54 protein-coding genes and 1 tRNA gene (1 of these 55 only partly in view) are annotated in these 55,686 nt (G+C 63.3%); 29 read left to right on the forward strand and 26 right to left on the reverse strand.

The window, feature by feature from the left end; genetic code table 11:
• Positions 1-223: 223 nt before the first annotated feature.
• The 12 genes from E4T66_RS14285 to E4T66_RS21595 form a co-directional block, all read right to left on the reverse strand.
• A complete protein-coding gene (locus E4T66_RS14285; RefSeq protein WP_169577637.1) occupies positions 224-1,285 on the reverse strand; it encodes an RES family NAD+ phosphorylase in 1,062 nt (353 codons plus the stop codon).
• A gap of 87 nt (positions 1,286-1,372) precedes the next feature.
• Positions 1,373-1,852 (reverse strand): hypothetical protein, encoded by a 480-nt coding sequence (locus E4T66_RS14290; protein ID WP_136849740.1) that lies wholly within the window; start codon positions 1,850-1,852, stop codon positions 1,373-1,375.
• Between the two features lie 73 nt (positions 1,853-1,925).
• Positions 1,926-2,480, reverse strand: a complete 555-nt coding sequence (locus tag E4T66_RS14295) for a hypothetical protein (protein ID WP_136849741.1) — start codon at positions 2,478-2,480, stop codon at positions 1,926-1,928.
• Positions 2,481-2,768: 288 nt separating this feature from the next.
• A complete protein-coding gene (locus tag E4T66_RS14300) occupies positions 2,769-3,332 on the reverse strand; it encodes a CHRD domain-containing protein (protein ID WP_136849742.1) in 564 nt (187 codons plus the stop codon).
• Positions 3,333-3,599: 267 nt separating this feature from the next.
• Positions 3,600-5,582, reverse strand: coding sequence for an SDR family oxidoreductase (locus tag E4T66_RS14305; protein ID WP_136849743.1), 1,983 nt, complete (start codon positions 5,580-5,582; stop codon positions 3,600-3,602).
• 106 nt (positions 5,583-5,688) lie between these two features.
• Entirely contained in the window at positions 5,689-6,531 is an 843-nt protein-coding gene (locus E4T66_RS14310; RefSeq protein WP_136849744.1) for a hypothetical protein, read from the reverse strand.
• A 90-nt stretch (positions 6,532-6,621) separates the two neighbouring features.
• Positions 6,622-7,389, reverse strand: a complete 768-nt coding sequence (locus E4T66_RS14315; RefSeq protein WP_136849745.1) for a hypothetical protein — start codon at positions 7,387-7,389, stop codon at positions 6,622-6,624.
• A gap of 28 nt (positions 7,390-7,417) precedes the next feature.
• Positions 7,418-9,178, reverse strand: a complete 1,761-nt coding sequence (locus E4T66_RS14320; RefSeq protein WP_136849746.1) for a hypothetical protein — start codon at positions 9,176-9,178, stop codon at positions 7,418-7,420.
• Positions 9,179-9,182: 4 nt separating this feature from the next.
• A complete protein-coding gene (locus E4T66_RS14325; RefSeq protein ID WP_136849747.1) occupies positions 9,183-9,821 on the reverse strand; it encodes a hypothetical protein in 639 nt (212 codons plus the stop codon).
• A 7-nt stretch (positions 9,822-9,828) separates the two neighbouring features.
• Entirely contained in the window at positions 9,829-12,264 is a 2,436-nt protein-coding gene (locus tag E4T66_RS14330; protein WP_136849748.1) for a hypothetical protein, read from the reverse strand.
• A 105-nt stretch (positions 12,265-12,369) separates the two neighbouring features.
• Positions 12,370-12,804 (reverse strand): HIT domain-containing protein, encoded by a 435-nt coding sequence (locus tag E4T66_RS14335; protein ID WP_282707011.1) that lies wholly within the window; start codon positions 12,802-12,804, stop codon positions 12,370-12,372.
• A gap of 149 nt (positions 12,805-12,953) precedes the next feature.
• On the reverse strand, positions 12,954-13,838 hold the full coding sequence (locus tag E4T66_RS21595; protein ID WP_211242940.1) for a hypothetical protein: 885 nt from the start codon (positions 13,836-13,838) through the stop codon (positions 12,954-12,956).
• 279 nt (positions 13,839-14,117) lie between these two features.
• Here E4T66_RS21595 and E4T66_RS14345 point away from each other — a divergent pair, with 279 nt between their 5' ends.
• The 4 genes from E4T66_RS14345 (at position 14,118) to polA (ending at position 19,193) form a co-directional block, all read left to right on the forward strand.
• Positions 14,118-14,792, forward strand: coding sequence for an NAD(P)H-binding protein (locus tag E4T66_RS14345; RefSeq protein ID WP_136849749.1), 675 nt, complete (start codon positions 14,118-14,120; stop codon positions 14,790-14,792).
• A 157-nt stretch (positions 14,793-14,949) separates the two neighbouring features.
• Positions 14,950-15,153, forward strand: a complete 204-nt coding sequence (gene lptM / locus E4T66_RS14350; RefSeq protein ID WP_136849750.1) for an LPS translocon maturation chaperone LptM — start codon at positions 14,950-14,952, stop codon at positions 15,151-15,153.
• A gap of 33 nt (positions 15,154-15,186) precedes the next feature.
• Entirely contained in the window at positions 15,187-16,434 is a 1,248-nt protein-coding gene (lysA, locus tag E4T66_RS14355; protein ID WP_136849751.1) for a diaminopimelate decarboxylase, read from the forward strand.
• On the forward strand, positions 16,431-19,193 hold the full coding sequence (polA, locus tag E4T66_RS14360) for a DNA polymerase I (RefSeq protein ID WP_136849752.1): 2,763 nt from the start codon (positions 16,431-16,433) through the stop codon (positions 19,191-19,193). The genes lysA and polA overlap by 4 nt, the downstream gene beginning before the upstream one ends.
• A 317-nt stretch (positions 19,194-19,510) precedes the next feature.
• Here the strand turns inward: polA and E4T66_RS14365 are convergent, their stop codons facing one another.
• Together E4T66_RS14365 and yihA are read right to left on the reverse strand one after the other, a co-directional pair.
• The gene (locus E4T66_RS14365; protein WP_169577638.1) at positions 19,511-21,652 is read right to left on the reverse strand and encodes an EAL domain-containing protein; all 2,142 of its coding nucleotides are present in this window, start codon (positions 21,650-21,652) and stop codon (positions 19,511-19,513) included.
• On the reverse strand, positions 21,645-22,298 hold the full coding sequence (yihA, locus tag E4T66_RS14370; RefSeq protein WP_136849754.1) for a ribosome biogenesis GTP-binding protein YihA/YsxC: 654 nt from the start codon (positions 22,296-22,298) through the stop codon (positions 21,645-21,647). The genes E4T66_RS14365 and yihA overlap by 8 nt, the downstream gene beginning before the upstream one ends.
• 164 nt (positions 22,299-22,462) lie before the next feature.
• On the opposite strand from yihA, the gene E4T66_RS14375 reads away from it, so the two are divergent.
• From E4T66_RS14375 to E4T66_RS14385, 3 genes are all read left to right on the forward strand, one after another.
• The gene (locus tag E4T66_RS14375; protein ID WP_136849755.1) at positions 22,463-23,095 is read left to right on the forward strand and encodes a c-type cytochrome; all 633 of its coding nucleotides are present in this window, start codon (positions 22,463-22,465) and stop codon (positions 23,093-23,095) included.
• Between the two features lie 17 nt (positions 23,096-23,112).
• Positions 23,113-23,769: a thiol:disulfide interchange protein DsbA/DsbL gene (locus E4T66_RS14380; RefSeq protein ID WP_136849756.1), complete on the forward strand. Its 657-nt coding sequence runs from the start codon at positions 23,113-23,115 to the stop codon at positions 23,767-23,769.
• Between the two features lie 61 nt (positions 23,770-23,830).
• Entirely contained in the window at positions 23,831-24,679 is an 849-nt protein-coding gene (locus E4T66_RS14385) for a M14 family murein peptide amidase A (protein ID WP_248679720.1), read from the forward strand.
• A 28-nt stretch (positions 24,680-24,707) separates the two neighbouring features.
• On the opposite strand, the gene E4T66_RS14390 is transcribed toward E4T66_RS14385, so the two are convergent.
• The 3 genes from E4T66_RS14390 to lpxL all read right to left on the reverse strand — a co-directional run bounded on the left by E4T66_RS14390 (position 24,708) and on the right by lpxL (position 28,026).
• The gene (locus tag E4T66_RS14390; protein WP_136849757.1) at positions 24,708-25,886 is read right to left on the reverse strand and encodes a L,D-transpeptidase family protein; all 1,179 of its coding nucleotides are present in this window, start codon (positions 25,884-25,886) and stop codon (positions 24,708-24,710) included.
• Positions 25,887-25,942: 56 nt separating this feature from the next.
• Positions 25,943-27,016, reverse strand: a complete 1,074-nt coding sequence (locus E4T66_RS14395; protein WP_136849758.1) for a tetratricopeptide repeat protein — start codon at positions 27,014-27,016, stop codon at positions 25,943-25,945.
• A gap of 62 nt (positions 27,017-27,078) precedes the next feature.
• Positions 27,079-28,026 (reverse strand): LpxL/LpxP family Kdo(2)-lipid IV(A) lauroyl/palmitoleoyl acyltransferase, encoded by a 948-nt coding sequence (gene lpxL, locus E4T66_RS14400; protein ID WP_136849759.1) that lies wholly within the window; start codon positions 28,024-28,026, stop codon positions 27,079-27,081.
• Between the two features lie 43 nt (positions 28,027-28,069).
• Here lpxL and waaA point away from each other — a divergent pair, with 43 nt between their 5' ends.
• Positions 28,070-29,332 (forward strand): lipid IV(A) 3-deoxy-D-manno-octulosonic acid transferase, encoded by a 1,263-nt coding sequence (waaA, locus tag E4T66_RS14405; RefSeq protein ID WP_136849760.1) that lies wholly within the window; start codon positions 28,070-28,072, stop codon positions 29,330-29,332.
• Between the two features lie 21 nt (positions 29,333-29,353).
• Here the strand turns inward: waaA and E4T66_RS14410 are convergent, their stop codons facing one another.
• Together E4T66_RS14410 and rarD are read right to left on the reverse strand one after the other, a co-directional pair.
• Positions 29,354-29,971 carry an ATP-dependent Clp protease proteolytic subunit gene (locus E4T66_RS14410; protein ID WP_136849761.1) on the reverse strand — a complete coding sequence of 206 codons (618 nt, stop codon included), beginning with the start codon at positions 29,969-29,971 and terminating at the stop codon, positions 29,354-29,356.
• A gap of 71 nt (positions 29,972-30,042) precedes the next feature.
• Complete coding sequence (gene rarD, locus E4T66_RS14415; RefSeq protein ID WP_136849762.1) at positions 30,043-30,933, reverse strand: EamA family transporter RarD; 891 nt, start codon at positions 30,931-30,933, stop codon at positions 30,043-30,045.
• Between the two features lie 253 nt (positions 30,934-31,186).
• Here rarD and E4T66_RS14420 point away from each other — a divergent pair, with 253 nt between their 5' ends.
• From E4T66_RS14420 to E4T66_RS14430, 3 genes are all read left to right on the forward strand, one after another.
• Positions 31,187-32,182, forward strand: coding sequence for a GGDEF domain-containing protein (locus tag E4T66_RS14420; protein WP_136849763.1), 996 nt, complete (start codon positions 31,187-31,189; stop codon positions 32,180-32,182).
• An 82-nt stretch (positions 32,183-32,264) separates the two neighbouring features.
• Positions 32,265-32,341: transfer RNA gene (locus tag E4T66_RS14425), tRNA-Arg, on the forward strand.
• A gap of 281 nt (positions 32,342-32,622) precedes the next feature.
• A complete protein-coding gene (locus E4T66_RS14430; protein ID WP_136849764.1) occupies positions 32,623-33,471 on the forward strand; it encodes an SDR family NAD(P)-dependent oxidoreductase in 849 nt (282 codons plus the stop codon).
• A 53-nt stretch (positions 33,472-33,524) separates the two neighbouring features.
• Here the strand turns inward: E4T66_RS14430 and E4T66_RS14435 are convergent, their stop codons facing one another.
• The gene (locus tag E4T66_RS14435; protein ID WP_136849765.1) at positions 33,525-34,607 is read right to left on the reverse strand and encodes a Rieske 2Fe-2S domain-containing protein; all 1,083 of its coding nucleotides are present in this window, start codon (positions 34,605-34,607) and stop codon (positions 33,525-33,527) included.
• A gap of 457 nt (positions 34,608-35,064) precedes the next feature.
• Here E4T66_RS14435 and E4T66_RS14440 point away from each other — a divergent pair, with 457 nt between their 5' ends.
• The 5 genes from E4T66_RS14440 to E4T66_RS14460 all read left to right on the forward strand — a co-directional run bounded on the left by E4T66_RS14440 (position 35,065) and on the right by E4T66_RS14460 (position 41,891).
• Positions 35,065-36,195 (forward strand): acyl-CoA dehydrogenase family protein, encoded by a 1,131-nt coding sequence (locus tag E4T66_RS14440; protein WP_367396759.1) that lies wholly within the window; start codon positions 35,065-35,067, stop codon positions 36,193-36,195.
• A 42-nt stretch (positions 36,196-36,237) separates the two neighbouring features.
• Complete coding sequence (locus E4T66_RS14445) at positions 36,238-37,986, forward strand: FAD-dependent oxidoreductase (RefSeq protein ID WP_136849767.1); 1,749 nt, start codon at positions 36,238-36,240, stop codon at positions 37,984-37,986.
• Between the two features lie 44 nt (positions 37,987-38,030).
• Positions 38,031-39,581 carry a cellulase family glycosylhydrolase gene (locus E4T66_RS14450; protein ID WP_169577639.1) on the forward strand — a complete coding sequence of 517 codons (1,551 nt, stop codon included), beginning with the start codon at positions 38,031-38,033 and terminating at the stop codon, positions 39,579-39,581.
• 90 nt (positions 39,582-39,671) lie between these two features.
• Positions 39,672-40,583: a DUF1295 domain-containing protein gene (locus E4T66_RS14455; protein ID WP_136849769.1), complete on the forward strand. Its 912-nt coding sequence runs from the start codon at positions 39,672-39,674 to the stop codon at positions 40,581-40,583.
• Between the two features lie 81 nt (positions 40,584-40,664).
• Complete coding sequence (locus E4T66_RS14460; RefSeq protein ID WP_136849770.1) at positions 40,665-41,891, forward strand: adenylate/guanylate cyclase domain-containing protein; 1,227 nt, start codon at positions 40,665-40,667, stop codon at positions 41,889-41,891.
• A 5-nt stretch (positions 41,892-41,896) separates the two neighbouring features.
• On the opposite strand, the gene def is transcribed toward E4T66_RS14460, so the two are convergent.
• Positions 41,897-42,427, reverse strand: coding sequence for a peptide deformylase (gene def, locus E4T66_RS14465; protein WP_136849771.1), 531 nt, complete (start codon positions 42,425-42,427; stop codon positions 41,897-41,899).
• Between the two features lie 238 nt (positions 42,428-42,665).
• On the opposite strand from def, the gene E4T66_RS14470 reads away from it, so the two are divergent.
• The gene (locus E4T66_RS14470) at positions 42,666-43,697 is read left to right on the forward strand and encodes an isocitrate/isopropylmalate dehydrogenase family protein (RefSeq protein ID WP_136849772.1); all 1,032 of its coding nucleotides are present in this window, start codon (positions 42,666-42,668) and stop codon (positions 43,695-43,697) included.
• A gap of 24 nt (positions 43,698-43,721) precedes the next feature.
• Here the strand turns inward: E4T66_RS14470 and E4T66_RS14475 are convergent, their stop codons facing one another.
• Positions 43,722-44,768, reverse strand: coding sequence for an alpha/beta hydrolase family protein (locus tag E4T66_RS14475; RefSeq protein ID WP_136849773.1), 1,047 nt, complete (start codon positions 44,766-44,768; stop codon positions 43,722-43,724).
• Positions 44,769-44,984: 216 nt separating this feature from the next.
• On the opposite strand from E4T66_RS14475, the gene E4T66_RS14480 reads away from it, so the two are divergent.
• Genes E4T66_RS14480 through E4T66_RS14490 form a run of 3 tightly spaced genes read left to right on the forward strand, consistent with a single transcriptional unit; the run spans position 44,985 to position 47,778 of the window.
• Complete coding sequence (locus E4T66_RS14480) at positions 44,985-45,740, forward strand: SDR family NAD(P)-dependent oxidoreductase (RefSeq protein WP_136849774.1); 756 nt, start codon at positions 44,985-44,987, stop codon at positions 45,738-45,740.
• A gap of 18 nt (positions 45,741-45,758) precedes the next feature.
• The gene (locus E4T66_RS14485; RefSeq protein WP_211242941.1) at positions 45,759-46,529 is read left to right on the forward strand and encodes an enoyl-CoA hydratase/isomerase family protein; all 771 of its coding nucleotides are present in this window, start codon (positions 45,759-45,761) and stop codon (positions 46,527-46,529) included.
• 4 nt (positions 46,530-46,533) lie between these two features.
• The gene (locus E4T66_RS14490) at positions 46,534-47,778 is read left to right on the forward strand and encodes an NADH:flavin oxidoreductase (protein WP_136849776.1); all 1,245 of its coding nucleotides are present in this window, start codon (positions 46,534-46,536) and stop codon (positions 47,776-47,778) included.
• On the opposite strand, the gene E4T66_RS14495 is transcribed toward E4T66_RS14490, so the two are convergent.
• The gene (locus E4T66_RS14495; protein WP_169577640.1) at positions 47,760-48,548 is read right to left on the reverse strand and encodes a TetR/AcrR family transcriptional regulator; all 789 of its coding nucleotides are present in this window, start codon (positions 48,546-48,548) and stop codon (positions 47,760-47,762) included. The two genes, E4T66_RS14490 and E4T66_RS14495, sit on opposite strands and share 19 nt — an antisense overlap.
• A 166-nt stretch (positions 48,549-48,714) precedes the next feature.
• Between E4T66_RS14495 and E4T66_RS14500 the strand changes: the two genes are divergently transcribed.
• Both E4T66_RS14500 and radC read left to right on the forward strand, forming a co-directional pair.
• Positions 48,715-48,957, forward strand: a complete 243-nt coding sequence (locus tag E4T66_RS14500) for a hypothetical protein (RefSeq protein WP_136849778.1) — start codon at positions 48,715-48,717, stop codon at positions 48,955-48,957.
• A gap of 161 nt (positions 48,958-49,118) precedes the next feature.
• The gene (radC, locus tag E4T66_RS14505) at positions 49,119-49,793 is read left to right on the forward strand and encodes a RadC family protein (protein ID WP_136849779.1); all 675 of its coding nucleotides are present in this window, start codon (positions 49,119-49,121) and stop codon (positions 49,791-49,793) included.
• Here radC and E4T66_RS14510 read toward each other — a convergent pair.
• Together E4T66_RS14510 and E4T66_RS14515 are read right to left on the reverse strand one after the other, a co-directional pair.
• Complete coding sequence (locus E4T66_RS14510; RefSeq protein ID WP_136849780.1) at positions 49,790-50,281, reverse strand: hypothetical protein; 492 nt, start codon at positions 50,279-50,281, stop codon at positions 49,790-49,792. The genes radC and E4T66_RS14510 overlap by 4 nt on opposite strands.
• Positions 50,282-50,340: 59 nt before the next feature.
• Entirely contained in the window at positions 50,341-50,904 is a 564-nt protein-coding gene (locus tag E4T66_RS14515; protein WP_169577641.1) for a TetR family transcriptional regulator, read from the reverse strand.
• Between the two features lie 153 nt (positions 50,905-51,057).
• Here E4T66_RS14515 and rpmB point away from each other — a divergent pair, with 153 nt between their 5' ends.
• From rpmB to mtnC, 6 genes are all read left to right on the forward strand, one after another.
• Complete coding sequence (gene rpmB, locus E4T66_RS14520; protein WP_136849782.1) at positions 51,058-51,294, forward strand: 50S ribosomal protein L28; 237 nt, start codon at positions 51,058-51,060, stop codon at positions 51,292-51,294.
• 3 nt (positions 51,295-51,297) lie between these two features.
• Entirely contained in the window at positions 51,298-51,468 is a 171-nt protein-coding gene (rpmG, locus tag E4T66_RS14525; RefSeq protein WP_136849783.1) for a 50S ribosomal protein L33, read from the forward strand.
• A 140-nt stretch (positions 51,469-51,608) separates the two neighbouring features.
• Complete coding sequence (gene mgtE / locus E4T66_RS14530) at positions 51,609-53,057, forward strand: magnesium transporter (protein WP_136849784.1); 1,449 nt, start codon at positions 51,609-51,611, stop codon at positions 53,055-53,057.
• A 117-nt stretch (positions 53,058-53,174) separates the two neighbouring features.
• A complete protein-coding gene (locus E4T66_RS14535; protein ID WP_136849785.1) occupies positions 53,175-53,783 on the forward strand; it encodes a methylthioribulose 1-phosphate dehydratase in 609 nt (202 codons plus the stop codon).
• A gap of 4 nt (positions 53,784-53,787) precedes the next feature.
• Positions 53,788-54,339: a 1,2-dihydroxy-3-keto-5-methylthiopentene dioxygenase gene (locus tag E4T66_RS14540; RefSeq protein ID WP_136849786.1), complete on the forward strand. Its 552-nt coding sequence runs from the start codon at positions 53,788-53,790 to the stop codon at positions 54,337-54,339.
• Positions 54,340-54,404: 65 nt separating this feature from the next.
• Positions 54,405-55,082, forward strand: coding sequence for an acireductone synthase (gene mtnC, locus E4T66_RS14545; protein ID WP_136849787.1), 678 nt, complete (start codon positions 54,405-54,407; stop codon positions 55,080-55,082).
• A 16-nt stretch (positions 55,083-55,098) separates the two neighbouring features.
• On the opposite strand, the gene E4T66_RS14550 is transcribed toward mtnC, so the two are convergent.
• Positions 55,099-55,626, reverse strand: coding sequence for a M15 family metallopeptidase (locus E4T66_RS14550; RefSeq protein ID WP_136849788.1), 528 nt, complete (start codon positions 55,624-55,626; stop codon positions 55,099-55,101).
• A 53-nt stretch (positions 55,627-55,679) separates the two neighbouring features.
• Here E4T66_RS14550 and yrfG point away from each other — a divergent pair, with 53 nt between their 5' ends.
• A protein-coding gene (yrfG, locus tag E4T66_RS14555; RefSeq protein ID WP_136849789.1) for a GMP/IMP nucleotidase crosses the window boundary here: on the forward strand, positions 55,680-55,686 show its 5' portion. 686 nt of this gene lie beyond the right edge of the window; only the first 7 of its 693 coding nucleotides appear in the window; it begins with the start codon at positions 55,680-55,682; its stop codon lies beyond the right edge, outside the window.

Consider the following 55,686-nt stretch of genomic DNA (forward strand, 5'->3'; position numbering starts at 1 on the left):
GGCCTCGACTTCCTTGAGGATACGGACGATCTGTTCTTCAGAAAACTTCGACTTCTTCACGTAGAGCTCCTTGCGGTGGAAACTCTACTTCCAACTGGCTCGAATCAGCGAGGATCTTTCAAACCGACTCGCTGGGATTGGATGCCGAATCAATCTGCTACTTACGTTGGTATTCAGCGGCCGCCGCAGACGGTCTGCTGGAATGAAGGGTTAGATTTCATTCTCACGCACCAGTTGGCCCGAAGTGGAACTCGTAGCCAACTCTGCTAAGAACAAGCCTATTGATGCACTGAACGGAGACAGCACCCGCCTCAATGGGCCGACCAAACAGACCGAGGTTTGGAATGGCTTTCGCTTGCTCGTAGTCTTGGTACTGGGGAATTCGACGATGCGAGATGCCATACGTTGTTTGGAATGGCATCTGGCCGATACGCAACAGGCTGAAGTACGAGGGGTAAATGAGGCCGTCAAACCCAGCCGAACGAGCTGCCTCAGCAATGGCCCGAGTGATCTTGTACGAGTGCCGCCCTGCTAAGAACAGCATGTGAACGGCGATGTCGAGGCTCTCAAACTCGCTTACGTCTTCTTCCTTCAGCAAAACCGAAACATCCAGCAGTCGAAGTGATCTCGTACTTGTTAGCGTGGCAACGAATACATCGTCTTCAGCGCTTACTCGGCACTCATGTACGCAAACTTCCAAATCTGGTGAACCATAAAGCACAGGGCATCCAGCAGGATCGAGGCGACCTCGACCTGCGCTTGCCGCAGGCGGGCTGTCGTATTGCTTTGGGTCGCCGGGAGCGCTCGGGTTCACGCGGACTCGGTAGAACGACTCGTCAGGCAATAGTGATCTTTCCGGGTATTCCGAGAGGATTCGATCAACTATTGCTTGTCGCTTTGTTGGGCGTTGAAGTTCTTTGAGCGGCTCTATCTCACCGATCATCCAAAGCCGCGGGCCATAGTGAAAGAATCCAACGCCAAGCAAGCGCTCAATGAGCTTGACGTCATCCACAAGCCAAGGCGCAATGTCTATTGAAGTTTGCTGATGCTCATTGAACTGGATGAGTGGCGCCGCGCCGTAGCGGGCTCTCCACATCGATCCCCAGACAAAGAAGCGGTGTGCCAAGGCTCCCACGCCCGAAATTGGGAGCTTTTTAAACTCAGTCGCACCACAGTTTGGGCAAGCTCCAGCTATTTCTCTGCCGATTTTTTCTGCATCGAGGCGCAAGCCTCGATCAGAGAAACAGTTGGCACAGGCTACGAAATCTTCGTCCGGAGTGCTCATGAAACCTAACGCCAAAACTCAGCCGACGCGGAGCCTCTGCGGAGCAGAGGCGTAGCGGTCGGCTGGAGTGCCTTGTTGGACGACATTCTAGGCGCCAAACTCTGCTGAAACACGTTCTTCATAGTCTTTCGGCCACGAGGAACGAGGCGCAGGAATATAGCCACTAGCATCCTCCTCGTAACAGGCTGCGCGGTAAGGAAAGCGCGCAATTGCTGCTCGGATTTCATTGAAAAGCTCTATGGTGCTGGCCCAACGAATAGCGCACTCACCACATGACCATGCAGCACTTTCAAAATTGATTGGATATATGTCTTCGCAGGCCGCGATATATGAACAGCCTAGCGTTGGACACGCATATATAAACCGTGTCTCATCGGTTACGGCCGCTAAAATATCGGTCGTGCTCAGGTCGCTGTGTGTCTCTTGAAACTTCTCCATTAAAAGCTCTTGCCACGCACGAGTTCTAAACTCGTTGAGTGACACCCACTGAGTCGTGCAGCAGAACTTTCCAAACCGCTCGTCACCGGCGAAGTCAGCGAATGCTCGGCGGATTTCGTCTTTTGTCATGTCGTCCAACGCCCCGCATCAGCCGCGTGACCGCCACAAGGCGGGCACGTCGGCTGGATGCAGTGGTTAGCCTTCATTCGACGGAAACCCCCTCTACTCGGAAGAGTCCTAAGCCTCCCATCTGTAGCCTGACCTTCACTTCGGAACCGCAAGCGGCGTTCGGAAGCTTAAGAGCAACGCCCGGCAGGTACGAGTACGTCAGGCGCCTCTCGCCGTTTGAAAGCTGGAGCACGTGCTCGTCCATGCCGCGATGGAAGCGGCTGGCTAGTGGGTTGATCTGCTGTATCGTCCTTGGCCCGTTGTAGGTGACCTTCCAGCTCTCGATCTTGTACGGCCGAAGGTCATGTACAGCGTTGAAGCCAAATACAGAGATGCTTCCTACGACAAACAACACGAGCGACACGCGAAACCAGAATGACCTATCGGACCAGCGCTTCCCATCGATCTCGATGGCCAGCTGCCCCCGCATCACATATACGACCCCCAAGCACGCCAGAGAGAGAAGCACACCCGCCGACGCTCCGAGCAGGAGGAGCCAGTACGCTCCTTCTACTGATTCATTGATGTAGAGATGGAGCGCAATGACAACTGCGAGCGCTAGGACGGAGAACAGTGCGTTCTGGATCATGCTTTGTGAAGGCTAACTAGATTTATACCGATGTCAGTGAGGGTGCCTCAGCGGTGATAAAAAAACTACCTGTCCGTTTGGTCAGGTACTTAGCAGCGGAAGTCCGATTTATGCTGGATAAATATTTCCGGACGAGACGATGCTGTATCCACAGACCCAAGGCTGATGCCGTGCGGCCAGACAAGGTCGGCGAACGTCCATCAGCCGCAGAAAACGCAGACCAAAAAAAGCCCCAGCGGAGCCGGGGCAGCACACCAGTACGTCTGGCGGTCAGAGAGTCGGGTCTGGTCAGTCAACCTGATTGTGGTACTGCGTGTCTTCGAGCTGTCCGCGGATCGCGCCGTTGGGGAACTCGGTGTTGTGCAGGTTGATGTAGAAGTTTTCCGGGTTCTGCAGGATGCGCTGGACGATGCCGGATTCCATGGTCGGGAACTTGCCGGTTTCGCCTTCCGTCAGGCAGTCCGCGGCCTGGTCGTCCTGCGGCCAGGCGAGGTTGGCGACGACGGGTCCGTTCTCGCCAATCTGGCCTTCATGGATGTGCGCGGCGCGGCCGTTGCCCGGAGCGAACTCGGTTTCGGCCAGGCGATCGACGCGGATCGTGTAGCACAACGTCAGCGGGTCGCCGTCGATCCCGAAGACATAGGCTTCGCCGCGGGCCTTGCGATCACCCACGAACGGGTTCTGCACGCCGGAACGCGGCAGGTCGACCTTGGCCATGACCTGCGAGGGGGGGACTTGCTGCCGGCCGTTGAGTTCGGCTTCGAGCAGGGTGTTGAGGTGCCCCGCGTTGGCGGCCTGTGTCCATAGCGCGGCCATTCCCAGGCCGGCGACGGCCAGTGTGTTGAGTTTCATCGATCTCTCCTGTTGTCTTGAGTCAGCAGCGCCTGTACCGCGCGCAGGTCTGCTGCGGCAGGAGGCAATGCGTTGAAATGGGTGCTGCCTCAAGGATTACGGGCACGCGCTGCATTCGGATGCGCCGCTGAGATCACGGTGATGGTCCGGGCGGGTCTCGATACGGCCCTGCGGGCCTACTCGACCTGAACGGGGTGTGAGTGGAGGGAGCAGAAAAGCAAAAGCCCCGCGGCTGCGGGGCTTTTTTGAACGACGTGTCGTGAGGCTCTAGAAGTATTCGCCCTTGAACAGATTGGCGAACACGACCTGTTCGAGGCTGGGCTTGGCGCCTTCACGTCGGCCCTTGGCGGCGGAGGAGGACGGGAACAGATTGAAGCCCTTGTTGAGGATGTAGTCGTTGAGCTTGGGCCACAGCGCGTAGCTGACGGCGGCGGCGGTGCCCAGCGGCGTGGCGATCGACTTGGGTTTATCAATCAGCGCGCGGATCACGGTGTCGGCGGCCTTGTTGGGGCTCCAGGTCGGCACGTAGTCGTAGAGCTTGGTCGGCGCAATCATCGGCGTGCGCACCAGCGGCATGTAGATCGCGGTGACGTCGATGTTCAGATGCTTGACCTCGGCTGACAGGCAGCGTGAGAACGCGTCGAGCGCGGCCTTGGACGCGACATACGCCGAGAAGCGTGCGGCGTTGGCAAGGACGCCGATGGACGAGATGTTCACGATCTGACCGCGGCGTCGCTTGGCCATCGACGGCAGGAAATTCATGATCATGCGCACGGCGCCGAAGTAGTTCAGCTGCATCGTGCGTTCGAAGTCGTGGAAGCGATCCATCGATTCGAACACGGCGCGGCGGATCGAGCGACCAGCGTTGTTGACGAGGATGTCGACGTGGCCGAAGTCGGCGAGGATCTGCTGCGAGCAGGCGTCGATCGCGGCGAGGTCGTTGAGGTCGCACGGATAGACGTGGGCTTCGCCGCCGGCCTTTTCGATGATGTGCTGGGTTTCCTCCAGCTTCTCACGTGTGCGGGCGACCAGGATCACCTTGGCGCCGGCGGCGGCGAGCTTCTTCGACACGGTGAAGCCGATGCCGGAGGAAGCGCCGGTGACCACGGCGACCTTGCCGGAGAGCTTCTGCACCGCGCCGGCCGGCAGCGTGACTTCCAGGTCCAGATGCAGCTCCCAGTACTGCCACAGCTTCTCGGCGTAATCGGCGATGTTGGGGCACTGGATGCCGGAGCCCTTGAGCGCGCGGCGGGTGTGCTTGTCGTCGAACACGGCGAGATTGCTGACATAGCCGAGCACGGAAACCGGCACGCCGATGGCGTTCGAGACGCGGCGCTTGAGCGCGTAGGGAATCGCATCGGCGACGCGGCCGGACAGCTGCTTGACCTGCGCCGGCACCGACGGCACCTCGAACTTCTTGGCGAAGTTGGGGCCGTGCGCAGCTTCGAAGATGGTCTGCAGCAGCTCACCGACGGTGGGCGACTGGGTCTGGATCAGGCAGAAGCACTTGCCGTCGAGGCCATCCTGATGCGCGATGTAATCAAGCGCCTTGGTGACGTAATCCACCGGCGCCAGCGGTACGCGGCCGCCTTCGATGCCGAGCAGCGGCAACCATTTCGGCATCGAGTGGCTGATTTTCTGGATCGTCTTGAAGAAGTAGTAGGGCCCGTCGATCTTGTCCATCTCGCCGGTCTCGGAGTGACCGACGACGGCGCCCGGACGGTAGATCCGGAACGGCACCTTGCTCTCTTCGCGGACGATCTGTTCGGACTGGAACTTGGTCCGGAAGTACGGATGGCCGAGGCGCTGGCCTTCGTCGAACATGTCCTCGGTGAAGCGGCCGACCCAGTCGCCGCCGGCGACGGCGACGCTGGAGACATGGTGCAGCCGCACGTCGCCGCCCAGATCGTTGGCGAAGGCGACGAGATTGCGCGTGCCTTCATTGTTGATGCGGTCGCCGGTGGCGTCGTCCATGTTCATGTCATAGACGGCCGCCAGGTGGAATACGTGGCTGACCTTGCCGGCGAGCTTCTTGAAGTCGGCGGCCGAAATCAGACCCGGCGTGGTGACGTCGCCGTAAACCGGCAGAAGGTTCTTGCCCGCGGCACCGTAGCGAGCCTGCAGCGCCTTGAACTTGTCCTTGGACGATTCGCGCACGAGCACGTAGACCTTGGCGCCGTCGCGCTGCAACAGCTGCTCCAGCAGGAACTTGCCAATGAATCCGGTGGCTCCGGTGACGAAATAGTTCACGACCCTTCTCCCAATGATCCTTCCCGAAGGGACAGGATATTACCGGAGCATGCCCGGCAGATGACTTGGCGAACCCGCCGCGAACCGCGGCGCAGCGGACAAGTGTTCAATAGTCGCCTTCCTGATGCCTGGCCGCGGCCGAGCGTTCGCGCCGTTCGGACAGACGCTCGCGTGCGTCCTTGTCGGTGCGCCAGACCACTTCAGGAAACAGCAGGACGCGCAGCAGGCCGACCAGCATGTACAGATAGCTGGCCGAAAACATCACGCCGCAGAAGATCGACACCCACTCGAAATTGGCCGAGAGGAACTTGATTCCCCACCACGAGGCGACATCGGTCACCGCGGCGGACAGCCCAATTGGAAACACCCATTGATATGGCCACAGGTGATTGAACTGCAGCGAGAACGGGATGCCGATGATGAAGAAGCTGGTGGTGAAGCCGAACAGATGCGCGTGGGTGAACGCGATCAGCTTGCCCAGTGACATCTGCTCGAAGTAAGCCTCGGCGGTCCCGTGCAGGTGCAGTTGATAGGCGATCTCCGAAGCCCCGAACGCGAAGGCGATACCGAACAGCACTGTGGCCATCGCGATACCGCGTTTCACCCCGGTGGGCAGGTGGTGCAGGTTGATGTCGGCGGTGTGCGCCTGGAACGGCACCATCCACCAGAAGAATCCCAGCAGCAGGAAAAACCCGCCGATCAGCGCGACCGGCCCGCCGACGGTGATCCAGCGCGACTTCTCCGGCGGCAGTTCGATGATCGCCTCGCTCTCGATCGGGGCGTCGCTGAAGAAATCGAAGTCATCCGCGTCGGTACCTGCGGGCGTCGCGGTCTGTTGCTGTGTCTGCTGTTCCAGCTCCGCGGCGTTCTGCGCCAGCGCGCGTGCGCCGGCCAGACCGCCGATCAGCAGCAGCGCCAGCAGCAGTTCGATCAGGCGGGCCTTAAGCATGGGACGGGTCGCTGGCTCGGGCGGGCGTGGTGCCGTGGAGCGTCAGACACCGGCAGAGAGGATCACGCGACAGATCGTGGATGGACATCGCTAGGCTCCCTTCAGGCGTACATAGACCAGCGTACCGGCGTTCTTCACCGCACGGGTGATCGCGGCGTCCAGGTCTTCGCCCTTTGCCTGTGGCAGTGCGTCGAGCGCGGTGCCGGCGAAAGTGGCGTAGACCGCGCGCTTGGCCGCGTCCGGGACATGGTTGGTGTTCAGCGCGCTGACTGCGGTGACGGTCAGCTTGCGGTCGGTCACCAGCAGCAGGAAGAAGGTCTTGTCGCCGAACTTGGCGGGAAAGATCAGCGCGGTTCCGGCGGGACGCTGGTTTTCCAGCGGAATGTAGATGGTGTTCTCGTCGTCCTTGCCCAGCGTCGCACCCAGCGTCTTGGCACGGGCGATGTCGGCGTCGGTCAGCACCGCATCCTTCGGCAGGTAGGCGCGGATGCCGGGGAATGCGGCCTGGACCTCGCGCGGGATCAGGCTGGCGGTGTCGAGCCAGTCGCCCTTGTCCTGAGGCGTCGAGTGTTTGTCGCCGGGGTTGGCCTTGGCGCTGGCTTCGGCACCGTTGGCGCTGCCGTCGGTGTCGGCGTCGAGCCCGGAAATCTTGCCGAACGCGGATGCTGTCATGCCGGCATCCTTGAACTGCTGGCCGAAGGCGTTCAACGGCGTGCCGCCGCCGTCCTTGTGGCAGGCGTTGCACGACGGCGGGTAGCCGTACTGCTGTTTGTACATGCGTGCGAACGCCGGCTCCGCCTGGGCCGCGCCCGGCAGCGCGGCAGCGAGTGCCCAGACCATCAGCGCCGTGCGCTTCATCGGCTCCCCCCGTTCATCCGAACGTCCATCAGAAATCGAACAGGCCCGGCACCTGATCGCGCATGCGCGTCAACAGTTCCGGGTCCTGGGTCAGTGCTGCCTGCAGCTTCGCGTGCTGCGGTGAGTCAGCTGGCGGCATCAATTTGGCGGCCTTATCGGTGTTGCGATAGCGCTCCCAGTCGAGTGCATCGCGGATCTCGGACTTGGCTTCGATGTTCGCCTTCACGGCCGCTTCGTCGTCGCCCCCCATGAAGTTCAGCTTGGCGTTGGGATTGCCGCGATGGCAGGCGAAGCAGTACTGAGTGAACGGCTGCAGCGGCGAATCTGCCGCCAGTTCGAGCGGTGGCTCGGTTGCAGCGACGGGCGGCGACATTGCGCTGACATCCAGACAGCAGTAGCCGGGCGTCGATGCGTCGTCCTGTGCCGGCAGCGCAGCGGCAAGCGCCTGCATCATGCGCACACGCGAGAACGGCTGCGCCGACAGCTGCACATCGGGCAGCGCATCGACGGCGGCATCGACCACTGCCCAGTCATGGCCGGCGCGGCGCTCCAGCGTGGCGACGTCGTCGGTGCTGAACAGTGCGGCGATGCCGTACACGCCGTCGATATCCTCCGCGCCGAGCCAGCGTTTGGGTGGGCGCGGTGTCAGCGGATCCAGCGTGGCGGGTAGCCTCGGCAGTTTGTCGAATGCTTCGAGGTCATCATTGTTGCGCGCGCCGGCGCCGGCGCCGGGGATTGGCGCCGGCGCGAACAGCGTGTGCAGAAAGCCGCGCCAGCCACGCTGCGTTACCAGTGGATCGCGATTGCGCAGATCGGATTCCGGCACGGCAATGCCGGCGTCGGGCCACTGCATGCGCTGCAGCGCGCGCAGTGCGTCGGCGCCGCTACCGGCGGCGTCGAAGCGGCCGGGGTCCCAGGCATAGCGCAAGGCCAGCTTCAGGATCTGGCGGCGGCAGGATGTGTTGTCGCCGCAGCCGTCAAGCCAGATGCGCTGGGTGGTGACAACAAAACTGCCGACGTCGGTCAGCTCGTCGAAGCGTTCCGGCATGCCCAGCGCGGTTTGCGGGGGAACGCCGAGATAGTCGGCGTCACCGCGCGCCGTAACGATGTGCGCGGCAATTTCAGGTTGGGCATTGGTTTCGTTCCACGGCCGCTGCGGGAAGATCGGCGAGCCGCCCTGGTGGCAGGTCAGACAGACTGCGCGGCGCGCATAGACGATACGGCGCTGGCCGTCGGCGGCGTAGTCCTGGACCAGCTGGAATTCGTAGCGACCGGCCGCTTCGTTGTAACTGATGACTTCAATTTCGTGTGCGTTCTCGACGAAGCCGAGGAACAGCTGGCCACGGCCGACGAGGCCCAGATTGGCCGGCGTGTTCGATGCCTGGAAGTCGGCCGCGACCAGCACCCGTGGATGACTGAAGTCGGCCTGGGCTTTCAGCAGCGAGCGCCCGAAGGGAATCATCAGGCGCACTGGCGGCTGTGTGTCCGACTGCTTCTCGATCAGATCAACCAGCGCCTCGAACGGATACGGCAGGGCGTCGTTCTGTGCGATCAGGTGATCGAACAGCGAGCGCGTACCTTCCGGTGGCAGATCGTCGTCCGGGATGATGTGTGCGGAGCGGTGTGCAGGATCGTTCGACGTCGCTTGCTGCGCACGATCCAGGATCGAGGGGCCGGTTGGTTCGGTCGGCGTCTGTGGGCGCAGTGCCCAGTAGCTTGCGCCGGCTCCGAGCACGACCAGGGCCAGCAGGACGGCACTGCGTGCGCGACCCCTGATGTGACGGGACATCGATTCAGGCCGTCCGGCGTTCGACACGCGACGCCGCCCAGGTGAACAGCAGATACAGCACCAGCGCGCCGACGGCGACAGCGCTGCCGGATGGCGGCACCGGGCCGAAGGTGTTGGCGAGCTGCATCAGCGTGAGCACGCCGAACAGCAGCCATGCGCGACGTGCGTAGGTCGGGCAGGCGCGCGCGTAGATCCACACCGACGCTGCGAGCAGGCCGAGCTCGAGCGCCAGCTCCGGTCCGCGGTACGCCCACAGACCGAAGCCGACCTTGGCGCTGTTGTCGTACAGCGGCAGATCGGGCGCATGCACCAGCAGATCGAGCAGCCAGTGTGAACCGATTGCGGCACCGACGATCAGTGCGGCGTTCAGGCCTTGTCCGCGCCGCCACAGGAAATACGCGAGCGCCCCGCCGGCGGACCAGATCAGGGTTGCGACCAGGCTGTGCGTGTACGGCATGTAGTACAGATCCAGCGGTGAGCCGGCGAGAAAGCCCGGCACCACGCGCAGCTTCTCGACGCCGGCCAGAATCAGCAGACTCCAGCCAACGTCGACCAGCTGCACCGCCAGCAGCAGCACCCACAGCGGCAGCTGCGGCTTGACCGCCTTGAGCGCGAACCCCGCGCTGTAGTGACCGACGAACATGCGCGGCCTACAGGATCTTCAGGAATTCGCGCAGCGCCAGCTTGTCCTCGGCCGACAGCGAGATGCCGAACTGGTGGCCCTTGTTCTCGATCGGGTCGTCGCACTTCATGAACAGCGGGTTGTGCGGGTCAGAGCTGGTGAAGGCCTGGACCGGCGTGCCTTCGGGCACAGGCAGTTTGATGAAACCCTGCTGGTCCTCACGCGGCGCCAGCTTGATCTCGCGATCGGTGACGCTGATCTTCTGCGGACGATGCGGCGTGTCGTTCGGGTTGTCCGACATCATCAGCTCGGCGTAGGCCATCTCGAACTGCTTCACACGGCCGGCCACGGTGTAGTCGACGGTCTCGCCATCCGGCAGGAAGGTCAGCTCGCCGATCGCATTGTTGTGCAGGAATGGCGCGGTGGCCCAGACCGACAGTAGCGAGAAGTTGCGCAGGTAGCCGGGGCCGCCTTCGATGACTTTCTCGCCGCCGAACTGTTTGCCGCCAACCAGCGGCGCCATTCGGTTGACCACTTTTGGCACGCTGCCCGGCGACGGCCGCTGCTTGTAGGTCTCGGACGAGAACTCTTCCCAGATGTGGCCTTCGTTGTGGTTGTCGTGCAGCGCACGGCACATGTTGGTGCCGATGATGTTGAACGGCGTCGGTTCGTCATTGGCGAGCCAGTCTTGCCCGAAGATGTCGCCGCCATTGATGCCGTCCGCGGCAAACTGGCGTGGGCGCAGCGTGCCATGGGTGTCCGCGACCAGGTACTTGGCCTTGAACGCTGCGCTGTTGCGCTCTGCCTCGGTGAATTCGTATTGCCAGTTCTGCTCGGAGCCGAACACGTGGCCCTCGTAGTAGCGCGCCAGAGCGGCCTTGTCGGCGCGGATATTGTCCGGCGCGTACTTGGAGCTGTGGCAGCTGGCGCATTCGCGTGCGAACACCTTGCGGCCCTGCGGCACTTTGTTCAGATCGACGAATTGGGTGCCCGGCGTGCCGTCGACATCGACGGCATTCAGCAGATAGGTCGGGCCGCCGGTGATCAGGAACGCGGCCAGATCCGGCATCTTGGCGTCGGCATAGTTCCAGGCTTCACAGTCCTTGGCGCACTGCTCGATGCGGAACGCGTGCTGACGCGCTTCGTCGCCGAAGAACGTCCCTGGCACCGGGAAGCGCGGCGTCCAGCACTCCTCGGTGCACATGCCGATGTTGACGTAGACGCGGATCAGCGCGAGATGTTCGCCGACGCTGTCCTCACCGCCCTTGAGCACGTGACGGGTCTTGGCCTTCTTGATCTCGCCGGTGATCGGATCCTTGATGTCTTCTTCAAACAGGCGTTTGTTGAAGAAGTCCATGATGTTGTTCTGGGTGCCGGGGTTGTGCTGGAAGTCGGTGGCCACCAGAGAGGTGTCAATCGTGCCGACGCGATGACCGCGGCCGAGCACTTGGCGCGACAGGCTGTCTTCCGGCGTGCCCATCACGTATTGCATCGGCTGCATCGTGTACTGGTTGCCGATGGTGGCGTGGATGTTTTCCCACTTCGGCTGATTCGGATCCTTCGGCGGATGGGTCGGATCGAAGGCGACGTGGCACTGCACGCAAGGCCCGCCGAGCACGTAGCGCATGTTCTTCTTGATCTCGTCGTCGCGATACGGCGCGGTGCGCGGATCGAACACGACCTTGCCGGATTCGTCCTGGGTCGGATCGGCGTAGTACTTGCGGTAGCCGAGCACACCGGAGCTGTGCGGGTCAGGGCATTTGTCGTACCAGTTCGTGCTGGCGTCGCCCTGGGTGCAGTCCGGATCGTTGATCATGCCCCACTTGCTGTAACGGTACGGCCGCGTGCGCGTGTCGAGCCATGGATACCAGACGTTGCCTTCGCCGACGGTGCGCACCGTGTGCAGGTATTCCTCGTCCTGGTCGCCGAAGGTGCCCTTGAACCAGACGTCGCGACCGCGACGGACCTGTTCGCGGGCGACGCGTGCGGCGGCCGGGTCAGTCTGTTCCAAATCCTTGAACAAAGAATTGACGTAGCGGCAGGACTCGGCGTCGTATCCGGTCGGCTGCGGCTGGTCGCAGGACGGCGGCGCGGCCTGGGGGATCGGCACGATGTCCCAGGTGATCGCGTCCTGGAAGTGATGGTTGTAGGGGCCGTGGCCGGCATGCCAGACCTTCTTGGCGGCGAGCGTGTCGTAGAAATGGTCGCTGTACCACTGGCGCTTGGCCTGGACCTGCGGTGAGCCGTGCCAGATGCCGGTGAGCATGTCGCGCTGCGCCAGCTCGCCCAGCGAAACGGAGCGGTTGGTCGATCGATACGGGGCATCGCTGACCGAATACTGACCCCACGCCGGATAGAACTGCTCCGGCTTGTCGGCGGCGTAGTCGCCGCCCGCGGTCGGCGCATCGCCGGCAAAACTCCACAGCGGAACGCACAGCGCAAGCAATGCGAGCTTTCTGGACATGGACTCCCCCGTTATCGTTATGAAAGCGCGCCGGCAGTCTAGCCCGAATCGCGTGTGCAGCAAGCGGCCGCCCCGCCAGGACGGGAGGCGCTGTGGCAAAGGGGATCAGACGACGATGGACAGGTCGAGCGCGTGTCGCAGCTGGGCGCAGCGCTCGGCTGCGGCGCCGTCGGTATAGGCCACAGCCGGGTGTTTGCCCCAGACCGGCGCCGGCCATGCCGGGTCGGCCGGATCGCGCACGACGTGATGCAGGTGCAGCTGCGGCACCATGTTGCCGAGCGCGGCAACATTGAGTTTATAGCCGTTGAACAGTCGCATCAGCATGCGTCCCAGGCGCACCGACTCGCTCAGCAGCTGTTGCTGATCGGCGACCTGCAGCTCATAGATTTCGCGGATGTTGCCGCGCCGGGGGACCAGGATGCACCAGGGGTACTGCGCATCGTTCATCAGCAGCACGCGACACAGTGGCCAGTCGCCGAGCATCAGCGTGTCCGCTGCCAGTTGGTGATGCAGTTCGAATTCCATGGCCTTGCCTTGCATTGCGGCGCCTCGTACGCGGTTCGATAGCATCGCATGTCCTGATGTCGGATCCGTGCGCTCGTTAGCGTTCGCCGCCACAGATGCCATGGGGTGTCCCGAAAAAGAGAAGCCCCGCGGTGCGGGGCTCTCGAACGATGGAGCCGGAGCGCCTATTTCGCGGTGACGGCGACGCCATTGATCTTGGCGCTGATCAGCACGGATTCGTCGCCCTCGGAGACCGCCTTGATCAACAGGCCGCTATCCACAGCTATCCAGTTGGTTGTGGTGGTGGATCCACTCACGGTGGCGTCCGTTTCGCTGAAGCGGCAGGTCGCGAAGGTTCCGGCCGGCACCGTGACGGTTTCGCGACCGACATACGTCGTCGTGGTGGTCACGGACTGGTCCGGGATCGGGAATGGCGACAGCGGGGTTTCTGACTTGATCGTGTACGTCTGCGAGTAGCTCTGACCCGGGTCGAGCGCGTAGCGGGTTTCGCGCGGCGGCTCGTTCCAGACCGTCATGGTGAATGCGGTGCCGCTGACGGTTGATTCGGTGATGACGCCGTAGGTCTTGTAGGTGTTGCCGTCGAGGTCGCCATAGCTCTTGGTCGCCGACGTCGAGTTGTGGCTCGGATCGGTCGACGTGGCCGTGACGTCGGAGACCGACTCCAAGGCATTGCTGTAGCCCTTGAAGCTGGTGCGCCGGGTGAGCGTCGAGTCAAAGCTTGTGGTCAGTTGTTCGCCGGTGCTGCCGTCCGTAGTCCGGATCACTTGCTCGACCTGGGTGCCGACCGTATGCAGTGAGGCGTTGAGGCAAGCCAGCGCACCACCGCTGGCAGGCGTTGGCGTTGGCGTTGGCGTCGGCGTTGGCGCAGCAGTCGGTGTAGGTGTGGGTGTGGGCGTCGGTGTTGCGGTAGGACTCGGAGTCGGCGTGGGTGAAGCCGATGGCGTCGGTGTGGGCGCCGGGCCATCGCTGCCCGCATTGTTGTTGCCGCAACCGGAGAGTCCGGCTGACGCCAGCAGCGCCAGTGAGGACAGATAAACCAGCGTACGCATGGGTTGCTCCTTGAAATGAAAACCAGATGTCAGCCGGGTGCCACGCACACTGGCCGGGCGGATACGTTCATCTTCCAGAAGAGACAACGGGAAAATCGTCAGGAATGCGACATCCAGGGCGCCGGGCCAGCGGCGCTGGCGTGGTCGGAGCAACGGCCACAGACCTTGCGCGGAAGTCTGCAATCCACCGCCGAAGTCGGCGCCAAGCCCCGACCTGCGTTCGCAGTCCAGCGCCTTGCCTTACACTGCTGCGCCTTGAAGGAGGCTGGATAGCAACGCATGTCCCGAACCGAAACCCGTACTGCCCTCATTGCAGGCGCCACTGGCCTGATCGGCAACCTGCTGCTGCAGCGCCTGTTGAACGATCCGGTGTATGGCGAGGTGCGTGTGCTGTCGCGTCGTCCGCCAAGCGTGACGAATGCCAAGCTGCGCGTGTTGCTCAGTGACTACAGCGACCTGAGCACGCTGGGCGAAGCCTTGAATGTCGATGATGTGTTCTGCTGCCTGGGGACCACGATCATGACCGCCGGTTCACGCGCGGCGTTCGAGGACGTCGACTACCGCATGGTTGTCGAGTTGGCGCAGGAATGCCGCGCTGCCGGTGCGAAGCGCTTTTTGGTGGTGTCCGCCGTTGGCGCGTCGGAGCGCGCGATGGCCTTCTATTCGCGGGTCAAGGGCCACATGGAGCGCGTGGTGTCGGCGCTGGATTTCGAGGCGGTGCATATCCTGCGCCCGTCACTGTTGCTGGGCGAGCGCGGTGAGCGCCGGCCGGGTGAGGCAGCCGCGCAGAAGCTGGCGCCGTTGATGGCGCCCCTGCTGAGCGGTCCGTTGGCGCGTTATCGGGCGGTCGCGGCCGACGACGTGGCTGCGGCCATGCAGCTGCTGGCGCAGAGCGGCAAGCATGGCGTTCATCTGCATCATCTGCCGCTGTCGGGCCTGGGTGAGCGCGTTTGAACGTGGGCGGATGCCCGAAGTGAACTGATTTCGGCGCGCCGCTCGTCTATGCTTTGCACCCGGTCCGGCGATTGACATCCGCCATGCCACACGGCGTATTGCGCAGGTACAGCCGCACTCGATCCAACATTACGATTTTCTTTGTCAGGCTCCCACAATGATCGACCGCCGCTTGATTGCCGCCAGTCTGCTGTTGTGTCTGACCGCCTGTGGTCAGTCAGGCGCGTTGGTGCTGCCGGACGAAGATGAAGCCGTGATCCCGGCTCCCGCACCGACGCCCGCACCGACCCCGGTGCCGGCAGCAGATTCCAGCATCACCCCCGAGCGCAGCGACGCTCAAACCGCGCCGACCGATCGCTAGATCGATCGCGCCTACCGCAGGACGAGCACAGCAGTGGACTATTTCGAGTATCGCGACGCCGAGTTGTATGCCGAGAAGATTCCGGTAGCGCGTATCGCGCAGGCACACGGTACGCCGTGTTACATCTATTCCCGCGCGACCCTGGAACGGCATTTTCGGGCGTTTGACGAGGCGCTGCACGGCCTCGACCATTTCGTTTGCTACGCGGTCAAGGCCAATTCAAACCTCGCCGTACTGCAAGTGCTGGCCAAGCTGGGCGCAGGCTTCGATATTGTCTCCGGCGGTGAGCTGTTCCGTGTGCTCAAGGCCGGTGGCGAGCCGTCGCGCATCGTGTTTTCCGGCGTCGGCAAGACCGAGGCGGAAATGCGTTCGGCGCTGGAAGCCGGCATCTACTGCTTCAACGTCGAATCCGAAGCCGAGCTGCAGCAGTTGAATGCGGTGGCTCGGCAGCGCGGCCAGCGCGCACCGATCGCGCTGCGGGTCAATCCGGATGTCGATGCCAAGACGCACCCGTACATCTCGACGGGTCTGAAGAGCAACAAGTTCGGTGTGGATATCGCGACCGCCGAACGTCTGTACCTGGAGGCATCGAAACTCGACGGGATCGAGATCGTCGGCGTCGCCAGCCACATTGGCTCGCAGCTGCTCGACGTGTCGCCGTTCCTAGACGCGCTGGATCGTGTGCTGGCGCTGATCGACCGCTTGCAGACGGCGGGTATCAAGCTGCGTCACATCGACGTCGGTGGCGGTCTCGGCGTGCGTTACCTGGATGAGAATCCGCCGGAGCCACGCGACTGGGCGCTGGCGATCCGGCCGAAGCTGGCCGACCGCGGGCTGCGCATCCTGACCGAACCGGGTCGTGCGATCGCCGGTAACGCCGGCATTCTGGTGACCAAGGTGCTGGGCCTGAAGGGTACTGACGAAAAGTCTTTCGCGATCGTCGATGCGGCGATGAACGATCTGCTGCGCCCGACCCTGTATCAGGCGTGGATGAACATTGTGCCGGTGAAGCCGCGCAGTGACGTGCCCGAGCGCAACTACGATGTCGTCGGCCCGGTCTGCGAAACCGGTGACTGGCTGGGCAAGGACCGCGCGCTGGCGATCAAGGCAGGTGATCTGCTCGCGGTGCGCACGGCCGGTGCCTATGGTTTCACGATGGCATCGAACTACAACACGCGGCCGCGCGCGGCCGAGGTGCTGGTCGATGACGACTTCGTGCATCTGGTGCGTGAGCGCGAGACGCTCGAGGATCTGGTGCGCGGCGAGCGTCTGCTGCCATGAACGAGGCGCGCACGTCGCCCGAAAAACCATTGATTCTGGTTGATGGATCGAGCTGGCTGTTTCGTGCGTATCACGCGCTGCCGCCGCTGACCAATGCCGAGGGCATGCCGACCGGCGCCGTGTTCGGCATGGGCAACATGCTGCGCAAGTTGCTGAAGGACTACACACCTGAACGTATCTGCGTGGTGTTCGATCCCAGCGGCGACACTTTTCGCAATGCCTTGTATGCCGAGTACAAGGCCAATCGCTCGGAGACGCCGGAAGATCTGTCGGTGCAGTATCCGTCGATCCTTGAGCTGATCGAAGCGATGGGGCTTCCGCAGATCACCGTCCCGGGAGTCGAGGCGGACGACGTGATCGGCACCCTGGCGCGCGCCGCCGCGGCGCAGGGTGAGCCCGTGCTGATCGTCACCAGCGACAAGGACATGGCGCAGCTGGTCGATGAGCGCGTGTCGCTGCTGGACACGATGAAGAACCGGCGCATGGATCCGGGCGGCGTGGTCGAGAAGTTTGGCGTATCGCCAGAGCGCATCATCGACTACCTCGCGCTGATGGGCGATACCAGCGATAACATTCCGGGTGTGCCGATGGTCGGTCCCAAGACCGCGGCAAAATGGCTCAATGAATACGGCACGCTGGACGATCTGATCGCGCGCGCCGACGAGGTCAAGGGCAAGGCCGGTGAAAACCTGCGTGCGCACCTGACACAGCTGCCGCTGGCGCGCGAGCTGGCAACGATCAAGCTCGACGTCGAGTTGCCGGTGACGCTGGATTCTCTGCAGCCACGCGAACCGGACCGTGAACGCCTGCGCGCGTTGTATCGCAAGCTCGGTTTCAACCGGCTCGCTGACGAACTCGACGGCCCTACCGCGAAGGCGGAGCCTTCCGAGGGGGCTGAAACACCGCCGCCGCATGTCAATGCGGCTGAGACCGAGGTCACCACGGTGCTGGATCAGGCGAGCTTCGATGCGATGCTGGCGGCACTGAACGCGGCCGAACTGGTCTGCTTTGACACTGAGACCGACAGCCTTGATGCGAATCAGGCCCAGCTGGTCGGCCTGGCGTTCGCGGTTGAAGCCGGTCGCGGCTGGTATGTGCCGGTGGCGCATGACTATCTGGGCGCGCCGGACCAGCTCGATCGCACGGCGGTGCTCGAGGCACTGCGTCCGCTTCTTGAGGATCCGAACAAGCCCAAGCTTGGTCAGCACCTCAAGTACGACCTCAATGTACTCGCTGCGCATGGCGTGCAGGTGCGTGGCGTCGCCCACGACACCATGCTGCAGAGCTATGTGCTCGACGCGGCCGGCAACCGCCACGACATGGACACTCTGGCGCTGAAGTATCTGGGGCACCAGACCATCAAGTTTGCGGACGTTGCCGGCAAGGGCAAGGGTCAGATCACCTTCAATCAGGTGTCGATCGACAAGGCCGCGCCCTATTCGGCCGAGGACGCCGACATCACGCTGCGCTTGCATCAGACCCTGTATCCGCAGCTCGCGGCAGAACCGGCGCTGAAGAAGGTCTACGAGACCATCGAAATACCGCTGGTGCCGGTGCTCGCGCGAATCGAGCAGACCGGGGTCAAGGTTGACGTCGCACTGCTGCGCACGATCAGCAGCGAACTGGCCGAGCGCATGGCGCAGTTGCAGACCGAAGCGCATCGCGAGGCCGGCGGCGAATTCAATCTGGGTTCGCCGAAGCAGCTCGGGGTGATCCTGTACGAGCAGCTGGGTCTGCCCGTGTTGGGGAAGACCCCGAAGGGAGAGCCTTCGACGGCCGAGGACGTGCTGGAAGAACTCGCGGCTCAGCACCCGCTGCCGCGGCTGATCCTGGACTGGCGAGCGATGCAGAAGCTGCGTTCGACTTACGCCGAACAATTGCCGCTGGCCGTGAATCCGCGTACCGGCCGTATTCATACCTCCTACCATCAGGCGGTGGCGGCAACCGGACGGCTGTCGTCGTCCGATCCGAACCTGCAGAACATTCCAGTGCGTACGGCGGAGGGGCGTCGCATCCGGCAGGCCTTCATTGCCGAGCCCGGTAACGCGCTGCTGGCGATCGACTATTCGCAGATCGAGCTGCGGCTGATGGCCCACTTTTCAGGCGACCCGCGCTTGCAGCACGCCTTCGCCCAGGGCCAGGACATCCATCAAGCGACCGCGGCCGAGGTCTTTGGTCTGCCGCTGGACGAGGTCCCGACCGAGCGTCGGCGCGCAGCCAAGGCAATCAACTTCGGGCTGATCTACGGCATGTCCGCATTTGGGCTGGCACGCCAGCTCGGGATTCCGCGCGGCGAGGCGCAGGAGTACATCGATCGCTTCTTCGGGCGCTACCCCGGGGTCAAGCACTTCATGGACACCACGCGAACGCAGGCGCGCGAGCGCGGCTATGTCGAGACCCTGTTCGGCCGCCGCCTGTATCTGCCGAACATTGCCTCACGCAACCAGGGCCTGCGCCAGTACGCCGAGCGTACCGCTATCAATGCCCCTTTACAGGGTACGGCGGCCGACCTGATCAAGCTGGCCATGCTGGACGTTTCCGCGTTTCTGGCGGAGCGGGCGCCCGCGATCCGCATGATCATGCAGGTCCACGATGAATTGGTGTTCGAGGGCCCCGAGGCCGAGATCCGCGCCCGGGCTGCCGAAATTGCCGGGCGCATGTGCCGTATTTCCGCTCTTGATGTACCGCTGGTCGCCGATTGGGGCGTCGCGTTGCAGTGGGATGCCGCACATTCCGCCGAAGGCCATGCAAGCAGTTAAAAACAAAAGAAATTTAAATTTTTGACGGCCAGCATCTCGACGCATTTTCGGTCCGTCCGGCGCGCTAGGTCTTTGATTTTTCAGGTTCAGCCCGGGTTCAGCCAGCCGGCATCGGCGGGGCCGTGAACTTTGCGTTTGAACTTCTTCGCCGCGACCCCATCTAATCTTCCGAGCGGCGATTCTCCCTAGTCCCGCTCCCCGCCTCACTCCCTGGGCGGGTCCGGCATCCCCCATAAGCCGGAAAGCGTGGCCCGGTGATTTCCCCCTAAATCACCGGGCTTTTTTTATGTCCGTCTGCGCCTGACGCAAGGCCACGCTCAGATCATTACCGATCCCATCTTGTTGATTGCGCTGCCCTGGACGTAGTCGACGCCGGCGCTCTTGAGCCAGTCGACCGCGTCGGTTGATTCGATGTTGATCGCCGCAGTGCGGCGGTTCAGCAGATGCGCCGCCTTGCAGATCCACTCCAGGTGCGTGCGATCCAGTGCGTCGTGGCTGATGTTGGCGGTGACGCTGGGATGGATCTTCATGTAGTCGAACGGCAGATGACGCAATTGCGTCACGCCCATCGTGGTGTGGCAGCGATCCAGGGCAAAGCGCACGCCCGTGGGGCGCAGCAGTTCCATGAAGCGCTGCACGACCGAGGTCTGGTTGATCGCGAAGGCTTCACCGATCTCGAGGCACAGCTTCTCCGCAGGGACATCGGCTGCGGCCAGCAGTTCGAACACTGAAGTGCCGAATTCGGGCTCAAGCAGCGACGATGGCGCCAGATTGAGGCTGACGGCGACGTGTGACTCCAGGATTCTCGGATTGTTGGCCGCTGCGGTGATCAGGCTTTGCAGGGTCCACAGATCCACCCGATGCGACTGACGCAGCCGCTCGACCGCGGGCAGATAGTGCCCGGGTTCAAGCCACACGCCGTCGTCGTCTTCGACGCGGATGAAGAACTCCATCAGCGGTAGACCGTCAGGCTCGGTCAGCGGGCGCATCTCCTGAGAGATCAGATGGGCGCGGCCGTCCTTCATTCGGGGCAGCAACCAGTCCAGCCAGACCTGGTCGTCGCGATGACGGTTTTTCGCGGCCTCGTCAGGAATCCGCTGCAGAACCTGATTGCCACCGCGGTTCTTGGCTTCGGACAGCAGCGTTTCGGCCGCAGCGAGTAACTCGGCACGTTCATTGGTTTCGCGCGTGATCGGCACCAGCGCGATACTGAAGGTGCAGCGGATCTGCTGGCCGTTCCAGATCAGGTCATTGTTTTCCGCGTGAAGCCGTACGCGTTCGGCAACCTCGGCGGCTCGGGCTTCGTCGTGGCCGATCAACAGCGCGGCGAAACGCGCGTTCGAGTAGCGATACCCGGTTCCGGATTCAACGATCGACATCGCGAGGTTCTTGGCCGCATGCCACAAGGCCTGCTCACCGGCCCAGTAACCCTTCTCGTCATTGATGTGGTCGAGGTCGTCAATGCGCAGGAACAAGGCCACATGCTGGGTGCCGGCCGACTTGGCCTCGGCGAGCAGCTCATCAATACGGCGTTCGAACGGCTCGCGCGACAGCAGCGTCGTGGTCCAGTTCTCCATTTCAGCATCGGCCAGCGACAAGCCCGGGTGCGGCGCTGAGGCGGGTGCTGACTCGCTGTCACTGCGGTTGATGCGCACGATGGCACCCAGGGGGGCATTCTTGACGTCGACCACGGACGAACTGGTCACGATCACCGGAACCGGCTCGTTTTCATGATTCAACAGCCGCGCCTGCTGGATCTGCGGAATGGATGAAGTCGACTCCAGCACCCGCGTCAGAAAGTTCGCCAGCGGGTAGTCACGGAACTGTTCGCGATCATCCTGATACAGCGGCACGCTGTCGGCAAAGCGCCGTCCGATCAGGCTTTCGCGTGGGCAGCGCAACAAGGTTGCCGCTGCGGGGCTGGCGCCCAGCACCACGCCTGCGGCGTCGGTCATCAGCAAGGCTTCCTGCGCCATGTTCAGCAGACTGTCGCGCAACTTGATGCCGCCCTGCTGGTCGGCGAGCGTGCGCGCCAGACGTTCGCGCAGGCTGCGGTTCATCTGCAGCACGGCGCCGAGTTGCTGGGTTCGCTGCTCTGCGGTGGTGAGCTCGGTCTGAGAGTGGAGTGCGCTGCGTTTGCGCTGACGACCGAGGTGGCGCCGCAATGACGCGCGTGCGGCAACTTGCGGTTCCTGCTCGTATTCCTTCCAGACGATGCGTGCGGAGATGAGGAACAGCAGCCAGAACACGATGATCGGAAAGTGCGCGCGCAACCAGGACAGTGACACCGGCAGATCGGCCATCTCTGGGAGCCGGGCGACGATGACATCGAACAACAGTGCGATCACGAGCGCGATGGCGGCGGTGGTAACGGTCAGCAAGGACCAGCCGACCAGGGTGCGCGCGCGTCGGCGTCCCAGCATCCGAATCAGGCTGCGTGGCAGCGTCGGGCTACTCATGTTCGTCGATTCCCTCACTCGATTCGAACTCCGCAGGATCGCGTCCGGCCCCCAACCAGTCGCCGAGACGCTGACGACAGGCATCCACCCCCAAGCCTGCCGGTACCGAGAATAACTGGGCCGTCAGCGATTCGCTCGATCCAATCGCGCGCTGCACGCTGAGCAGGGTGTTCTTCGAGGCGCCATAGCTGAGCTTGTCGGCCTTGGTCAGCAGAATATGACAGGCAATCTGTCGCGATACAGCCCAGTCGATCATCTGTTGGTCGAACGGGGTCATCGGATGACGCACGTCCATGATCAGGACCAGGCCGCGCAGGTTTTCACGGTTCTCCAGATAGGCGCCGATCAGCTTGCCCCAGTCGCGGCTGATGTCCTTGGGGACCTTCGCATAGCCATAGCCGGGAAGATCGGCGATACGCCCCTGAGCTGCTTCGAAAAGATTGATCAGCTGAGTGCGTCCCGGTGTCTTGCTGACCCGAGCCAGCGCTTTCTGGCCGCACAACGCGTTGAGTGCGCTGGACTTGCCGGCGTTGGAGCGGCCAACGAAAGCCACTTCCGGACGGGCATCCGTGGGCAGCTGGTTGAGTCGTGCGCAGGACAGCAGAAAGCGGGCGCCGGCGATTGGATTGGGGATTGGTTTGGACATGTTTTCAGGTATCTGGCGGCATCAAGGATACCGGTCCGTCGCCGCGATATGCCATCTGCCGTCCGGCCATGTAAAATCACGCGCTCGAAAGCATCACAATTTCTGCAGGCGGCGCCGGTTTGAAGGATCGCGCGCGCTGCGGTCAATCTCGGGAGTTCCTAGGAATGAAGCGCGTATTGCTGGCTGCACTGCTGTTCGCTCCGCTGTCGGTGTGGGCGGAAACCGCGGGTCAGGATCCGTTTACGCAAGGCAGTGCCGAAGCCGGCGCAGCCAAGGCGGCGGTCTGTGCTGCGTGTCATGGTCCGGGAGGCAACAGCAGCAATCCGGCGTGGCCGAAACTGGCGGCTCAGGGTTCCAGCTACATCTATGCGCAGCTGAAGCAGTTCAAGTCCGGCGCGCGTGTCAACGCGCTGATGGCGGGCCAGGTCGCAGCACTGAGCGACGACGACATGCGCAATCTGGCCGCGTACTTCGCGGCGCAGCCGGCGAGCCCGGGTGTTGCCAGCGAATCGGCAGTCGCGCATGCGCAGCCACTGTATCGCGGCGGTGACGCCGCTCGCGGCGTGCCCGCCTGTGCAGCCTGCCACACGCCGACCGGTACCGGCGTTGAAGCGGCGGCCTACCCGCGCATCGGTGGACAGCATGCCGACTATGTCGCGGTGCGACTGAAAGCCTACCGTGACGCTGCGGCGACCGACCTCCCGGATGGGAACTTCAAGGTCATGGCCGGGGTCGCAGCCAAGTTGACCGATGACGACATTGCTGCGTTGGCGTCGTACGTCAACGGCCTGCAATAAAGTCCTAAGGAACCACTATGCACCCGATCTTTCGCGGCCTGACCGTCGCTGCGCTGTCGATGATGGCGCTTGCCTGCTCCGCAGGCGACGCGCCTGCCCAGTTTTCCGAGGGCAAGCAGTACAAGCAAGTGCGGGAGGTGCAGAAGCCGGTTGATCCGAAGCGCGTCAGCGTCGAGGAATTCTTCTGGTTCGGGTGCCCGCACTGCTACGCCTTCGATCCGACGATCTCGGCCTGGGCCAAGAAAGTGCCAGGCGATGTCGACTTCGTGCGCGTGCCGGCGACCCTCGGCCGGCCGGTCGGCGTGGTCCACGCCAAGGCGTTCTACGCGGCCGAAGCGCTGAACGTGGCGGAGCAGATGCATCTGCCCCTGTTCCAGGCGCTGCAGGAAGGACACAGCATGCTGCAGACTGAGGCGCAGATCGGCCAGATGTTCAACCAGGTGACCGGGGTGCTGCCGGATGTATTCAGCAGCACGTTCAACAGCTTCGCGGTCGATTCGCGCCAGCGCAAGGCCGAGCAGCTGGCGCGGGATTACGGTATTACCGGCGTGCCGACGGTCATCGTCGGTGGCAAGTACATGACCAGTCCGGCGATGGCCAATGGTTTTCCTGAGGCGACTCAGGTGATTGATTTTCTGATCGAGAAAATCCGGCAAGAACGTGCGGGTAAATAAGGTTCTTTCCTCCCAATTTGCAGCCCGGCTGATAGCCGGGCTTTTTATTGGCGCTGCAGCGTTGCCGGCGTCCGCAGTATCGCTGGTTTCGCTGGAGCAGATGTGTGCCCTGATCGGGGGGCGTCTGCAGAGCGTCGAGGTGCAGCAGTGTCTGCAGGCTGGGCTGCGCGTGGGTGACGGTGCCAGCGTGCACGGCTTGCCGTTGCTGTATCGCGACTACCCGCCAACATCGCAACGCGCGTTTCCGCGAAGGATTCTGTTGATCGGCGGGATTCACGGCGACGAGCTGACCGCAGTCAGCGTGGTGTTTCGCTGGATGAAGCAGATCGAAACGGAGCGCTTTCAGCCGTTTCAGTGGCGCGTACTGCCATCGACCAACCCCGATGGTTTGCTGCGCCAGCCATCGACGCGGGTTAACGCCAATGGGGTTGATCTGAATCGCAACTTCCCATCGGTCGACTGGCAGACCGACGCACTCGACTACTGGCAGCGTCGCACCGGGCGCGATGTGCGGCGCTATCCCGGACCGTCCGCGCTGTCGGAGCCGGAAACCCGCTGGCTGGTGGCGCAGATCGAGGAATTCTCGCCGGACGCGATCGTGTCGATCCATGCGCCCTATGGCGTGCTCGACTTTGACGGTCCGGACGAGCCGCCGGAGCAATTCGGCTACCTGCGACTGCATCAGCTGGGAACCTATCCCGGGTCGCTCGGCAACTACGCCGGGGTCAATCGCGGCGTGCCGGTGATCACGCTGGAGCTGCCGCATGCCGGCATCATGCCGAGCGAGCGGCAGTCGCGGAAAATTTGGACCGACATGCTGACCTGGCTGGAAAAGCGGCTGCCGGAGCAGGCCCCGCCGCAAACCGACCGGCTGGAGAATCTGCCGTGGGAATCACAGCCCTGGCATTGAGCGGGGCTGGTACGGCGCAGCGGCGTGTCTAGCGGTTGTCTTCGCGCACGATCTTGAACGCGCCGGAGGCCGTCTGCGTCCAGTATTGCTGCTTGCGCGTGGTTACCGAATAGTTGTCCGAGTGATAGTCCATCGTGAACTCGGCCAGCAACAGCGGCTTGTCGGCGCCGGGATAACGGAACAGGCTGAGGTCACGCAGCTTGATGTCGATGAATTTCTTGCTGGCATTGACGCGGCGCTTGTGCGCGGCAAAGCGTGCGCGTGACATGTCGTCGGTGCTGAAGCTGTCGTCGTAGTACGACAGATAACCTTCGGTATCTTTCGCCGCCCATTTGGCGCGCCAGTCCTCGACGGCACTGGCAAACTCATCGCGCAGTGCTGTAACGGCCGCTGCGGGAACCCATTCGACTTCGTCGCTGAGGATCACCGGCGTCTGGCCGAAGCGCACGAACGGGCGCAGCGCCTGGAGATCGTTGTTGGCCATGGTGACGCAACCTTCGCTCGACAACGGCGGCCGGCTATAGGTGTTGCGTGGCACGCCGTGCAACCAGATGCCGGAACCGGTGCGGCGCAGCGCGCGGTCCCAGACATTCGGGTAATCCAGCGGCAGCGCGCCGGAGCCATACAATTCGGGCAGCTCCGCATCAGGAATCCAGCGCGTCACGTGGTACAGGCCGACCGGCGTGCGCATGTCCCCCGCCACCTGCTTGCGTGCGCCGTTCTTTCCCATGGCCGCATAGCTGTGTTGCACCAGCGACAGTTTGCCGTCCTCATTCTTGAGCACGTAGAGGCGCGCACGAGGAAGGTCGACCAGCACCAGATTCCGGTAGCTGTCGGCAAGCTGCAGGACGGTGTTCGGAACCGCGCCGGCGGGGGGCACCGCTTTCTCACTGGCCAACCGGACCTTGGCTTCGTCCGCCAGATCACGCAGGCGTGCTGCGCTCTCCGGACTGGTTTCGGGCAGGACCGAGTTGCCCGACCCGGACACCGCAGCCAGCAGCTCGCCATAGACCAGTTGCGCCAGATGAAACTCCGGGGCAGCGGCAGTCAGGTCGCGCAGAGTCGACAGCGCATCGGCGGATTGCCCGGCGCGCAGCTGCTCGACGGCCGCGTTGAACTGCTCTTCCGGGCTTGATTGCTGTGTCGCCGCGAGGCTGGCAATGCCAGCGGCAACAACCGCGAGCCGGAAGCGAATGGCGAGACCCATCGGCGATTACGACTCCGAGTCAGCGGGGGATGCGATCCGATGTGACAGCGACGACATCAGCGCGAGTACTCGCGAAGGATGGTCCAGCTGCTGCCGTTGCGCTTGAAATCAAGCACTTTGACGACGCTGTCCTTGAAGTTGTCGGACGTATAGTTCTGGCGGAAGCTGACGCTCGCGCGATCGTCGGCGCCGGCACTGAAGCTGGTCTCGGCCACCTTCACGCTGATCTTCTTGGGTGCCGAGATGCGAGCGCGCCGCTGGGTTTCCCAAGCACTGCGCGACAGGCCGCCTTCCGGCGTGAAGTCGGCGTCATATGCCGCGAAGTAGGCGTTCAGATCCTGCGACGACCAAGCGGCTGCCCAGGCTTCGACGGCTGACTGCAGGCCGGCCTTGTCGGCATCGCTGAGCGCCGGCGCGGTGGGGGCGGCGGCTTCAACCGGCGCTGCCGCTGCCGCCGGCGTCTCGACCGCAGGTTCGACTGCTGCCGGTACTGGAGTCTCGGCGACAGCTACGGCGGGAGCCGGCATGACGGCTTCGGCGGCGGGCGTCTGCGGTGCGGCACTTGGAACCGGGGTCGGCGCGATGGCCACCGCTGCCGGCGCTGGCGGTACCGCGACCGTGGTCGAATCCAGATCGTTGATCAGCGCCAATTTGCGGCGCAATCCCTGATTTGCGGCATCCAGCTGCAGCGCGCGGTTATACGCGGCGCCGGCCAGCGCGGCGTAAATATCCCCGAGATTTTCATGTGCGGTCGCATAGGTCGGGTGCGTCGCCAGTGCAGCTTCCAGTGCGTCGCGAGCCTTCTCGTAATCGCCCTGAGCGGCGTACAGCACCGCGAGATTGTTGAACGGTTCCGGCAGTTGCGGATAGTCGCGGGTCAGGTCCGCGAACACCTGGATCGCTTCCTTGTTGCGATTCAGGCGCGCCAGTGCGAGACCGCGCGTGAAGCGCGCTTCGGCGTCCTGCGGATTCTTCTTGACGTGCGCGTCCAGCAGCTTGAGCGCATCGTCAGCTTTGCCCTGCGACATCAGGGTCTGTGCTTTGGCGAGCGTATTGTCGTCGGCGGCAAAAGCTGCCGGAGCAAGGGCGAGAGCGGCGGCAACAGCGACGGCACGGTAGAACGGATACATGCGCAAAAATCCCCTGAGCTTGACGGTGCGCACTATACCAGCCCGGTTCGCTGCTTGATCGATCAGCCCGACGACGGGCGGCGCTTGGGGGTACGCGCGTAGACCGGCGGGTATTCCGGCGGCAGACCCTTGTAGCGTTTGTGGACCCAGAAATACTGAGCCGGTGCCAGCATCACGCCCTGCTCGATCACCTGATTGACGCGGGTGGCGTCGGCGACCTCATCGGTGCCAGGAAATTCCGTCAGCGCCGGCAGGAATTCGATGACGTAGCGACCGGCAACGCGGCGCGGGAAGTACGGCACCACCTTGGCGCGGCCCATCTGGGCCAGCCGGGAGGTGGCGGTGATCGTGCGTACCGGCGTCCCGAAGAACGGTGCATAGACGCTCATGCGCATATCGAGGGTCTGGTCCGGCGCGTACCAGATCGCGTGTCCGCTACGCAGGCTCTTGACCAGGCGTCGCAGATCGTCGCGCGGCAGCGCTGGCAGGCCGGAGCGACCCTCACGCCAGTGATGCATCAGGTGGTCCATGACCGCGTTGTTGTAGGGCCGGTACATCGCATGAAATGGGCGTCCGGCAAGACACAGGAAGCGCGCGCCGATTTCCAGCGTGGTGAAGTGCCCGGTCAGCAGCAGGACGCCGGAACCATCCGCCATCGCGGCGTCGAGATGCTCCAGGCCGACGACCTCGCCACGGTGGCGCAGTCGCCAGTCCGGCGCAAACCAGGCCAGCGCGGTTTCGAACACCCCGGCGCCGAGTGCGCGAAAATGTTCATCGACCATGCGCTCGCGCTGTTGGGGGTCGAGCTGAGGAAAGGCTAGGCCAAGGTTGGTCCGCACGACGTCGCGGCGGCGTTTCAGCAGGCGCCCGGCGAGCCAGCCGATCTGCGTGCCAAGGAACATCTGCAACGCAATGGGCAGCCAGCTGATCAGCCAGACCAGCCCCACACCAGACCAGGTGGGCCAGTGGCGCGGGTGCAGCAGGGCGGCGTGGAAGCGTGGAGCGGCCATCGGTGAATTGTAGCCGGCGCGGCGTGCCCGCTACCCTGTCGCGATGCGCACCCTCTATACCTTGTTGTTGTACCTGCTCACGCCCCTGGTGGTGCTGCGGCTGCTGTGGCGTTCGCGCGAGCTGCGCGACTACCGTCTGCGCATGCCGGAACGCTTCGGCTATGTGCCAGGACCGGACGCGCCGGTCGCGGTGTGGGTCCACGCGGTTTCAGTGGGCGAGTCGCTGGCTGCGCTGCCCCTGATCCGCGCGCTGGTGGCGCGATACGGCGAACGGCGCGTCTGGGTCACCACCACGACCCCGACCGGTTCGGCGCGAGTGCTGGAGGCTTTGGGCAACACAGTGCTGCACAGCTATGCGCCGTATGACCTGCCGCATGTGGTGGCGCGCTTTCTGCGCCGGGTGCGTCCGCAGCGCGTGATCATCATGGAAACCGAGTTGTGGCCGAATCTGTTCCGCGCGCTGCGCCGGAGCGGGGTGGCGCTGACGATCGCCAATGCACGACTGTCGCCGCGCTCGTTTCGAGGTTACGGCCGGGTGCGGGGTTTTGCGGCGTCGACCCTGGGCGATTGCAGCCTGATCGCGGCGCAGAGCGCAGCCGACGCCGAGCGATTCCGGGCGCTGGGGGCACCTGCGCAGCGCGTCGAGGCGATCGGCAATCTGAAATTCGATCAGACGATCCCGGAATCGCAGCTTCAGATTGGCGCGATGCTGCGCAAGTGGATCGGTCGGCAGCGTCCGGTGTGGATCGCCGCCAGCACCCATGAGGGCGAGGATGCTTTCATGCTTCAGGCACATCGCCAGCTGCGCGAGGCATTGCCCGATGCGTTGCTGATTCTGGTGCCGCGTCATCCACAGCGCTTTGATGCGGTGGCGCGCCTGGTTGAGAGCTCCGGCCTGGGCCTGACGCGACGCAGTGCGCTGGATCTGGCCAAGCTGCCGCCGTCGCCCGACGCGACGGCCGTGCTGCTGGGTGACAGCATGGGGGAAATGTTTGCGTACTTTGCTGCCAGCGATGTGGCATTCGTTGGCGGTTCGCTGGTCGCGATCGGGGGGCACAATGTGTTGGAGCCCGCGGCGCTGGGTCAGCCGGTGTTGTTCGGCCCGCACATGCACAACTTCGTCGCTGCGCGCGACCTGCTGCTGGAGGCTGGCGCCGGCCTGGAGGTTGACGCTGAAACATTGGGGCCACTGCTCAAGATGCTGTTGAGCGACCCCGCACAACGCCAGCGCATGGGGGATGCAGGGCGCGCCGCGGTCGACCAGAACCGCGGCGCATTACAGCGTCTGCTGGATCGCGTGGTGTGAACCACGCGACGGGCACGAAGACTAGTCGAGATCGGCGGCGCTGCTGACGATGCGCCCCACCAGGCCGTACTCCTTGGCTTCTTCGGCGGACATCCAGTAGTCGCGCTCGGTATCGCGCGTGATGCGCTCGACCGGCTGTCCGGTTTCCCGCGCATAGATCTCGTTGAGCCGCTGACGCATGCGCACGATTTCCTTGGCGTGGATTGCAATGTCCGACGCAGTGCCGCCGGCGCCGCCGGACGGCTGATGCAGCAGGAAGCGGGTGTTCTGCAGGCTGATGCGGTTTTCCGGTTTGGCGGCCGAATAGATCAGCGAGCCAGCGCTGGCGACCCAGCCGGTGCCGATGATCTGCACTTCGGACTTCACGAACTTGATCATGTCGTAAATCGTGTCGCCCGACTCGACGTGACCACCCTGGCTGTTGATGAAGATGCGGATGCGGTCGTTGGACTCGGCGTCCAGCGCCAGCAGCCGGGCGGTGACGGCTTCGGCCAGCTTCTGGTTGATGCCGCCGTAGATCAGAATCGTACGGGCCTTGAACAGGCGCTCCTCGAGACCGCGATTGCGTGCTGCGGCGTCCTCGGGTTTTGGTTCGCGCTCGTCCTCATCCTCGAAGCGTGCGGCATCTGGGCTGCGCATCCATTGACTCCTGAAATATCGAATGTGGCACTGCCGGAGGCCGGCAGCGCGCGAATGATCGGGTAGCGATTCTAGCCTTGCTGCTGCGCGACTGCAGGAGGACGCCGCCGGTTTCGCAACAGGCCGTCGACGGCGTACAAACCCAGCGCGGCCCAGATGCAGCCAAAGCCGATTGCCTGTATCGATGAAAACGGTTCGTGAAACAGCCAGATTCCGCACAGCAACTGCAGCGTCGGCGCCAGATACTGCAGGATGCCGACCATCGACAGCGGAATGCGCCGAGCGCCGATGGCGAACAGAATGAGGGGCAGCGCCGTGACCAGGCCGCCCAGCACCAGCAGTGTGTCCGTCCGCGTATCGATATGACCGAAACCGCCGCCGCCATGGGCCTCCTGCCACAGCAGAATCGACAGGGCCGGCACAAACAGCAGACCGCTTTCGATCATCAGACCCTGGACGGCAGGCACCACCGCGAGTTTGCGGATCAGGCCGTAGCCGCCAAATGAAAGCGCCAGTGCCAGCGCAATCCAGGGCGGGTGTCCGGCCTGCAGCGTCAGCCACAGCACCCCGAGGCCGGCGACGCTCACCGCCGCCCACTGCACCCGATTCAGGCGCTCATGGAGCACCACGACGCCGAGCAGCACGCTGACCAGCGGATTGATGAAATAGCCGAGACTGGTTTCGACGATGAAGCCGGCGTTGACCGCCCAGATGTACAACCACCAGTTGATCGAAACCATCAAGGCGCTGGCGGCCAGCATGCCGATCAGCTTGGGCGACAGCGCGCGCAGCCAGGACCAGCCGCCGCGCAGGCTGAGCCAGACCGCGACGAAGGCTGCGCACCAGACAATGCGGTGCGCCATGATCTGCAAAGCCGGGACGTGGTGCAGCAGTTTCCAGTAGATCGGAAACAGTCCCCACAGCAGGTAGGCGCCGGCGGCCGCGAACAGGCCTTGACGCATGGCCGATCCAGAGGAAAAGGGCCGGCAGTGTAGCGGGTCGACCAGGGGTTGCGTCAGGTTCGCGTGATCCCGACGGCGAGCGATCGGCCGCCAGCGGATCGGCCGGTCGATTCGTCTGGAAATGCCGTTCGCCGGCAGGGTTCGGCCGACTTTTTGACATCGCCGCGCTGCGGATAGTCATGCTGGATCCGTCTGACATGGCGCCGGGCGTCTGGCTTGAGGACGCCCCCCTTTCGCGGCGTAGAATGCACAGATGACATCCGCCTGGGACCAAGGTTTCGATCATCTGCCGCCCTATCGCGGATCGGGTGCGGATGCCCCCTCGGTGTTCTGGCCGCAGCAGCACGCGCAACTCCTGCAGCGTGCGCCAGAGCGCTATTCCGAGATGGTGTCCAGTATCTCGGCCTTTGGCATTCATTTGATCGATCGGCGCGGAATCATTCGCAGCTGGAATCACGGTGCCGAGAAGATCACCGGGCTGCAGCGCGATCAGGCCGTCGGCCGGCCCTTCGAGCAGCTGTTTCCAACCGCAGCGATTGCCGAAGGCATTCCGCGCCGAACGCTGGAATTCGTCCGTGCCCACCAGCGCTGCAGCGACGAGCAGCGTCGTGTTCGTGGCGATGGCACCGAATTCATTGCACAGACGACGCTGGATCTGGTGCGCAGCGAGAGTGGCGAGCTGCTTGGGTTCGTCGAGGTGTTTCAGGATGTCACCGAAGCGCGTCAGCGCGAGCAGCAGTTATATCAGCGTGCGACCCGGGATCCACTCACCGGCGTCAGCTCGCGCGGACATCTGCTTGAGCTCGCAGACAATGAGCTGGAGCGTGCCCGACGCTTCTCAGAACCTTTGTCGGTGCTGTTGCTCGACATCGACCATTTGAAGCGCATCAATGACACCTATGGGCAGGAGGTCGGTGACCGCACGCTGATCGCCGTGACCAAGGCCTGTGTCGATAACAGCCGCAAGATCGACAGTGTCGGCCGCATCGGCGGCGAGGAATTTGCGGTGGTTCTGCCGCGCGCGAACAAGCAGCCCGCGACGGAAATGGCGCAGCGCCTTCGCCGCGCAATCGGCGAAATCCGAGTGCCGACCAGCGGTGGGCGTGAGATTGGCGTCACCGTCAGCATCGGCGTCGCAGCGATGCGCCCCACCACGCGGGACTTCGCCGAGCTGTTGCGACAAGCCGATGTAGCGCTGTATCAGGCCAAGCGCGAAGGCCGTAACCGCGTGCAGGTCTGGTTCGAATAAGCGCGGAAGGCAAGGCGCTGCCTGGCGCCTGTGGATTCGGCGACGACAATCGCCACCGACTTCACTAGAATGAGCGCCCCACGCGCCCGTAGCTCAGCTGGATAGAGTATTGGTTTCCGAAACCAAGGGTCACAGGTTCGAATCCTGTCGGGCGCACCAAATTCTCAAATCGGATATCGCGTCGCATCAGCGATGAGTTGTCTGAAGCAGACGATTCGAACCTGTGACAAGCCATGCAGGGTTCGACACGCCGGCGTCAGCCGGCTTGACCCTCCCCGCCTTGCGGGAACGGTCCGCAGGGCGCGCGCAGTGAGTCATCCTGTCGGGCGCACCACTTTCAAAATGGTCTACCTCCGTGTGCCGTCGATCCGGCTTCGCGGAGTCGCGTGCCGGCGCGGTGTCAGGGATGATGGTCCTTCTGAGCGCACTTGGGGACGAGCATGACTGCCATTCAGACACTTTCGAAGCGGGTGGCGCTGGTGACGGGCGCCAGCCGTGGGATCGGAAGAGCGATCGCGCGCCGCTTGGCGGCACAGGGGGCCTCAGTTGTGGTTTCGGCCTCGCCGCGCTCGGAGTCGGGTCTGCGCGAGACCTGCGAGCTGATCAGCGCCGCTGGAGGGCAGGCCGCCGCCGTGGTCACCGATCTGGCGGATGCATCAATGCGGGCAGAGCTGGTGAGTCGGGCTGCAGCCGCGTTCGGTGCGATCGACATTCTGGTCAATAACGCTGCCACGATTACCGCATATGCGCCGCCGAGCCGCATCGATGCCGCAGCGCGGCAGGCGATGTTCGAGATCAATTTTCATGCGCCGGTGGATCTGATCCAGCAGGCCGTGCCGGGCATGCTGGAGCGCGGCTGGGGTCGCGTGCTCAACATCAGCAGCGAGACGGCGCGGCAGCCGGCCATTCCCTACCCCGGGCCGGCAAAGTTTGTTCACGCGCTGACGCTGTATGGCTGCTCTAAGTCTGCGCTGGAGCGGTACACGCTGGGCCTCGCGGCTGAGCTGCATGGCAGCGGAGTCGGGGTGAATGCGTTGATGCCGTACAAGATCGCGCATTCGGAGAGTGCTGCGGAGATCGCGCAGCGGATGTCCGCTGCGCATCCCGATTGGGTTGAGCCGGTCGAAATGATGGCCGAAGCGGCGTATCAGCTGATCAGCGGCACGCATACCGGCTGGATTGCGGTTAGCCGTGATGTGCTGCAGCGGCTGCAGGTACCGCTACTCGCTTTGGATGGAGCGACGCCGCTGGGGGACGCGCTAACGCTGGATACCTTGATCCGGCGTTAAACCGACAGCGCCCGAACGAATCGGGCGCTGTCGTCTGTGTTTCGAGGATCGATTCAGGCGGCTTGCGTGGTGGGTGCGCCGTCCATGCCGCGAGCGTGGTAAATGCCTTCGACCGGTTTCAGGATCTCGTCGCGCATCGAGCGCGGATTGTAGAACTGCCTGTACCACGCGCGCTGCTTGAGGAACGGACCGTCGCCTTGAACATACAGGCCGCGAATATTCGGGCGCTTGTATTTCCAGACTTCGAAGTCCTGCGCGAACGCGGCCAATGCCATTGCCTGATACTGGCGTGCAATTTCGACGTCCTGCTCGGTGTAGGCGGGCTGGCCAGTGGGCGACTTCACCATCAATCCGTGCCAGACGTAGGCGCTGCCGTCGTCAACCGGGGTATGTGCGATATAGATGTACGAGTCGTGCGTGCCGGTCATCTTGGTGATCAGCAGGCTGGGGCCGGTGTAGGTCGCGGTGGTCTCAAGCAGGGGTCCGCCTTCGGTCGTCAGGGTACGATGGCCACCGCCCATGCGCTGCACGGCAACCTGGCCGCGGAACTCGTTCTCGAAGTATTTCGTCGTCGAGCCGTGGATCGGTCCGAAATGCGCGACGTCGGTGATGTTGTCGAGGATCTCCTGCGTATGGCAGTTGACCACGCCCAGATCGTCGAACGCGATCGGCACCCACGACGGATCGCCGCATTCCGGAATGACCGGGAGTTCGTAGTCCGGCTCGCCGCCTTCGGGGTCATGCCAGACGAATACCGCACCCATGTGTTCCTGCACCTGCCACGCGCGGACCTTCGCCGCTGGAGGAATCGGCCCGGTGCTGTACGGAATCTGGTTGCACTTGCCATCCGGGCCAAAACGCCAGGCGTGATACGGGCAGCGGATCGAATCGCCCTCGACGGCGCCGTCCATCGACACGTATGAGGTGGAGTTACGTCCGAGGTGCGTGCCCATGTGCGGGCAATAGGCGTCGAGCAGAATCACCTTGCCGCTCTGCTTGCCGCGATACAGCGCGAACTCCTGGCCAAAGAACTTCACACCCTGCGGTGTATCGGTCACCTTCGCCGACTCGGCGATCATGAACCATCCGCGAGGGAACGTGAATTCGCCCAGCTCGTATTCCGCAGTAGTTGCCATCGTGTTGCTCCGCGCGCCGCGGATGAGACCCGGCGGCTGCCTTTGTGATCTGTCGAGTCGCGGGCCGACCTGCCCACAAGTACGGCGCCAGTGTGGGAACTCGACTGCAGCGCGACATCACCCGTTTGAATGAACTGCCGGTGTCGCCGACGGGCGGTGTTGTACGGCGCAAACCGGACCGTCGGTGACTACGGGATCGCATCCATTGATGAACCATGGACGTATCCGCATGGCCTGCAAGCGTGAATGGTCGCGGGTCCCACTGTGGACGCTGAGTAGTCACTTCGGACGATCCTGAATCGGGCCGTTGTATGAAAAAGTGCAGGCTTGACGAGGCATGCGTGCGACAGCGCGACACGCCGTACATGACAGAGGCAAGGAGAACGCAGTGTCGACGCAAACCCAATCCAAGACGTCCCCGATCAGTCCTGATGTGCTGGTACAGCGGGCGCGCGACATGATTCCGCGACTCAAAGAACGTGCGGCTCAGTGCGAAGCCGAACGCAAGGTGCCGGACATCACGGTCGCTGAAATGCAGGAAGCCGGATTCTTCCGCGTGCTGCAGCCGAAGAAGTACGGCGGCTACGAGATGGACCCGCAGGTGTTCTACGACGTGCAGATGGCGCTGGCCGAAGGCTGCATGTCGACGGCGTGGATCTACGGCGTCATCGGTGTGCACAACTGGCAGATTGCACTGTTCGATCCGCGTGCCTCCGAGGATGTCTGGGGCGCGGGCGATACCGACGTGCGAATTGCCTCGACCTACATGCCCAAGGGACAGGTCACGCCGGTGGAAGGCGGTTTCAAGTTCAGCGGACGCTGGGGTTTCTCCAGCGGTATCGATCATTGCCAGTGGGTGTTCCTCGGCGGCCTGATTTTCAACGAAGGCCAGCCACCGGAGTACCGCACATTCCTGTTGCCGCGTTCGGACTTCGAAGTCATCGATACCTGGCATGTGATGGGTCTGAAGGGCACCGGATCGAAAGACATCGTGGTCAAGGATGTGTTCGTGCCGGAGTACCGCACGCACAAGGCGTCGGACGGTTTCATGGGCACCAATCCGGGACGCGAGACCTTCACCTCCGATCTGTACAAGCTGCCGTTCGGGCAGATCTTCGTGCGCGCGGTGTCGACTGCGGCCATCGGCGGGCTGCAGGGTGCGCTGGATACGTTCCTGGACTTCGCCCAAGTGCGCGTCGGTGACATGGGCAACAAGACCTCGGAGCAGGCGCCAGCACAGCTGGCCGCGTCCGATGCGGCGCTCGCGGTCGACGAGATGAAGCTGGTGCTGCAGCGCAATTTCGACGTGCTGATGAACAAGATCCGTGCGCATCAGCCGCTGGATGACATCCGCCAGCGCAGTCATTTCCGCTATCAGGCGGCGCAGGTGGTGGAGCGGTGCGCGCGCCACACTTATCAGCTGTTCTCGGCCTGCGGCGGTCGCGGCATCTTTCTCGACTTTCCGTTGCACCGCTATCTGTCCGACATGATGGCTGCGCGGGGTCACTACGCGAACAATCCGGAACAGTTCGGTCGCAACTACGGCAGCGTGCTGCTGGGCAAGGAAAACACGGACTACTTCCTGTAAGTGCAGGCAGATCCAGGTCCGGAACGTGTGGGGGAGACATCAGTGAGCAATCAGGCAGGTCAGGGGTTCGATCAGGAATTCGATGTCATCGTTGTGGGTTCCGGCGGTGGCGGCATGACTGCGGCGCTGTGTGCCAAGAGCCACGGTTTGTCTGCGGTCGTGCTCGAGAAGGACGCCTACTATGGCGGCACCAGCGCGGTCTCCGGCGGCGGCATCTGGATTCCCTGTAACGACGACATCGCGCGTACCGGCGGTTCCGATTCCTTTGATGAGGCGATGACCTACCTGAAGGGTCTGATCGGCGACGAAGTACCGGAATCTCGCATCGCGGCGTATCTGAAAACGGCGCCGGAGATGGTGCGCTTTATGGCGCGGACTTTCGGTGTGCGATTCCGCAACGTGCCGAAATATCCTGACTATTACCCGAACAGACCGGGCGGCAAGGAAGGCTGGCGCTCGATGGAGCCGGCTGAATTTGACGCACGCTTGCTGGGTGACGAGTTCGATCATCAGCGTGAGGCGTTCAAGGGCACCTTGCTGATGGGCCGGATCGCGATGGACCAGGTTGAAGCGCATACCCTGTTCTCGCGCGGTCCGGGTTGGGTCTGGCTGACGATCAAGCTGTTGCTGAAATATTGGCTGGATTTCGGCTGGCGTCGGCGCACGCATCGGGATCGCCGGCAGGTGCTGGGGCAGGGCATGGTCGCGGCAATGCGTTACGCGATGATGCAGAACAATGTGCCGCTGCAGTTGAAGACCGGGATGGAGTCCTTGATCGACGATCAGGGACGTGTCGTCGGTGTCGTGGTCAAGCGTGACGGACGCACGCTACGGTATCGCGCCCGTCGCGGCGTGGTGCTGGCCTGCGGCGGTTTCGAATCCAATCCGCAGATGCGGGAACAGTATCTGGCCAAGCCAACCAAGGTCGAATGGACCGCGGCACCGCCGATCAACCACGGCGACGGCATTCGTGCCGGTCAGGCCTTGGGCGCTGCACTCAAGCATATGGATCTGGTTTGGGGTTCGCCGACGGTGCGCCGGCCGGGCGCTGCACAGCAGATCACCCTGTTCGTCGAGCGCGGCATGCCGGGTTGCGTCGCCGTCAACAAGAAGGGTCAGCGCTTCGTCAACGAAGCTGCAGCCTACCCGGACTTCCGCAACGCGATGTACGCCGACGATGCCAAGGGTAATGGCACTGTGCCGTGCTGGCTCGTGTTCGACGCAACCTTCCGCTACAAGTACCCGATGGGCATTTTTCTGCCGGGCCAGATCGAACCGGATTCCAAGCTGCCCAAGGACTGGCTCGACAACGTCTATTACAGGGCCGATACGCTGGATGCGCTGGCCGGCAAGATTGGCGTCGACGCGCAGGGGCTGAAGGCCAGCGTCGCGAAGATGAACGAGTACGCCAAGACCGGCATCGATCTCGAATTCCACAAAGGCGAGACCGCGATCGACCGCTATTACAGCGATCCCAGCGTCAAGCCGAACACCTGCCTGGGGCCGATCCTCAAGCCGCCGTTCTATGCCGTGCGCATGGATGCGGGTGAAATCGGAACCAAGGGCGGATTGGTAACCGACGAAGACGCACGCGTGTTACGCGAAGACGGGAGCGTGATTCCGGGCCTGTATGCCACCGGCAATACCTCGGCCCCGGTGATGGGACCGACCTATGCCGGCGCCGGCTCGACCCTGGGTCCGGCCATGGCGTTCGGGTACGCCGCGGCGCAGCACATCGCAAAAGACACGAACGCCAATGTAGCGTCGAGCCAGGTCGCAGCCGCGGCCTGAGCAGGGATGGCCCGCGGAATGCGGGCAGCAGGGGGAGACGAATGATGCATCGACGTGCCGCACGGGGGTGGCTGGTTGCTGCAGGGCTGACAGCGGGGTTGCTTTCAGCCTGTGGCGGGGACAGCGCGTCCACGGCAAAGGGTGTCGAGCCTGTGCGCGCCAAGTTGACGCAATCCGGGCGATGGCTGATGGATGCCGATGGCCGGGTCGTCGTGCTGCATGGCTTCAACATGGTGGCCAAGCGGCCGCCGTATCGGCCATCGGCACTGGGGTTTGGTGCCGACGATGCCGACTTCATCGCCAGCCAGGGATTCAATACCGTGCGCCTCGGATTGATCCACAAGGGCTTCGTTCCCGAACCCGGTCACTATGACGCTGCCTATCTGGATGACATTGCCGCGACGGCTGAGCTCCTGACCGCGCGTGGAATCTACGTGCTGCTGGATTTTCATCAGGATCTCTACAACGAGCGCTATCAGGGCGAAGGCTTTGCGGACTGGGCGACGCAGGACAGCGTTGCCGGTGATCCGGCTGATTCGCCGCGCTGTGCCCAAGGTTTTCCAGTCAACATCTTCACCTGCGACGCCTTGTGGGAAGCCTTCGACCGGTTTCTGGGGATCAACGGCGAGACGCCTGCGCAGAGCGCGCGTGGCATGAGCTTGCAGGATGAGTTTGCCGAGGCCTGGACGCAGGTGGCGCAACGCTTCGTCAAGATGCCGGGCGTGTTCGGGTATGACCTGCTGAACGAACCTTATCCCGGCAGTGCGACGCTGACCTGCCTGAATCCCTTGGGGTGCCTGGGGGACCAGGACACGGCGCTGACGGCGTTTCATCAGCGCGTGGTGGATGCGATCACCATCGTGGATCCGCAGACCGTGCTGTTCTACGAACCCTACGCGACCAATTTCAACGCAGGCTTTCCGACCGCACACGGTGAGTTGCATGGCGCCAACGGCTTCGGGCTGAGCTTCCACAACTATGCCTGCCCGTTCGGCGTCGTGGGGATTCCGCCGGAACTGGGCCTGGGCACGCTGTGTGGCCCGCTATTCGAGCAGAGCGTCTTCGGCAACGCCGAGGCCCAGGCGCAGAAATATCCGCAGACGCTGCTGCTCAGCGAATTTGGTGCGACTGACGATATCGATGCGATCACACGGATGGTCGATCTGGCCGATGCCAACCGTGTGTCGTGGCAGTACTGGGCATGGTGGAACGAGGACGTCTGCTGTGAACGTCCGGACGAAGGCGTCATCGATCACCCTTCGAATCCTCCGACCGCGGAGCATCTCGACCAGGCCAAGCTTGACGCGCTGGTGCGGCCGTTCCCACGGCGAATCGCCGGAACGCCGGAGGCATGGTCGTTCAGCGCCGGCACCCGTCAATTCGAACTGAGCTATCTGATCAAGGCGGCCGATGGCTCCACCCGCGACATGCATGGCGCGCTGACCGAGGTCTGGGTGCCGCGGCGGCACTATCCCAATGGTTACGAAGCCAGCGTTGACGGCGCTGATATCGTGTCCGCCGCGGATGCCGAAGTGCTGCAGCTGCGCGCACGTACGGATGCAAGCTCGGTGCAGCTGGTACTGACGGCGCGATAGAGCGCCTGATCGCGCTGACGTTTGTGAACGTTCTTTGCTGGTCGATGATTGGATCGCAGCCTCACCCTGCTGTCCTACGGAGAAGCTGAGATGGGCAAGACTGCAGTGCTGTTGATCGCAACGCTGATCCTGATTCCGCTGCTTGCATTGAAGTTCGATCACCCACTCAGCGCCGAACAATGGCAGCTGCTTCACTCAGTTGGCGTCATCATGCTGTGCTTCGCTGCGGCGTGTTTCGTTCTCGGCGAGCTCACTGGCAATGTCAGCCAGGTCGACAAGCTCTGGAGCATCACCCCGGTGGTCTATGCCTGGTATCTCGCAATTGCGGGTGCAGGTGCAGAGGGGATCGATCCGCGCATGCTGCTGATGGCGGTGCTGGCCACCGTATGGGGTGTCCGACTGACCTACAATTTTTCACGCCATGGTGGGTACAGCTGGAAGTTCTGGACGGGTCACGAGGACTACCGCTGGGCACATGTACGTCAGAACCCTGGCTTGAATACGCGCCTTGGTTGGACCTTGTTCAACCTGTTCTTCATTTGCCTGTACCAGAATGCCTTGCTGCTGCTGATCGCGTTGCCGTCGCTGATGGTCCACGGCGCAATGCGCCCGCTCGGTGTGCCGGATCTGTTGCTGGCGCTGGCGTTTCTGGGGCTGGTCGTATTTGAAATGGTGGCGGACCAGCAGCAGTGGAACTTCCAGGCGGAAAAACGGCAGCGCGCTGCGCGCGGTGAGGTTCCGCCGTCCGGCTTCATCAAGACCGGACTGTGGGCACGCTCACGTCATCCCAACTACTTCGCCGAACAATCGATCTGGGTAGTGTTCTTTCTGTTCAGCGTCGTGGCGACGGGCCGATTCAACTGGAGCATCGCCGGTTGCGCGCTGCTGATCCTGCTGTTCCAGGGCAGCGCCAATCTTGGCGAACGTATTTCCCGGTCGAAATATCCGGATTACGCGGACTATCAGCGCCGCGTCCCACGCTTCGTTCCGCGCATATTCTGAGCGCGGTGTCGCGTGCGCAAATCGGGATCATGCTCCGCTGAGTGACGGCGTCGTATAGTCGCCGCTCGATCGGGAGTCGCTGTGGACGTTCGCAGTCTGAGTCATCTGTGTTGTCGCCTGTTGGCGCTGTACTTCGGCGTGGAAGCGCTGGCGGGTCTGCCACCGCTGATGGCGGACCTGTGGCAGCGATACGTTGCACCCGAGGCACGCTCGCTGGTGGCGCTGGCCGTGCAGCATGCCAGGTTCGGGATCGACCTGTTATCCGCGCTGCTGCTCTGGGTTGCGTCGCCGTGGCTGGCAAAAGCGTTATCCAGCCGGATAGCGCCGGCACACCGCCAGGCGGTGAATGACGCAGCCGCGGTCGTTCGCCTGGGCGCAGTCATGCTGCTGGTGGTGGCGACTTCGAATGTCTTCATCGTGGTGCTGGGCGAGCTGATGGCGGGGCCATCTGCAGATCGAGGCTGGATGCTGGCAGCGCAGGGACTTGGGCTGCTGATCGAGCTGAGTGGGGGATTGCTGTTGCTGCTGTTTGCCCCTGAGATTTCCGGATGGCTGGGTTTTGCGCGCGTCGAACCGCGACGCGCGACGCCAGTGGCGACCGTTGCGGAGCAGGCCAGCCTCGGTGAGCTGATCGGCGATCTGGTCGGCGCGGCTGGCAGCCTGGGCGTGCGCCGCGTCACCGAGTTGGCGCAGACCGTTCGGGCGGAAGCCGAAGGCGTGGCGCGCCGGGTTGTTCGATCATCGCTGGACTCGATCATTGCCGCGGTCGAGTTGCGCAATCCGGACTTCAGTGCAGCGACTGCGGCCGACGGCACCGTCACCATCATGTTCAGCGACATGGAAGGCTTCACCGCGATGACCCAACGACTGGGAGACCAGCAGGCACATCGCGTGATCAAGGAGCACAACCGGGTCGTGCGTCGCGCGGTCGCTCACCATGACGGGCAGGAGGTTGAACTGCAGGGTGACGGGTTCCTGCTGGCATTTGCCGATGCGGCAAAAGCACTCAGCTGCGCCGACCAGATCCATCGTGAGCTGACCCGCTACAGCGCGCGGCATCCGGATACGCCGATCCGTGTGCGGATAGGCTTGCACAGCGGCACGCCAATCAAGGAAGGCGACCGCTTTTTTGGCATCACGGTCATTCTTGCGGCACGCATTGCCGCGCAGGCGCACGGGGGTGAGACCCTGGTGTCAGCGCAGGTTTACCAGCAGCTGCGAGACGACGCGCGATTCAAATTTGATGCCGGGCGTGAAGCGCAGCTCAAAGGGTTGTCGGGATCACACCGCATGTATGCGCGGTGCTGACGGGTTCAATCGTCGATGAGGCCGAGGCCCGGAAACAGGATCTCGGTAAATCCGAACTGTCGCAGATCGCGAATGCGCATGGGATACAGCACGCCGTCCAGATGATCGCATTCGTGCTGCACGACGCGTGCGTGAAACCCGCTGACCTCGCGTTCAATCGGAGTGCCCTCCGGATCGAAACCGCTGTAGCGTAGCCGCGCATAACGGGGAACGAGCCCGCGCATGCCGGGCACACTGAGGCAGCCTTCCCATCCTTCTTCCTGCGCGTCCGACAGCGGCGTCAGCTGCGGGTTGCACAGGACGGTGAACGGCACCGTCTCTGCATCCGGATAGCGTGGGTTGTGGCCGACGCCAAAGATCACCACACGGAGATCAACGCCGATCTGCGGTGCGGCGAGTCCGGCGCCGTTGGCTGCCGCCATCGTTTCGCGCATGTCGGCGATCAGCGCATGCAGCTCTGGGGTGCCAAAGTCTGCAACTGGTCTGGCCATCTGCAGTAGGCGCGGATCACCCATGCGGAGAATTTCGCGAATCATTTCGTTGAGTCCAGGGCGGTGCGGCTCGCCATTAGTTGGTGCACGCGGCGCACGGTCATTGCGCTGAACCCGGGTTCGCCGGGCGCCGCGGTGCGCGCGACGTGCGACATAGACCATTGTCGTAGTTCATTGGGGCACGACCGGAATACACTCTTCGGATACTGTAGCGGTAATTGTGGGCGCAGATTCGGCAGCGTGACCACTCGCCGTACCTCTTCAATTCAATGGACTGTTGATCATGACTTCCGGCATTCCCGCAACCCTGATTCCTGGTGATGGCATCGGCCCCGAAATCGTCGACGCCACGCTGGCAGCGCTCGATGCGCTGGGCGTGTCGTTTGACTGGGATGTGCAGCAGGCCGGGCTGGCGGGCCTCAAGAGCGCAGGTGATCCGCTGCCGGATGCAGTGCTTGACAGCATCCGCCGCACGCGACTGGCACTGAAGGGGCCGCTGGAAACGCCCTCGGGCGGTGGCTACCGCTCCAGCAATGTGCGTCTGCGTGAAGCGTTCAAGCTCTATGCCAACGTGCGACCGGCAAAGACGCTGATTCCCGGTGGGCGCTACGACGACATCGACTTGATCGTCTACCGCGAAAATCTCGAAGGCCTGTACATGGGCTATGAGCATTACATCCCGCTGGATGGGGATCCGCACGCAGTCGCCATTGCCACTGGCGTGAATACGCGGCAGGGGTCGCGTCGTTTGCTGGAATATGCGTTCGCGCACGCTGTCGCCAACGGGCGAAAGAAGATCACGGTGGTGCACAAGGCCAACATCATGAAGACCCTGACCGGGATCTTTCTGAACGAGGCGCGCGACTTGTATCGCGAGCACTACCAGGATCGTATCGAGATGGATGAAGTCATCATCGACGCCTGCGCAATGAAGCTGGTGATCAATCCGTGGCAGTTCGACACCCTGGTCACGACCAATCTTTTCGGAGACATCCTGTCCGATCTGGTGGCCGGTCTGGTGGGCGGACTGGGCATGGCGCCGGGCGCCAACATCGGCAAGGACGCGGCGATCTTCGAGGCCGTCCATGGTTCGGCGCCGGATATCGCCGGCAAGGGCATCGCCAATCCGGTTGCCTTGATCCTGGCCGCGGCGATGATGCTGGATCACGTCAAGCTGTACGAACAGGCAACGCGGCTGCGCAAAGCAATCGACCAGACCTATAACCTTGATCAGGTGCGTACCGGAGATCTGGGCGGCACGGCAAATACCAAGGCATTCACGCAGGCTCTGGTCGCGCGCATTCGCAACGGCTGAGTTCTTTGCGCCCGACTTGCGATCTCAGCCGTCGTCGACGGCGTGCTCTGCGTACGGGGTGGTTTCGTCATAGGTGCCATCCAGCATCATTCGCAGTTGTTCGAATCCAGTGCGAATGACCGGATGGGCGTAGTCGGCTTCGCTGCCGTGTCCGGCCAGACGGATCAGATTGTTGGGGTCGTCGAGGCCGAGAAATCCGGCGAGAGCTCCGGTCCCTGTCGTTCCCGGATCCTGCCCGTCGCCAACCCGCAGGACGTTGAAAACTTGCACCGGAACCCCTGCCGTCAGCAGGGCCAGCGCCATTTCGTGCCCTTGATTGGTGACGACCAGTCCGTCGTTGAGGTCATGCACTACGACTGCGGCTCGCAGGCCCAGCGATGCCATCTCCTGCGCACGTAGCGCCGGTGAGCGCCGGACATATTCATCCGGCACGGTGACCGGCGTGCCGCCGGTTTCCTCTTCAATGTAGGCGGCGAATTCCGGCACCACCGCGGTGCCTTCGGCCCAGGCTTCGCTGAGGTTCGACAGGCCCTCGACGTCGACCCAGTAGTCGAACAGGCCACGACCGTCCGCGCTGGCATGGGCGGCCTCGACCAGCGCGGTGCCGGATACCGCGCCGCCCAGAGAAACGCCCAGCAGGTACACGGTCTGCACACTCGGGAAACGCTGCTTGGCATACAGCGTTGCAGCCAGCGTGTCGTGCGCGGCCCGCAGCACGGGTAGCTGGTCGTTGTCGCGATAGTTGGTTGTCACCACCGCGGTATCGGCGTCGGCAAAGTCGACAACGGCCGGGTACCAGGAGGCTTCGACGGTGTGCCCGAGGCCGTGGCAGAACACCACCAGCCGCGTCGGCGCGGTCCCCGGAACATAGGCGAGCAATCCGGCGACATCACCGGGCGCGCTCTTGCCGACTGTGGCCGGCGCTGCCGCCTGTATTGCCGCGGCGTTAGTGACAATCGATTCCACGGTGACGACTTGCCTGGATGCGTTGCCGCTGCTGCTTCCGTCACCGCACGCTGCGAGCACCAGCAACGACAGTGCCGACAGGCACATCTGCATTTTTGTTTTCATGGTTTCCTCCAGAGGCTCATCATAGCGCTGCACCGCGCTCCTGCTGGCATTGCACCGTGCTCAGCTTCCGAGTGGTTGCGGCGGCTTGACCAGCGACAGTCACGCCACGGCTGCGTCACCAGGACCTACCCCAGCCGGGTTAGGACAGCGCCGTGGTCGCCCCCCAAACTTGCCGTTATTGAAGACGCGGCCCAGCCGCTCCGGGGGAGAATATCGATGGGCATGCTTGCAGGAAAAGTTGCGCTGGTGACGGGTGCGGGACAGGGCGTGGGGCAAGGCATCGCGCTGGCTCTGGCGTCGGCCGGCGCCGCCGTGGCGGTGACGGGGCGAACCCGCGCCAAGCTGGATGCCACCGTCGGACAGATTGAGCAGCGTGGTGGCCGTGCACTGGCGATCGAGTGCAACGTGCGGAACGCGCAGTCGATGGCCACATGTGTCGATACGGTCGTGCAGCACTTCGGCGGTCTGCAGATTCTGATCAACAACGCACAGGAAGTGCCGTTGGGCACGCTGGACAGCGTCACCGACGAGGCCTTTGCCGCCGGCTGGGAGTCAGGTCCGCTGGCGACATTCCGCCTGATGAAACTGTGCCACCCGCATCTGAAGGGGGATGGCTGCATCGTCAATTTCGGTTCGTCCGCGGCCAAGCGCTGGGATGCCTCGGGGTACGGACCTTACGCCGCCGTCAAGGAGGCGATTCGACAGCTGACCCGCGCTGCAGCGTGTGAATGGGCCAAGGACGGAATCCGCACCAATGCGATTCTGCCGCTGGCAAGCTCTCCGGCGATGGAATGGTGGACGCGTGAACGGCCTGAAGAGGCGGCTGCGTTCGTGGCGACGATCCCGCAACAGCGGGTCGGCGATTGCGAGGGGGATATTGGCCGATTTGTGGTGACCCTGTGTTCCGAAGAATGCCGTTACATTAACGGCCAAGCCATCGGTGTCGATGGTGGTCAGGCATTTCTCGGATAAAGGATTACACGGATGTCAATGGAACAATGGGTCGCGCTTGAGCGCTCGGAAGCAGGTGTCGCCACGGTCACGCTCAAGGCCACCGGCCGGATGCCGGTCATCTCGCTGCAGTCAGGAGCCGCACTGGCTGACTGCTTCGAGTCCCTGGCGCAGGACGCACAGGTTCGCGTTGTGGTGCTGAAGGGCGAAGGGGGTCATTTCTGCGGTGGCGGCGATATCGCTGCGCTGCGTGACAGCTTGTCTGATCCCGATCGGCATCTGGATGCGATCATCGAGGCCTTTCATCGCTGCATCCGTGCCATGCACGCGATGCCACAGCCGGTGATCGCCAGTGTTGCCGGCGCCGCAGCGGGCGGTGGCATGTCGCTGGCGATGGCCTGCGATCTGATCGTGTGCGCCGCCAATGCGCGCTTTGTCGTCGGTTATCCCGCCCTGGGCACGTCCAGCGATGGCGGCTTGAGTCATACCCTGACGCGTCGCCTCGGAGCGATGCAGGCAATGGACATCATCCTTTCGCGCGGCGCGCTTGACGCGCAGGCCGCGCAGGCCCTGGGACTGGTCGCGAAAATCAGCGAGCCGGAGCAGCTGGAAGCCGAAACGGCGGCCTATGCGGAGCGGATGGCGGCGACGCCAAAGCAGGTGCTGCGTGAATTCAAAGGACTGATCACGAAGGCTGCTGACGATGGGCTGCACGCCCAGCTCGATGCCGAGAAGGCAGCCTTTCTGCGCTGCGCCAAGACCCCGGATTTCCGTGAACGCGTTGATGCGTTTCTGAGCAAGAAGAAATAGACCGATGACTCTGCCAACCGATGCTGCCCGTGCCTACACGCCGATCACCCTGGGACCGCTGACGCTGCGCAATCGCTTTATCAAGTCGGCGACCAACGAGGGGATGGCCAAGGGCGGGGTGCCATCGAAGCTGTTGGTGGAACATCACCGGCGCATGGCGGCGGGGGGTGCGGCGATGACTACCGTCGCCTACTGCGCCATCAGTCCCGACGGACGCACTTTTGAAGACCAGGTTTCGCTGGATGAGCCGAGCCTGCCGCATCTGCGTGCACTGACCGATGCGGTGCATCGGGAAGGTGCCGCGGCCTGTGCGCAGATCACCCACGGCGGAGCCTTTACGTTTCTGCCGCAGTTGTCGACGCGCTATCCACTGAGTGCATCCGGTGGTTTCAACGCGGCAGGCGTTATCAGCGGGCGCTTGTTCAAGACGGAGATGACGACTGCAGATCTGGCCCGTGTCGCCGACGAGTTCGTCGTCGGCGCGCGGCGTGCGCAAGCTGCCGGATTCGATGCGGTCGAAATCCACATGGGGCATGGTTACCTGCTGAGCCAGTTTGTCTCGCCCAAGTACAACCGGCGGCGCGACGCCTATGGCGGCAGCGCCGCGCAGCGCGCGCGCTATCCGGCCGAGGTGTTGTCGCGGGTGCTGGATGCGGTCGGTCGCGAACTGGCGGTGACCTGCAAGATCTGCGTGACGGAAGGGTTCAAGGGCGGGGCGACTGCGGACGACGCGATTGAGGTCGCGCGCGTGCTCGAGGCCGCCGGCGCGCATCTGTTGGTGCTGTCGGGCGGCATGAATGTGGAGTCGCCGTGGGCGATCTTCGGCAGCAACATGCCGGCGGCGGCGGTCGACGTAATCGAGAATCCGGTAATCAAGCTGGCGACGCGGATGATGCGTCTGTGGGAGCCGAAGATTCCGTTCCGCGAACTGTACTTCCTCGAACATTCACGACGCTTGCGTGCGGCCGTGAAGATGCCGTTGGCGTATCTGGGCGGTGCCAAATCGGTGGCAGGCGTCGAGCAGGCCATGCACGACGGCTTTGACTGCGTCGTCATGGGTCGTGCGCTGATCCATGATCCGCAACTGATCAACAAATTTCGCGATGGCGTGCTGACGGAATCAGGCTGCACCGCCTGCAACGAGTGCGTCGCGCTGATGTATACGCCGGGCGGCACGCGCTGTGTGCTGCAGACCGCGGATGACCCGGGATTCGACCCGGCGCTGAACCGTCAGCCGGCTGCCGGCTGACGCGGCGCACGCGGTTTGCGTTTCGTCGCTGAGGCGGTCGTCCGAACCTGGGCGGCTGCCAGTGCCAGCGTCTGTGTCTGCGCGGAGGCCGGCGCGGAGAGCAGGGCAATCAGGCAATCCTGCAGATTTGCAGCGAACAGCGCGGTGAGCTGAGCCGCCTGATCGGCATCGTCGATCGAATCGAGCACGCGTGAGTGTTCCGCCAGCCCGTGCAGCAGAAGTGATGCCGCCAGAATGCCGCGCTGATACAGCAGGGCCGCCGGCAGATGCGGAACCACATCCAGCAGCAGTCCGGTCAAGCGGTCGTTCCCGCCGAAATTTCCGGCCGGCATCGCCACGCCACCGATCTGCGGCTCGATTGCCGCCATCGTGTAGCGCAACACGAAGTGCGCGTTGAAGCGCAGGAAGTGGCGCCCGCCATCCGCATCGAACAGTTTTTCGATCAGGGGTTGGGTCATCGCGTGGACGACCTGCGCCAGTGTGGCTTCGCCCTGTGCCTGCATGGCGTCGAGCAACTGATTGCAGCGCGCGCTGATCTGCGGTTGATGTTTCTCGAGGATCGCCTGCAGCAGGCCGTCCTTGTTGCCGAAGTGGTAGTGCGTGGCGTTCTTGTTGCGCTGTCCGGCCGCCTTGTTGATGTCATTCAACGACACCCCTTCGATGCCGCGTTGCGCGAACAGGCGCTCGGCGATTGCGATCAGCTTCGAGCGCGTTGCGGTACTGCGCGCGGAGCGCGAATCGTGTGGTGCGGCGGAGGGCGTTGGGAGCATGAGGTCTTGGGTGCGCTGCGCGTTCGGCCGCACGGACATGGTTCAGCTCGCATTTGAGCATAAGGAGCAGGCCTTAAGCATGCCAGCACCCGAGCGGACATATATCGCCCTTGTAAAATAAGGAAATCACCTTAATAATGCACTCACCTTAAAAGGAGCTGCCGCCATGACCCACCCCGCCCGCAAAAGCCAGAGTGCCTCTCCGAGTCGTGGCGTCGCAGGGGCCAATCGGTGCGCTCTGGGCGTGATGCTCGCCAGCACGGTGTTTGCCACGCTGAGCGTCTGTGCGCATCTCGGCTTGCAAGGCGTCCGGGTTCAGCAGGGCGCCATTGGGCTGGCCGAGACCCTCGAAGCGCCCAGTGCGGTCATGTCGGTGTATGCCCCTGCCGTGATCGGCGTCGGTCACTGACGGCCGGATTTCTGCTTCGCAGCTGCGTCCGCGTCCATCAGCTTGATCGGCAGCCGTCGGGGCCGGCTCGCTTGCGGATCGTTCCCGCACATCGCATTCTTCGGGGGCGGTATGCCGGAGCCACCCAGCGCTCCACCATAAAGGCGCCGCGGGAGGGTGGTATGACGATTCTCGATTGGCCCGAGTCAGAGCGGCCGCGTGAGAAGCTGCTGCAGCGCGGCGCAGCGGCCTTGAGCGATGCCGAGCTGTTGGCGATTTTTCTTCGCACTGGCGTGCGCGGCTCGACGGCGGTGGATCTGGCGAGAACCCTGATCCGACAGTTCGGGGGGTTGCGCTCCCTTCTGGCGGCCGATCAAACCGAGTTCTGTGCAACCCATGGGCTCGGCGGTGCCAAATATGCGCAGCTGCAGGCGGTGCTCGAGATGGCGCGCCGCCATTTCTCGGAGCAGCTGCTGCGTGGCGACGCCTTGTCGAGCCCGCAGGCCGCCGGAGACTACCTGCGGATGCAACTGCGTGACCGCAACCGCGAAATCTTTGCTGCGGTGTTCCTGGACAGTCAGCACCGGACTGTGGCGTATCAGGAGCTGGCCGAGGGCACCATCGACGGCGCAGCAGTCTATCCGCGCGAAGTGGTCAAGGCAGCGCTGCGGCACAACGCGGTTGCCGTCATCCTGGCGCATAACCATCCCAGCGGCGTCGCCGAACCCAGTGCGGCGGATCGCGCACTGACGCAGCGTTTGCAGCAGGCGCTGGCGACGATCGATGTGCGCGTACTGGATCATCTGGTGGTGGGCGACGGCCCGCCGACCAGTTTCGCCGAGCGCGGCTGGATCTAGGCTGTGCGTGATGCGCCGATCGGGCCGCGCAGCAGGCGCCACAAGGCTTCCCGCAGCGCGGGTTGCATGCGGCCCGCCCGGTGCTCGACGACGGCGGCTTCATTGACCATGGACATATACAGGCGCGCCGCGGCCGCCGGGTCTGGCCATCCCAGGGCCGACATTTCGGCGCCGAAAATCAGCGCATAGCCGCGATTGCGACTGCGCAGACGATCCTGCAGCGCCGGGCGGTGGCGCGCCTGGACTAGCCAGCCGTGCAGGTCGCGGTGCTCAAGGCAGGCACTGAGAAAGGTCTCGGTTGCAAGTTGAATGCGCATCAACCCCGGGCGGGTGCCGCTGGTCACAGCGACGACATGGTCGACGATCTGGCGGTCGAATCGGCGTTGCAGCTCGACCAAATAGGCATCGAGCGAACCGAACTCGCGGTTGAACTCCGAGTCGCGGCAGTTGGCCGCTGCGCACAGCCGATCCACCGTGAGCTGATGCACGCTGAGGGTCCTGCATAAGCGTGAAGCTGCTTCGAGGAGACGTTGCTTCTGCGCGGTCATCATTGCGCAGCGGTCTCGCAGAAGCGCAGCCAGGCTTCGCGCAGCGCCGGCTGGCGCTTGCCGGCCAGTGTCTCGGTCGCGCCGACCTCCATTGCCGCGGCCGTCAGCAGGCGAGCGGTTTCTGCAGGAAACGGATGTTTCAGCGTTCGCAGTTCGAGCTCCATCATCAGCGAAAAGCCGGCGACGCGACTGCGCAGAAACTCGACGTAGTGCGGATCACTGCGTAGGTGCAGCGACAGGCTGCGCAGCAGCGGCGTATGGCGGCTGGCCTCCAGGTACGTCTCGACCGCAACCTGCAGCCGCGGCAGACCGGGTGACATGTTGGTCATGATCCGGGCGACCTTGTCACGCACGCGGTCACTCAGCTGCGCCAGCGCTGCGCACAGAAAATCCGGCATGGAGCTGAAATGGCGGGCGAATGCCGCAACCTCGACACCGGCTTCATGCGCGACCTTTTCCGGTGTGACCTGGTCTGGCGGATTCGTAGCAAGAACGCGCAGGCCTGCCGCAAGCAGCGCGGCGCGTACGGCGATTCCCTGGTTATCGTCCGGCGCGACTTTCATTAGGTGCAGAATACGGCGGCGCGCAAGCGCTGCACAGCCCACCTTTGTCGGGGGTCTTGCTCTGGCGCAGCGGGGCTGGCACAATTGCGCCCCTTTTTCGGGTGGTTCTGCTTGCCCGAATCCTCTTATCAGGTTTTCCTGGGGTTTGCTGTCATGTCCAAAGTCTGTCAGGTCACCGGCAAGCGGCCGATCACCGGTAATACGGTGTCGCACGCCAATAACCGGCGCCGTCGCCGCTTCGAGCCGAATCTGCACCAGCATCGCTTCTGGCTTGAGTCGGAAAAGCGCTTCATCAGCCTGCGTGTGTCCGCCAAGGGCATGCGTATCATCGACAAGAAGGGCGTCGAAGTTGTGATTTCCGAGCTGCGTGCGCGCGGCGAGAAGGTGTAAGCCATGGCCAAGAAGAAAGACGTCGAAAAAATCCGTCTGGTGTCGACTGCCGACACCGGGTTCTTCTACACCACGACGAAGAACCGCAAGAACACGCCGGACAAGTTTGAGATGAAGAAGTACGACCCGGTCGTGCGCAAGCACGTCGTGTTCAAGGAAGCAAAGATCAAGTGACGCGACGGGCGTGCGGATCCTGGTGATCCTGCGCGTTGCGTGTCAGTTGTTCGAAGACGCCACCTGATCAGGTGGCGTTTTTGTTTGTCACCTCAGCGATGCTCGTGCGGCGTACCATAGCCGGGACTTGAGGGAGTGCCATGACCGAAGCCAGCGAAGCACGGCCGCACCACCGTCACCTGGAACAGGCCAGGGCCCAGGTGATCGAGTTGCTGTCGCGGCAGGCCGTGGAAAAGGAGCTGGTATCACGCTCCGAGAACCGCAAGCACGATGTTGTTGCGCAACTGGTCGAGCGCCAGCATCAGGCTGCATTGCAGCAGCGGCTGGCGCACTTTCACCCTGCGGATATCGCGTTTGTGCTCGAAAGCCTGCCGCCAGAGGCCCGCTCGGCGGCGTGGGCTCTGGTCAAGCCGGACCGACGCGGGGCCGTGCTTCTCGAGGCTTCCGATACGGTGCGCCGGTCGATCGTCGTCGGTATGAAGCCGGACGAAATCTCGGCGGTGGTGCATACCCTCGACTCCGACGACATTGCCGACCTGGTCAGCAGCCTGCCTGAAGACTTGCGCTATGCCGTGGTCGAACGACTCGATCGCGCCGATCAGGCTGAAGTGCGATCGGTGCTGTCGTTCCCCGACGGAACCGTCGGCGCAATGATGGACCTGGATTTCATTGCGGTGCGCGAGGATGCCACCCTGGAGGCCGTGCTGCGCCTGCTGCGGCGCAAGAAGGTGCTGGCGGCACATACCAATCAGCTGCTGGTGGTGGACCGCAACAACGTCCTCAAGGGCGTACTCGAACTGGATCGTCTGCTGTTCGAGGAGCCGGATCACGAAGTGCGCGAGGTGATGACCGCGCAGCCGAACTATTTCTTTACCGATGACGACGCCCGCGATGCCATCGTCGCATTCGAAAAATACGACCTGATTTCAGCGCCGGTGGTGAACCTGCACAAGCAGGTGGTTGGTCGCCTGACGGTCGACGCCGTGCTCGACGAGATTACCGAGCGTGCGCAATCCGAGTCGTTGCGTCAGGTTGGTCTGTCGGAGGAGGACGAGGATCTGTTCGCCCCGGTGATTGCCAGCGCCCAGCGTCGATGGCCGTGGCTGGTGCTGAATCTGATCACCGCATTTGTTGCATCGAGGGTGATTGGCGCGTTTGAAGATGTCATCGCGATGCTGGTGGCGCTGGCGACACTGATGCCGATCGTCGCCAGTATCGGCGGCAATACCGGCAACCAGTCAGTGGCGCTGGTGATCCGCAGCATCGCACTGAATCAGCTCGGTCCGACCCAGCTGCGCCAGATTCTGTCGCGCGAACTGCGGATCAACGCGGTCAATGGCCTGGTCTGGGGTTCGGTGCTGGGACTGGTCACGCTGCTGCTCTACCACGATCCGCGGTTGGCCGCCGTCATCGGTGCCGCGCTGCTGCTGAATATGATGGCCGCGGCACTGGTCGGGGTTGTTGCGCCGGTGGCGCTGCAGCGTTTTGGCCGGGATCCGGCGATGGGATCGAGCATCATCCTGACGGCAACGACCGACAGCATGGGTTTCTTCATCTTCCTCGGTCTGGCGTCGATGTTTCTGGTCTGATTTGCATCTGATCGATGCGCTACGTCATCGATTCGACGCGTTGACGCGATACATTGCGAGTCTGCGGGCGCATGCCGTACAGTGCCTGCCCATTTTTTGACCAGACCCAGCCTACGCATGTCAGCTGAATCCGCCTCTGCCGCGGCAATGATCGACGCCGGCCGCCTGTTCCATCAGCGCGGCTGGGTGCCGGCGACCGGCGGCAATTTTTCCGCGCGAATCGGTGACGCACGCATGCTGATCACCGCCTCCGGGTGTCACAAGGGCGAACTGGGTGAGGGCGACTTTCTGCTGGCCGATCTGGATGGCCGGCCGATTGAAAGCCAGCGCAAGGCTTCCTACGAAACTTTGCTGCACTGCCAGCTGTATCGTTTCGGTGCCGGCATCGGTGCGGTGCTGCATACGCATTCGGTTGCCAATACGGTGCTTTCGCGTCGCTATGAGGGTGTGCGGCTTGCGGGTTACGAACTGCTCAAGCTGTTGCCGGGCATCGCCACGCACGATGCCGAGGTCGAGATTCCGGTATTCGCCAACGACCAGGACATTGCGCGGCTGGCGGCGACCATTGACACTCATATGCGCGCCGAACCGACGGTGCCGGCATATCTGATTGCCGGTCACGGGCTCTACGCCTGGGGCGACACCGTGGCGCAGGCGCGCTGGCGGGTTGAAGCACTGGAATTCATGTTCGAGTGCGAACTGCGCGCTCGGTTGTTGAAGGAGTAATGTGATGACGACACTGACCGTCTATTCCGACCGCGATGGCGCCACCCCGCTGGCGACCTACGAGGATTTCGCAACGATCCGGGCGCAGCTGTCAGCGCTGGATATTGAACTGGAGCGTTGGCAGGCAAGCCATCCGCTGCGCGCCAACGCGACGCCGGAGGAAGTGCTTGAGGCTTATCGCGAGCCGATCGAGACGCTGAAGCAGAAATACGGATTCGTCAGTGTCGATGTCGTCAGCATGTATCCGGACCATCCGTCGGCAGCCGAGGCGCGCGGCAAGTTTCTCGCCGAGCACACCCACGACGATTTCGAGACACGGTTTTTCGTCGACGGCGCCGGTGCGTTCTACGTTCATGCCGACGGCAAGGTCTTCATGCTGGTCTGCACCCGTGGAGACCTGATCAACCTGCCGGCGAATACCACGCACTGGTTCGATATGGGTGCAAAACCGACCTTCAAAGCGATCCGGTTCTTCCGCATCGCCGAAGGCTGGGTCGGCCGTTTTACCGGCAGCGACATTGCCGCGCAGTTTCCCAAATACGAACCGGCAGCCTGACCCGGCGCTGGTCCTGCCCGGCCATGGGTCGCGCGGGGCCGGAACACAACACGCAGAAAACGCCAATGATCAAAGCCATCGTGACCGACATCGAGGGCACCACCTCGTCCATCGATTTTGTCCATCAGACGCTGTTCCCGTATGCCAAAGCTCGCCTGCGGACATTTCTGCGTGAGCATGCAGGCGACGACGCCATACAGCACCTGCTGGACGACGTCGAACAGATCGCCAACCGCGGCGACCTGTCGATCGACGAGGCGGCCGATGTGCTGGAGCAGTGGATCGCCGAGGATCGCAAGCTGACGCCGCTGAAGGCGTTGCAGGGGATGATCTGGCGCCTGGGCTACCAGGCCGGCGAGCTCAAGGGACATGTCTACCCCGACACGCCCGAGGCACTGCGCCGTTGGCATGCCGAGGGACGCAAGCTCTACGTCTATTCGTCCGGTTCGGTCGAGGCGCAGCAGCTGATCTTCGGACATACCGATTACGGCGATCTGACGCCCCTGTTCTCGGGCTATTTCGACACCCGTATCGGCGGCAAGCGTGAGATCGCGTCGTACCGTCACATCCTCGAACTGATCGGTCTGCCGGGAGTGGAGGTTCTGTTTCTGTCGGACGTCGGTGAGGAACTTGATGCCGCAGCTGCGGCCGGCATGCGGACTTGCCAGCTGCTGCGCGACGACAAGACCGTGCCGGCTCCGGCGCACACCCAGGTCGCCAGCCTCAACGACGTCCGCGTCTGATCGCCGAGAAGTCCGGTCAGCGGTGCCGGTGGAAGCACCAGTGCCAGGGTTCGTAGACGAAGCCTTCTGGATTGTTCCGCGGATAAGTCAGACGAAAGCCGAATGTTCCCGCGTACTGCTGCAGCCATCGGAATGCTGAGGTGAGCTCGAAGGCCTCGTCCAGTGCCGCGCAGCCGTGTACGCCGATGTCGATGGCACGGCCGCTGTGATGCTCGCTGTAGCCCGGCGGAGCATTGACGCCGAGTGCCTGGTCCAGGCTCATGCCGCGGTCGAGCTTGGCGCGGATCAGTGCGGCCTGGAACGCATAACTGCGAAAGCCCGAGATCAGCAGCAGCTCGATGCCGGCGGCGTGGGCGGCGCGGTGCATCGCGTTCCAGGCAGCAAGCGTGGCCGGGGTCAGGAATTTGTCGCGCCCGTCGGGGCCCACGCCCGCGGGCGCAAGGCGCCGGGCTTCGTCGAAGCGACGCAGGCCGCGCTGAGCGATTTGCGCGGCATCGATACCCAACGCGTGCAGCAGGGTGTCGGCAGATTTGGTGGGCGTCATCGTCACGGGTAGGCAGGGGCTCAATGCAGCAGCTCCCTTATGATATTCAGCCTATGGACG

This window comes from Sinimarinibacterium arenosum (assembly GCF_005047655.1).
In the GTDB taxonomy this organism is placed as follows: domain Bacteria; phylum Pseudomonadota; class Gammaproteobacteria; order Nevskiales; family Nevskiaceae; genus Solimonas.

What these genes read in the sequence shown, in the direction of transcription:
- E4T66_RS14285 (WP_169577637.1), bottom strand. Translation starts at nt 1,285, where the DNA reads ATGAGCACTCCGGACGAAGATTTCGTAGCCTGTGCCAACTGTTTCTCT.
- E4T66_RS14290 (WP_136849740.1), bottom strand. Translation starts at nt 1,852, where the DNA reads ATGACAAAAGACGAAATCCGCCGAGCATTCGCTGACTTCGCCGGTGAC.
- E4T66_RS14295 (WP_136849741.1), bottom strand. Translation starts at nt 2,480, where the DNA reads ATGATCCAGAACGCACTGTTCTCCGTCCTAGCGCTCGCAGTTGTCATT.
- E4T66_RS14300 (WP_136849742.1), bottom strand. Translation starts at nt 3,332, where the DNA reads ATGAAACTCAACACACTGGCCGTCGCCGGCCTGGGAATGGCCGCGCTA.
- E4T66_RS14310 (WP_136849744.1), bottom strand. Translation starts at nt 6,531, where the DNA reads ATGCTTAAGGCCCGCCTGATCGAACTGCTGCTGGCGCTGCTGCTGATC.
- E4T66_RS14315 (WP_136849745.1), bottom strand. Translation starts at nt 7,389, where the DNA reads ATGAAGCGCACGGCGCTGATGGTCTGGGCACTCGCTGCCGCGCTGCCG.
- E4T66_RS14320 (WP_136849746.1), bottom strand. Translation starts at nt 9,178, where the DNA reads ATGTCCCGTCACATCAGGGGTCGCGCACGCAGTGCCGTCCTGCTGGCC.
- E4T66_RS14325 (WP_136849747.1), bottom strand. Translation starts at nt 9,821, where the DNA reads ATGTTCGTCGGTCACTACAGCGCGGGGTTCGCGCTCAAGGCGGTCAAG.
- E4T66_RS14330 (WP_136849748.1), bottom strand. Translation starts at nt 12,264, where the DNA reads ATGTCCAGAAAGCTCGCATTGCTTGCGCTGTGCGTTCCGCTGTGGAGT.
- E4T66_RS14335 (WP_282707011.1), bottom strand. Translation starts at nt 12,804, where the DNA reads ATGCAAGGCAAGGCCATGGAATTCGAACTGCATCACCAACTGGCAGCG.
- E4T66_RS21595 (WP_211242940.1), bottom strand. Translation starts at nt 13,838, where the DNA reads ATGCGTACGCTGGTTTATCTGTCCTCACTGGCGCTGCTGGCGTCAGCC.
- E4T66_RS14345 (WP_136849749.1), top strand. Translation starts at nt 14,118, where the DNA reads ATGTCCCGAACCGAAACCCGTACTGCCCTCATTGCAGGCGCCACTGGC.
- lptM (WP_136849750.1), top strand. Translation starts at nt 14,950, where the DNA reads ATGATCGACCGCCGCTTGATTGCCGCCAGTCTGCTGTTGTGTCTGACC.
- polA (WP_136849752.1), top strand. Translation starts at nt 16,431, where the DNA reads ATGAACGAGGCGCGCACGTCGCCCGAAAAACCATTGATTCTGGTTGAT.
- E4T66_RS14365 (WP_169577638.1), bottom strand. Translation starts at nt 21,652, where the DNA reads ATGAGTAGCCCGACGCTGCCACGCAGCCTGATTCGGATGCTGGGACGC.
- yihA (WP_136849754.1), bottom strand. Translation starts at nt 22,298, where the DNA reads ATGTCCAAACCAATCCCCAATCCAATCGCCGGCGCCCGCTTTCTGCTG.
- E4T66_RS14375 (WP_136849755.1), top strand. Translation starts at nt 22,463, where the DNA reads ATGAAGCGCGTATTGCTGGCTGCACTGCTGTTCGCTCCGCTGTCGGTG.
- E4T66_RS14380 (WP_136849756.1), top strand. Translation starts at nt 23,113, where the DNA reads ATGCACCCGATCTTTCGCGGCCTGACCGTCGCTGCGCTGTCGATGATG.
- E4T66_RS14390 (WP_136849757.1), bottom strand. Translation starts at nt 25,886, where the DNA reads ATGGGTCTCGCCATTCGCTTCCGGCTCGCGGTTGTTGCCGCTGGCATT.
- E4T66_RS14395 (WP_136849758.1), bottom strand. Translation starts at nt 27,016, where the DNA reads ATGTATCCGTTCTACCGTGCCGTCGCTGTTGCCGCCGCTCTCGCCCTT.
- lpxL (WP_136849759.1), bottom strand. Translation starts at nt 28,026, where the DNA reads ATGGCCGCTCCACGCTTCCACGCCGCCCTGCTGCACCCGCGCCACTGG.
- waaA (WP_136849760.1), top strand. Translation starts at nt 28,070, where the DNA reads ATGCGCACCCTCTATACCTTGTTGTTGTACCTGCTCACGCCCCTGGTG.
- E4T66_RS14410 (WP_136849761.1), bottom strand. Translation starts at nt 29,971, where the DNA reads ATGCGCAGCCCAGATGCCGCACGCTTCGAGGATGAGGACGAGCGCGAA.
- rarD (WP_136849762.1), bottom strand. Translation starts at nt 30,933, where the DNA reads ATGCGTCAAGGCCTGTTCGCGGCCGCCGGCGCCTACCTGCTGTGGGGA.
- E4T66_RS14420 (WP_136849763.1), top strand. Translation starts at nt 31,187, where the DNA reads ATGACATCCGCCTGGGACCAAGGTTTCGATCATCTGCCGCCCTATCGC.
- E4T66_RS14430 (WP_136849764.1), top strand. Translation starts at nt 32,623, where the DNA reads ATGACTGCCATTCAGACACTTTCGAAGCGGGTGGCGCTGGTGACGGGC.
- E4T66_RS14435 (WP_136849765.1), bottom strand. Translation starts at nt 34,607, where the DNA reads ATGGCAACTACTGCGGAATACGAGCTGGGCGAATTCACGTTCCCTCGC.
- E4T66_RS14440 (WP_367396759.1), top strand. Translation starts at nt 35,065, where the DNA reads ATGATTCCGCGACTCAAAGAACGTGCGGCTCAGTGCGAAGCCGAACGC.
- E4T66_RS14450 (WP_169577639.1), top strand. Translation starts at nt 38,031, where the DNA reads ATGCATCGACGTGCCGCACGGGGGTGGCTGGTTGCTGCAGGGCTGACA.
- E4T66_RS14455 (WP_136849769.1), top strand. Translation starts at nt 39,672, where the DNA reads ATGGGCAAGACTGCAGTGCTGTTGATCGCAACGCTGATCCTGATTCCG.
- def (WP_136849771.1), bottom strand. Translation starts at nt 42,427, where the DNA reads ATGATTCGCGAAATTCTCCGCATGGGTGATCCGCGCCTACTGCAGATG.
- E4T66_RS14470 (WP_136849772.1), top strand. Translation starts at nt 42,666, where the DNA reads ATGACTTCCGGCATTCCCGCAACCCTGATTCCTGGTGATGGCATCGGC.
- E4T66_RS14475 (WP_136849773.1), bottom strand. Translation starts at nt 44,768, where the DNA reads ATGAAAACAAAAATGCAGATGTGCCTGTCGGCACTGTCGTTGCTGGTG.
- E4T66_RS14480 (WP_136849774.1), top strand. Translation starts at nt 44,985, where the DNA reads ATGGGCATGCTTGCAGGAAAAGTTGCGCTGGTGACGGGTGCGGGACAG.
- E4T66_RS14485 (WP_211242941.1), top strand. Translation starts at nt 45,759, where the DNA reads ATGGAACAATGGGTCGCGCTTGAGCGCTCGGAAGCAGGTGTCGCCACG.
- E4T66_RS14490 (WP_136849776.1), top strand. Translation starts at nt 46,534, where the DNA reads ATGACTCTGCCAACCGATGCTGCCCGTGCCTACACGCCGATCACCCTG.
- E4T66_RS14495 (WP_169577640.1), bottom strand. Translation starts at nt 48,548, where the DNA reads ATGCTCCCAACGCCCTCCGCCGCACCACACGATTCGCGCTCCGCGCGC.
- E4T66_RS14500 (WP_136849778.1), top strand. Translation starts at nt 48,715, where the DNA reads ATGACCCACCCCGCCCGCAAAAGCCAGAGTGCCTCTCCGAGTCGTGGC.
- radC (WP_136849779.1), top strand. Translation starts at nt 49,119, where the DNA reads ATGACGATTCTCGATTGGCCCGAGTCAGAGCGGCCGCGTGAGAAGCTG.
- E4T66_RS14515 (WP_169577641.1), bottom strand. Translation starts at nt 50,904, where the DNA reads ATGAAAGTCGCGCCGGACGATAACCAGGGAATCGCCGTACGCGCCGCG.
- rpmB (WP_136849782.1), top strand. Translation starts at nt 51,058, where the DNA reads ATGTCCAAAGTCTGTCAGGTCACCGGCAAGCGGCCGATCACCGGTAAT.
- rpmG (WP_136849783.1), top strand. Translation starts at nt 51,298, where the DNA reads ATGGCCAAGAAGAAAGACGTCGAAAAAATCCGTCTGGTGTCGACTGCC.
- mgtE (WP_136849784.1), top strand. Translation starts at nt 51,609, where the DNA reads ATGACCGAAGCCAGCGAAGCACGGCCGCACCACCGTCACCTGGAACAG.
- E4T66_RS14535 (WP_136849785.1), top strand. Translation starts at nt 53,175, where the DNA reads ATGTCAGCTGAATCCGCCTCTGCCGCGGCAATGATCGACGCCGGCCGC.
- E4T66_RS14540 (WP_136849786.1), top strand. Translation starts at nt 53,788, where the DNA reads ATGACGACACTGACCGTCTATTCCGACCGCGATGGCGCCACCCCGCTG.
- mtnC (WP_136849787.1), top strand. Translation starts at nt 54,405, where the DNA reads ATGATCAAAGCCATCGTGACCGACATCGAGGGCACCACCTCGTCCATC.
- E4T66_RS14550 (WP_136849788.1), bottom strand. Translation starts at nt 55,626, where the DNA reads ATGACGCCCACCAAATCTGCCGACACCCTGCTGCACGCGTTGGGTATC.